The organism is Paenibacillus tyrphae (assembly GCF_000722545.1).
GTDB lineage: Bacteria > Bacillota > Bacilli > Paenibacillales > NBRC-103111 > Paenibacillus_G > Paenibacillus_G tyrfis.
Genome location: NZ_JNVM01000023.1, coordinates 1 through 56,677, shown reverse-complemented (window position 1 = coordinate 56,677; position 56,677 = coordinate 1). Strand labels below are relative to the sequence as shown.

The 56,677-nt window shown below is 55.5% G+C and carries 58 protein-coding genes (1 of these 58 cut by a window edge); 13 read left to right on the top strand and 45 right to left on the bottom strand.

Annotation, left to right across the window (positions count from 1 at the left end; translation table 11 throughout):
* The 4 genes from recG to ET33_RS25750 form a co-directional block, all read right to left on the bottom strand.
* On the bottom strand, positions 1–1,961 hold the 5' portion of the coding sequence (gene recG, locus ET33_RS25765) for an ATP-dependent DNA helicase RecG (protein ID WP_036688909.1). It extends 94 nt beyond the left edge of the window; the window shows 1,961 of its 2,055 coding nt (coding positions 1–1,961); the start codon lies at positions 1,959–1,961; its stop codon lies off the left edge, out of view.
* Between the two features lies 1 nt (position 1,962).
* The gene (locus tag ET33_RS25760; protein WP_036688906.1) at positions 1,963–2,814 is read right to left on the bottom strand and encodes a DegV family protein; all 852 of its coding nucleotides are present in this window, start codon (positions 2,812–2,814) and stop codon (positions 1,963–1,965) included.
* A gap of 63 nt (positions 2,815–2,877) precedes the next feature.
* Entirely contained in the window at positions 2,878–4,671 is a 1,794-nt protein-coding gene (locus ET33_RS25755; RefSeq protein WP_407668116.1) for a DAK2 domain-containing protein, read from the bottom strand.
* A gap of 99 nt (positions 4,672–4,770) precedes the next feature.
* On the bottom strand, positions 4,771–5,133 hold the full coding sequence (locus ET33_RS25750; RefSeq protein ID WP_036688900.1) for an Asp23/Gls24 family envelope stress response protein: 363 nt from the start codon (positions 5,131–5,133) through the stop codon (positions 4,771–4,773).
* A 192-nt stretch (positions 5,134–5,325) separates the two neighbouring features.
* Between ET33_RS25750 and rpmB the strand changes: the two genes are divergently transcribed.
* Positions 5,326–5,514 carry a 50S ribosomal protein L28 gene (gene rpmB / locus ET33_RS25745; RefSeq protein ID WP_010498258.1) on the top strand — a complete coding sequence of 63 codons (189 nt, stop codon included), beginning with the start codon at positions 5,326–5,328 and terminating at the stop codon, positions 5,512–5,514.
* Positions 5,515–5,695: 181 nt separating this feature from the next.
* On the opposite strand, the gene spoVM is transcribed toward rpmB, so the two are convergent.
* From spoVM to ET33_RS25650, 19 genes are all read right to left on the bottom strand, one after another.
* Positions 5,696–5,776, bottom strand: a complete 81-nt coding sequence (gene spoVM, locus ET33_RS25740) for a stage V sporulation protein SpoVM (protein WP_014652194.1) — start codon at positions 5,774–5,776, stop codon at positions 5,696–5,698.
* 252 nt (positions 5,777–6,028) lie between these two features.
* Positions 6,029–6,277: a hypothetical protein gene (locus ET33_RS25735; RefSeq protein WP_036688897.1), complete on the bottom strand. Its 249-nt coding sequence runs from the start codon at positions 6,275–6,277 to the stop codon at positions 6,029–6,031.
* On the bottom strand, positions 6,278–6,946 hold the full coding sequence (rpe, locus tag ET33_RS25730; protein ID WP_036688895.1) for a ribulose-phosphate 3-epimerase: 669 nt from the start codon (positions 6,944–6,946) through the stop codon (positions 6,278–6,280). It abuts the gene before it with no gap.
* A gap of 1 nt (position 6,947) precedes the next feature.
* Positions 6,948–7,859 carry a ribosome small subunit-dependent GTPase A gene (gene rsgA, locus ET33_RS25725; RefSeq protein ID WP_036688892.1) on the bottom strand — a complete coding sequence of 304 codons (912 nt, stop codon included), beginning with the start codon at positions 7,857–7,859 and terminating at the stop codon, positions 6,948–6,950.
* Complete coding sequence (gene pknB, locus ET33_RS25720; protein WP_081890498.1) at positions 7,859–10,057, bottom strand: Stk1 family PASTA domain-containing Ser/Thr kinase; 2,199 nt, start codon at positions 10,055–10,057, stop codon at positions 7,859–7,861. The genes rsgA and pknB overlap by 1 nt, the downstream gene beginning before the upstream one ends.
* Positions 10,058–10,064: 7 nt before the next feature.
* Complete coding sequence (locus ET33_RS25715) at positions 10,065–10,835, bottom strand: Stp1/IreP family PP2C-type Ser/Thr phosphatase (RefSeq protein WP_036689101.1); 771 nt, start codon at positions 10,833–10,835, stop codon at positions 10,065–10,067.
* A gap of 8 nt (positions 10,836–10,843) precedes the next feature.
* Entirely contained in the window at positions 10,844–11,929 is a 1,086-nt protein-coding gene (gene rlmN / locus ET33_RS25710; RefSeq protein ID WP_152570702.1) for a 23S rRNA (adenine(2503)-C(2))-methyltransferase RlmN, read from the bottom strand.
* 92 nt (positions 11,930–12,021) lie between these two features.
* Positions 12,022–13,503, bottom strand: coding sequence for a 16S rRNA (cytosine(967)-C(5))-methyltransferase RsmB (gene rsmB, locus ET33_RS25705; RefSeq protein WP_036688888.1), 1,482 nt, complete (start codon positions 13,501–13,503; stop codon positions 12,022–12,024).
* A gap of 32 nt (positions 13,504–13,535) precedes the next feature.
* Positions 13,536–14,492, bottom strand: a complete 957-nt coding sequence (gene fmt, locus ET33_RS25700; protein ID WP_036688885.1) for a methionyl-tRNA formyltransferase — start codon at positions 14,490–14,492, stop codon at positions 13,536–13,538.
* Positions 14,489–14,971: a peptide deformylase gene (def, locus tag ET33_RS25695; RefSeq protein ID WP_036688883.1), complete on the bottom strand. Its 483-nt coding sequence runs from the start codon at positions 14,969–14,971 to the stop codon at positions 14,489–14,491. Before def ends, fmt begins: the two co-directional genes overlap by 4 nt.
* 103 nt (positions 14,972–15,074) lie before the next feature.
* Positions 15,075–17,579 carry a primosomal protein N' gene (gene priA, locus ET33_RS25690; RefSeq protein WP_036688879.1) on the bottom strand — a complete coding sequence of 835 codons (2,505 nt, stop codon included), beginning with the start codon at positions 17,577–17,579 and terminating at the stop codon, positions 15,075–15,077.
* 7 nt (positions 17,580–17,586) lie between these two features.
* Positions 17,587–18,792, bottom strand: coding sequence for a bifunctional phosphopantothenoylcysteine decarboxylase/phosphopantothenate--cysteine ligase CoaBC (coaBC, locus tag ET33_RS25685; RefSeq protein ID WP_036688876.1), 1,206 nt, complete (start codon positions 18,790–18,792; stop codon positions 17,587–17,589).
* A 75-nt stretch (positions 18,793–18,867) separates the two neighbouring features.
* Positions 18,868–19,083, bottom strand: a complete 216-nt coding sequence (rpoZ, locus tag ET33_RS25680) for a DNA-directed RNA polymerase subunit omega (RefSeq protein ID WP_036688874.1) — start codon at positions 19,081–19,083, stop codon at positions 18,868–18,870.
* Between the two features lies 1 nt (position 19,084).
* Positions 19,085–19,726, bottom strand: coding sequence for a guanylate kinase (gene gmk, locus ET33_RS25675; protein ID WP_036688870.1), 642 nt, complete (start codon positions 19,724–19,726; stop codon positions 19,085–19,087).
* Positions 19,716–19,976, bottom strand: coding sequence for an extracellular matrix/biofilm regulator RemA (remA, locus tag ET33_RS25670; RefSeq protein ID WP_009672664.1), 261 nt, complete (start codon positions 19,974–19,976; stop codon positions 19,716–19,718). Before remA ends, gmk begins: the two co-directional genes overlap by 11 nt.
* A gap of 278 nt (positions 19,977–20,254) precedes the next feature.
* A complete protein-coding gene (locus ET33_RS25665) occupies positions 20,255–21,136 on the bottom strand; it encodes a YicC/YloC family endoribonuclease (RefSeq protein ID WP_036688866.1) in 882 nt (293 codons plus the stop codon).
* Positions 21,137–21,165: 29 nt separating this feature from the next.
* The gene (locus ET33_RS25660; RefSeq protein ID WP_036689093.1) at positions 21,166–23,061 is read right to left on the bottom strand and encodes a bifunctional homocysteine S-methyltransferase/methylenetetrahydrofolate reductase; all 1,896 of its coding nucleotides are present in this window, start codon (positions 23,059–23,061) and stop codon (positions 21,166–21,168) included.
* Positions 23,062–23,093: 32 nt separating this feature from the next.
* Positions 23,094–23,930, bottom strand: a complete 837-nt coding sequence (gene dapF / locus ET33_RS25655) for a diaminopimelate epimerase (RefSeq protein WP_036689090.1) — start codon at positions 23,928–23,930, stop codon at positions 23,094–23,096.
* 148 nt (positions 23,931–24,078) lie between these two features.
* Positions 24,079–26,871: a calcium-translocating P-type ATPase, SERCA-type gene (locus tag ET33_RS25650; protein ID WP_036688863.1), complete on the bottom strand. Its 2,793-nt coding sequence runs from the start codon at positions 26,869–26,871 to the stop codon at positions 24,079–24,081.
* Between the two features lie 196 nt (positions 26,872–27,067).
* Between ET33_RS25650 and ET33_RS25645 the strand changes: the two genes are divergently transcribed.
* Positions 27,068–28,840: an Rqc2 family fibronectin-binding protein gene (locus ET33_RS25645; protein WP_036688861.1), complete on the top strand. Its 1,773-nt coding sequence runs from the start codon at positions 27,068–27,070 to the stop codon at positions 28,838–28,840.
* A gap of 59 nt (positions 28,841–28,899) precedes the next feature.
* On the opposite strand, the gene ET33_RS25640 is transcribed toward ET33_RS25645, so the two are convergent.
* The 6 genes from ET33_RS25640 to ET33_RS25615 all read right to left on the bottom strand — a co-directional run bounded on the left by ET33_RS25640 (position 28,900) and on the right by ET33_RS25615 (position 36,068).
* Entirely contained in the window at positions 28,900–31,977 is a 3,078-nt protein-coding gene (locus ET33_RS25640; RefSeq protein ID WP_036688858.1) for a CheR family methyltransferase, read from the bottom strand.
* Positions 31,978–32,194: 217 nt separating this feature from the next.
* Positions 32,195–33,061 carry a UTP--glucose-1-phosphate uridylyltransferase GalU gene (gene galU / locus ET33_RS25635; protein ID WP_036688855.1) on the bottom strand — a complete coding sequence of 289 codons (867 nt, stop codon included), beginning with the start codon at positions 33,059–33,061 and terminating at the stop codon, positions 32,195–32,197.
* A complete protein-coding gene (locus ET33_RS25630) occupies positions 33,058–33,906 on the bottom strand; it encodes a PHP domain-containing protein (protein WP_036688852.1) in 849 nt (282 codons plus the stop codon). The genes galU and ET33_RS25630 overlap by 4 nt, the downstream gene beginning before the upstream one ends.
* Positions 33,907–33,947: 41 nt before the next feature.
* Positions 33,948–34,859: a selenium metabolism-associated LysR family transcriptional regulator gene (locus ET33_RS25625; RefSeq protein WP_036688849.1), complete on the bottom strand. Its 912-nt coding sequence runs from the start codon at positions 34,857–34,859 to the stop codon at positions 33,948–33,950.
* A 273-nt stretch (positions 34,860–35,132) separates the two neighbouring features.
* Positions 35,133–35,573: a hypothetical protein gene (locus ET33_RS25620; protein ID WP_036688846.1), complete on the bottom strand. Its 441-nt coding sequence runs from the start codon at positions 35,571–35,573 to the stop codon at positions 35,133–35,135.
* A gap of 228 nt (positions 35,574–35,801) precedes the next feature.
* Entirely contained in the window at positions 35,802–36,068 is a 267-nt protein-coding gene (locus ET33_RS25615) for a YlbG family protein (protein WP_036688843.1), read from the bottom strand.
* Between the two features lie 53 nt (positions 36,069–36,121).
* On the opposite strand from ET33_RS25615, the gene ET33_RS25610 reads away from it, so the two are divergent.
* Positions 36,122–37,141: an asparaginase gene (locus ET33_RS25610; protein WP_036688840.1), complete on the top strand. Its 1,020-nt coding sequence runs from the start codon at positions 36,122–36,124 to the stop codon at positions 37,139–37,141.
* 41 nt (positions 37,142–37,182) lie between these two features.
* On the opposite strand, the gene ET33_RS25605 is transcribed toward ET33_RS25610, so the two are convergent.
* The 3 genes from ET33_RS25605 to ET33_RS25595 form a co-directional block, all read right to left on the bottom strand.
* Positions 37,183–37,629, bottom strand: a complete 447-nt coding sequence (locus tag ET33_RS25605; protein ID WP_036688838.1) for a YlbF family regulator — start codon at positions 37,627–37,629, stop codon at positions 37,183–37,185.
* Between the two features lie 89 nt (positions 37,630–37,718).
* Positions 37,719–39,770: a helicase-associated domain-containing protein gene (locus tag ET33_RS25600; RefSeq protein WP_036688835.1), complete on the bottom strand. Its 2,052-nt coding sequence runs from the start codon at positions 39,768–39,770 to the stop codon at positions 37,719–37,721.
* Positions 39,767–41,461 (bottom strand): DNA repair helicase XPB, encoded by a 1,695-nt coding sequence (locus ET33_RS25595; RefSeq protein WP_036688831.1) that lies wholly within the window; start codon positions 41,459–41,461, stop codon positions 39,767–39,769. The genes ET33_RS25600 and ET33_RS25595 overlap by 4 nt, the downstream gene beginning before the upstream one ends.
* Before the next feature lie 171 nt (positions 41,462–41,632).
* Between ET33_RS25595 and ET33_RS25590 the strand changes: the two genes are divergently transcribed.
* Together ET33_RS25590 and ET33_RS39920 are read left to right on the top strand one after the other, a co-directional pair.
* A complete protein-coding gene (locus ET33_RS25590) occupies positions 41,633–42,070 on the top strand; it encodes a thermonuclease family protein (protein WP_235206816.1) in 438 nt (145 codons plus the stop codon).
* A 9-nt stretch (positions 42,071–42,079) separates the two neighbouring features.
* A complete protein-coding gene (locus ET33_RS39920; protein ID WP_235206815.1) occupies positions 42,080–42,178 on the top strand; it encodes a thermonuclease family protein in 99 nt (32 codons plus the stop codon).
* A gap of 87 nt (positions 42,179–42,265) precedes the next feature.
* On the opposite strand, the gene ET33_RS25585 is transcribed toward ET33_RS39920, so the two are convergent.
* The 3 genes from ET33_RS25585 to ET33_RS25575 form a co-directional block, all read right to left on the bottom strand.
* Entirely contained in the window at positions 42,266–43,432 is a 1,167-nt protein-coding gene (locus ET33_RS25585; protein ID WP_036689087.1) for a Gfo/Idh/MocA family protein, read from the bottom strand.
* Positions 43,433–43,569: 137 nt separating this feature from the next.
* Positions 43,570–44,007, bottom strand: a complete 438-nt coding sequence (locus ET33_RS25580; RefSeq protein WP_036688829.1) for a CBS domain-containing protein — start codon at positions 44,005–44,007, stop codon at positions 43,570–43,572.
* A gap of 163 nt (positions 44,008–44,170) precedes the next feature.
* A complete protein-coding gene (locus ET33_RS25575) occupies positions 44,171–45,358 on the bottom strand; it encodes a M20 metallopeptidase family protein (protein ID WP_036688826.1) in 1,188 nt (395 codons plus the stop codon).
* A 244-nt stretch (positions 45,359–45,602) separates the two neighbouring features.
* Between ET33_RS25575 and ET33_RS25570 the strand changes: the two genes are divergently transcribed.
* Complete coding sequence (locus ET33_RS25570) at positions 45,603–45,950, top strand: YugN family protein (protein WP_036688821.1); 348 nt, start codon at positions 45,603–45,605, stop codon at positions 45,948–45,950.
* An 11-nt stretch (positions 45,951–45,961) separates the two neighbouring features.
* Positions 45,962–47,104 (top strand): putative lipid II flippase FtsW, encoded by a 1,143-nt coding sequence (gene ftsW / locus ET33_RS25565; protein WP_036688818.1) that lies wholly within the window; start codon positions 45,962–45,964, stop codon positions 47,102–47,104.
* Between the two features lie 22 nt (positions 47,105–47,126).
* Here the strand turns inward: ftsW and ET33_RS25560 are convergent, their stop codons facing one another.
* Positions 47,127–47,513 (bottom strand): Asp23/Gls24 family envelope stress response protein, encoded by a 387-nt coding sequence (locus ET33_RS25560; RefSeq protein WP_036688813.1) that lies wholly within the window; start codon positions 47,511–47,513, stop codon positions 47,127–47,129.
* Positions 47,514–47,668: 155 nt separating this feature from the next.
* Entirely contained in the window at positions 47,669–48,454 is a 786-nt protein-coding gene (locus ET33_RS25555) for an SDR family oxidoreductase (protein ID WP_036688809.1), read from the bottom strand.
* A gap of 101 nt (positions 48,455–48,555) precedes the next feature.
* Between ET33_RS25555 and cax the strand changes: the two genes are divergently transcribed.
* Positions 48,556–49,608, top strand: coding sequence for a calcium/proton exchanger (gene cax, locus ET33_RS25550; protein WP_036688807.1), 1,053 nt, complete (start codon positions 48,556–48,558; stop codon positions 49,606–49,608).
* A 50-nt stretch (positions 49,609–49,658) separates the two neighbouring features.
* On the opposite strand, the gene ET33_RS25545 is transcribed toward cax, so the two are convergent.
* The 4 genes from ET33_RS25545 to ET33_RS25530 form a co-directional block, all read right to left on the bottom strand.
* On the bottom strand, positions 49,659–49,946 hold the full coding sequence (locus tag ET33_RS25545) for a YlaN family protein (RefSeq protein ID WP_036688803.1): 288 nt from the start codon (positions 49,944–49,946) through the stop codon (positions 49,659–49,661).
* A 241-nt stretch (positions 49,947–50,187) separates the two neighbouring features.
* Positions 50,188–50,436, bottom strand: coding sequence for an HPr family phosphocarrier protein (locus tag ET33_RS25540; RefSeq protein ID WP_010498192.1), 249 nt, complete (start codon positions 50,434–50,436; stop codon positions 50,188–50,190).
* Positions 50,437–50,536: 100 nt separating this feature from the next.
* A complete protein-coding gene (locus tag ET33_RS25535) occupies positions 50,537–51,655 on the bottom strand; it encodes an aminopeptidase (protein WP_036688801.1) in 1,119 nt (372 codons plus the stop codon).
* Positions 51,656–51,685: 30 nt separating this feature from the next.
* A complete protein-coding gene (locus ET33_RS25530; RefSeq protein ID WP_036688798.1) occupies positions 51,686–52,273 on the bottom strand; it encodes a TVP38/TMEM64 family protein in 588 nt (195 codons plus the stop codon).
* 336 nt (positions 52,274–52,609) lie between these two features.
* Here ET33_RS25530 and rpsD point away from each other — a divergent pair, with 336 nt between their 5' ends.
* Together rpsD and ET33_RS37750 are read left to right on the top strand one after the other, a co-directional pair.
* Complete coding sequence (gene rpsD, locus ET33_RS25525) at positions 52,610–53,209, top strand: 30S ribosomal protein S4 (RefSeq protein WP_036688796.1); 600 nt, start codon at positions 52,610–52,612, stop codon at positions 53,207–53,209.
* Between the two features lie 569 nt (positions 53,210–53,778).
* Positions 53,779–53,865: a putative holin-like toxin gene (locus ET33_RS37750; RefSeq protein ID WP_200879238.1), complete on the top strand. Its 87-nt coding sequence runs from the start codon at positions 53,779–53,781 to the stop codon at positions 53,863–53,865.
* 220 nt (positions 53,866–54,085) lie between these two features.
* Here the strand turns inward: ET33_RS37750 and ET33_RS25520 are convergent, their stop codons facing one another.
* The 4 genes from ET33_RS25520 to ET33_RS25505 all read right to left on the bottom strand — a co-directional run bounded on the left by ET33_RS25520 (position 54,086) and on the right by ET33_RS25505 (position 55,061).
* Complete coding sequence (locus tag ET33_RS25520) at positions 54,086–54,340, bottom strand: LexA family transcriptional regulator (RefSeq protein WP_036688793.1); 255 nt, start codon at positions 54,338–54,340, stop codon at positions 54,086–54,088.
* Complete coding sequence (locus ET33_RS25515; RefSeq protein ID WP_081890490.1) at positions 54,330–54,536, bottom strand: hypothetical protein; 207 nt, start codon at positions 54,534–54,536, stop codon at positions 54,330–54,332. The genes ET33_RS25520 and ET33_RS25515 overlap by 11 nt, the downstream gene beginning before the upstream one ends.
* Before the next feature lie 89 nt (positions 54,537–54,625).
* Positions 54,626–54,847: a hypothetical protein gene (locus ET33_RS25510; protein WP_036688790.1), complete on the bottom strand. Its 222-nt coding sequence runs from the start codon at positions 54,845–54,847 to the stop codon at positions 54,626–54,628.
* A gap of 4 nt (positions 54,848–54,851) precedes the next feature.
* The gene (locus ET33_RS25505; protein WP_036688788.1) at positions 54,852–55,061 is read right to left on the bottom strand and encodes a hypothetical protein; all 210 of its coding nucleotides are present in this window, start codon (positions 55,059–55,061) and stop codon (positions 54,852–54,854) included.
* A gap of 122 nt (positions 55,062–55,183) precedes the next feature.
* Between ET33_RS25505 and ET33_RS40310 the strand changes: the two genes are divergently transcribed.
* The 3 genes from ET33_RS40310 (at position 55,184) to ET33_RS39355 (ending at position 55,986) form a co-directional block, all read left to right on the top strand.
* Positions 55,184–55,309: a hypothetical protein gene (locus ET33_RS40310; RefSeq protein ID WP_268808334.1), complete on the top strand. Its 126-nt coding sequence runs from the start codon at positions 55,184–55,186 to the stop codon at positions 55,307–55,309.
* A 203-nt stretch (positions 55,310–55,512) separates the two neighbouring features.
* On the top strand, positions 55,513–55,812 hold the full coding sequence (locus tag ET33_RS25500; RefSeq protein ID WP_036688785.1) for a hypothetical protein: 300 nt from the start codon (positions 55,513–55,515) through the stop codon (positions 55,810–55,812).
* A complete protein-coding gene (locus ET33_RS39355; protein ID WP_163768012.1) occupies positions 55,813–55,986 on the top strand; it encodes a hypothetical protein in 174 nt (57 codons plus the stop codon). It abuts the gene before it with no gap.
* The last annotated feature ends 691 nt before the right edge of the window (positions 55,987–56,677 follow it).

Sequence of the window (56,677 nt, the reverse complement as noted above, 5' to 3'; positions counted from 1 at the left end):
ACAAGCTCGGCCGCATCGTCTCTTGCCTGTTCCATCACTTCGAAGTCGGTCACCATGTCGGCGAGACGGAAGTCCGGCACCCCGCTCTGCTTCGTACCGAAAAAATCTCCCGGCCCCCGCAATTCGAGGTCACGGCGCGCAATCTCGAAGCCGTCGTTCGTATCCGTCATCGCCTTCAGCCGTTCCTTGCCGACTTCGTTCTTCGGATCGGCAATCAGCACGCAGTACGATTGATGTTCGCCCCGTCCGACCCGGCCCCGCAGCTGGTGAAGCTGCGATAATCCGAACCGGTCGGCGTCATAGACGACCATCAGCGTTGCGTTAGGCACATCCACGCCGACCTCAATAACCGTCGTCGAGACCAGTACGTGAAGCCGGCCTTGGCTGAACTCGCGCATCACATCGTCCTTCTCCGCCGGGGCCATCCGTCCGTGCAGCAGCCCGACTTTGTACTCCGGAAAAGCAAATTGAAGCTGCGCGTGCACGTCAATCGCGTTCTGCACGTCGAGCTTCTCGGATTCTTCGATCAGCGGGCAGATGACATACGCCTGCCGCCCTTCCGCCACCTCGCGGCGAATAAAGCCAAGGACGCGCTCCAGCATATTGTGCGTGACCGCGTAGGTCTGAATCGGCTTGCGTCCTTTAGGCAGCTCCCGCAGCGTCGAGACGTCCATATCGCCAAAAGCGGTAATCGCGAGCGTCCGCGGAATCGGCGTCGCCGTCATCGTGAGCACGTCCGGATTCATCCCTTTACGGCGCAAAATGCTGCGCTGCTGTACGCCGAAGCGATGCTGCTCGTCCGTAACGACGAGTCCGAGCCGGCGGAAAAACACATCCTCTTGAATGAGCGCATGCGTGCCGATAACGATGTCGATCATCCCCATCTGCAGCGAGCCGAGCACGTCCCGGCGCTGCCGCTCCGTCAAGCTGCCCGTCAGCAGCGCCGTCTGAATGCCGTACGGCTCGAATAAGCGGTCGAGCGAGCGCTTGTGCTGCTCCGCAAGAATTTCCGTCGGCACCATCAGCGCGCCTTGATAACCGGCCTTGACGACGGCAAAAAGCGCCACCGCCGCGACGACGGTTTTTCCCGCGCCCACATCGCCCTGCAGAAGGCGGTTCATGCAGAAAGGCTCCTGTAGATCATGAAGAATTTCAGCCAGCACGTTTTTCTGGGAAGCCGTCAGCGTGAACGGCAGCGCGCGTACAAACGCGCGGACAGCCGGCAAATCTACAGGGTGCGCGACCCCGTCCGCCCGCTCGTGATTCAGCGTGCGGTACGCCTGCATCTTGAGCTGGAACAAAAACAGCTCCTCATACACCATCCGGCGTCTCGCCCGTTGTCCCTGCTCCATACTGCCCGGCAGATGCAGCAGAGCGACCGCCTGCTTGCGAGGCAGCAGATTGTACTTGCGCAGCAGCTTGCCCGGAAGCACCTCGGGAATGAGGTCGCCGAATTGCAGCAGCGCTTGCTTCGTCGTTTGCCGGAACCATTTTTGTGTGATCGATCCCGTCACTGAATAAACCGGCTGCAGCGTGCCGGTCTGCGACGTGCCGCGGCCCGGGAACTCTACCTCCGTCACGGTCAAGTGCAGCCGCTTCTGGTCCCATTTTCCGGTCAAGACGATATCCGTACCGGCTGTCAGCTTATCCTTCAAAAAATGCCGATTGAACCAGACGGCCGTAATGAAGAGCGGGTCGACTACGATTTTGCAGGTCATGCGCGATTTGGTACGCCCGTACATTTGCACCTGGGGAACCCCTGCGACCGTGCCCTGCACCGTAATCCGGTCTCCGTCCTTCACCTGCGTCAAATCGCGAAGCGTGTAATCCTCGTAGCGGAAAGGATAATAATCGAGGAGCTCTCCAACGCTCGAGATGCCGAGCGCAAGCAGCTCCTCGGGCTTCTTGCCTTTGACGCCGGACACCTTCGTGACCGGAAGCGAATAAAGATCCAAGGTCATATCAGACCGGTATGCCAAAAGCCGCTACGGTTCCGGGTCCGACATGCGCTCCGATGACGGGCCCGATATGCGTGTATTGCACGCTTTTTACATCAAAATGCTGCTTCAGCAGCGAGAAAAATTCCTCCGCCGTCTCGCGGCCGGTCGTATAACCCATGATCAATTCGATCGGCTTGCCGGCAAAATCCTTCTGCAGCAGCTCGACGATCCGGTTCATCGCTTTCTTCTGTCCGCGAACCTTATCGACGGAGTACACGACTCCGTCATCGTTGACCGACAGGATCGGCTTAATATTAAGCAAGGAGCCGAAGAGCGCCGCAGCCTTGCCAATCCGTCCGCCCTTATGCAAATACTCGAGCGTATCCACCAAAAAATAGAGCCCGATGTTTTGGCGCAACGACGCAATCCGTTCCAAAATTTCCGACTTGCTCTTCCCCTGCTTTGCCGCCTCCGCGGCAGCTACGACGAGGATGCCGATGCCACAGGAAGCCGTACGGCTGTCCACCACCTCGATATCCGCCTTCTCGTCGATCATTGATTTCGCCACGAGGGCGGACTGGTAAGTGCCGCTCATCTGCGATGACAAATGAATCGAGATGATCGAGTCGGCGCCTTCGTCCGCCAGCCTCTCGTATACTTGGATGAAATCAGCCGGCGACGGCTGGGATGTGGTCGGAAACATACCGGACGAGGCCAGCTTGTCATAAAATTGCTCCGGACCCATATCAACCCCGTCGCGAAATGCCTCCGAGCCGAACAATACTTTAAGCGGCACCATCTCAATGCCGAGCCGCTCCCGCAGGTCGGCCGGAATATCCGCCGTGCTGTCCGTTACAATACGAACCTGGCTCAATAGCCTCCCTCAATTCTTTGCAAAATTTTTGATCTATAAGACATAGCGTCGAAATCGAATCGTTTACTCCGCAGAAATAATGTAGTAATAGAGCGGCTGTCCGCCGTCCTGCACTTCCACTTCCACCTCTTGATACGATTGTTCGACATACCCGACAAGCTCCTCGGTCTGCTCCTGCACCGCATCCGCTCCGGTATACAGGGTCACGATCTCCGCACCCGTATCCAGCATGGAGTCAATCAGCTTTTTGCAGGAATCGACGAGGTCCGGAGCCGAGGAAACGATGCGGCCGTTGTGAATGCCGATATAGTCGCCCTCTTTAATATCGATCCCGTCCATTTGCGTGTCGCGTACGGCATGGGTGATTTGACCGGCCTGTACCTGCTGCAGCGCCTGCTGCATTTCGTCGATGTTTTCTTCGGGAGCCGCCTCCTCCTGGAAGGCAATTACAGCGGCAATGCCTTGCGGAATCGACTTGCTGGGAATAACGACAACCTGCTTATCCTCCACAAGCTCCACGGCCTGCTGAGCAGCCAGGATGATGTTCGAATTGTTCGGAAGCACGAACACGGTTCTCGCTTCGACCTCGTTGACGGCGCGCACGATATCTTCGGTACTCGGATTCATGGTTTGCCCGCCGTGCAGAATCCGGTCGACGCCCAAGCTGCCGAAAATACCGGAGATACCTTCCCCCGTGGATACGGCGACAAAGCCATACGGCTTGAGCTCGCGAGACGGATCGTTCTCTGCCGGGACGGACGGTTGGCCCATTTCGAGCTCCTTCGCCGCGTCCAGCAAATGCGTCGCCTTGGCCAATGCCGCGACCGCGCCGGACGGTCCGGCCTCCTCCATTAGAAGATGCGTATGCTGGTCGCGCATATTTTCGATCTTGATCCGGCTGAGATCTCCGTAGTTCTGGGCCAGATTCATAACGCTGCCCGGGAATTCAGCATGGATATGCACTTTGACCAGATCGTCGTCGGCCACGACAAGCAGGGAATCGCCGAAGGCGGACAGCTCCTCGCGGAACAGAGCATCGTCAAACTTGCGGTCGTTCAGCTTGCCCGGGTTCAGCGTCACCATAAACTCTGTGCAGTACCCGAACTCGATATCCTCCGTCGCCAGCTTCGCCTGAACGCGTTCATGGCCGGTAAAATCAAGCGGCGGCGCCGCGGGTTCAAGCGTCTCCTCCAGCGGCTGCACCGCGCCAAAAGCGACGTACGGCATATCGGCCGGCTCCTCCAGCGGCGCTTCCTCCATGTCTAAAACGGACACAAAGCCCTCGTAGATATACACGAGCCCCTGCCCGCCGGAATCGACGACGCCCACCTGCTTCAGTACGGGAAGCATGTCCGGCGTTTTAGCCAATGCCTCTTTCGCTTTATCCAGCAGTTCCGCGATCACGACAGCGACATCCGGCTGCCGCTTGGCGGTCTGTACGCCCTGCCGAGCCGCTTCCTTGGCTACGGTCAGAATCGTACCTTCCACGGGCTTGACGACAGCTTTGTAGGCCATATCCACGCCGTTCTGAAACGCCGCGGCCACCTGCTGGGCGTTGGCCGAAGGCAGGTCGGATACGGCTTTGGCGAAACCACGGAACAACTGTGACAGAATCACGCCCGAGTTGCCGCGGGCGCCCATCAGCAAGCCTTTAGCAAGCGCTTCCGCTGCTTTACCCAAGTGGTCCGACGAACGGCGGCGAAGCTCTTCCACCCCAGAAGTCAAGGTTAAATTCATATTGGTGCCCGTATCGCCGTCCGGTACCGGAAAGACGTTAAGCGCATTGACCCGTTCCGCGTTCGTCGTCAGCCTATGCGCTCCCGCTTCTACCATTCGGATGAAATCTTGTCCATTCATTTCTTTCAAGCGCTTACTCAAAAAGACCGTTCCCCTTTCGCTATAACCCTGTCGGCGATCCATAACATGTTTCGGCCACAACCGCTGTCATCACAGGTCTCATTCCGCAATCCTCACGCCTTGAACAAAAATGTTCACGGTCGCCACTTGCAGGCCCGCCACTTCCCCGAGCATGTATTTGACTTTGCTCTGCACGTTATGCGCAACGACCGAAATTTTCGTGCCATAGCTGACGACGATATATAAATCAATGGTCAGGACATCCTGCTCGTCACGGTGAACCTCGACTCCCCGGCGCAAATTGTCCCGGCGCAGCAGTTCGGCAATACCGTCCTTGAATTGATTGCGCGAAGCCATCCCGACAAGTCCGTAGCAGTCGAGCGCCGCCGAACCCGCAAGTACGGCGATTACTTCGTCCGTAACGTAGATTTTTCCATATTCTGAAGCCAGTTCGATTGTCATCTCCATACAGCTCCTTCGATTCCATAATTAGCATGGACTACGAATCATTGTACTATATTCGCCGCAAGAAATAAATAAAACTCGGGCTGCAGGGGAAGAAAACGAAGAAGCTGCGTTGACGGCGTTTAGGCCGCTGTGATATGATGTTTAAGTGTGTTTTTGAAGCGTGTATGCTTTAAGGAGGTGTAATCAATGTCCCGCAAATGTTTTATCACAGGTAAAGGCCCGGGTACCGGCAACCATGTATCCCATGCGAACAACAAAGCGAAACGCACTTGGGGTGTCAACGTTCAAAAGGTTCGCATTCTGGTCGACGGCAAACCGAAACGCGTTTGGGTGAGCACGAAAGCTCTGAAATCCGGAAAAGTAACTCGCGTGTAATCTGCGTCCGCAGACAAAAAGCACCTGGCTCAGGTGCTTTTTTTAGTTGATAAGCATGACTTCGCATCAACCTTGATAAACGCGCTTGTCTTGCAAAGACAAGGACGGCTGAGCCGTTGATTTCGGGTGTAGCGCCTGCCCTAGCCTGGCAGCCGGCGCCTAAGCATGGACGAGCGTATCTTCAGTTTTTGCTAAATGTGTTAAGTACGGCTTTCACAAACCCACCCAAAAACTTCGGAAGCTTGATAGTGTAAAATTTCATTTTGCACCCTCCCTCCAGACTTTGCGCAGCAAAGTCAGCATCGCTTGGCTTTGCGACGCAAAGCCGACCTCGAGCCATGCGCGCAGTAAACCACCTCGTTAAAAGTATATTCCGCTAATCCCCAAAACGTGCCATGCAAATTCCGGGCACCGAAAAAACAAAAAAGGCTACAAAAGCCGGAAGCCGTACTTTTGTAACCATATGTATGCGAACCCCGGGCCGGTTATGCACGTCCAGGTTCTGTCTTTTTTCTCAAACCGCAGCCTGCTGCTGCATTGCCAAATACAACGCGTAGAACACCGTATAAATAAAGTAGAATAAGATCGTGGTCAAGACGAAGGCAATGCGCAGGCCGCGCGTCTCGTATCGCTTAAAAAACTGGATACCGACGTATAAAGCCCCCAGCGAAAAGGCAAACTTCACCACGCCGTCGATAATGGAAAACACAAACAGCAGGGCGGCGCATAGTAAACAGAAGAAAAAAATTTGAAGCGCCCGCATTTACCGGCCGCTCCCGGCTTCCCGGATCGCGCGGATCGCCTCGGCGCGGTCCGGCCGGTTGAACACCGCGTTACCGGCAACGAGCACATTGGCGCCCGCTTCGGCAACGAGCTTGGCCGTCTCGGTATTGACTCCGCCGTCGACCTCGATGTCCACGTGCTGAAGCCCGTGCTCGTCCAGCATACGGCGCAGTCCGGCGATTTTGGGCAGCACCGCGGAGATAAACTTTTGCCCGCCGAAGCCGGGGTTAACCGTCATCAGCAGCACGTAGTCGAGCAGTCCTTCCTCAAGCACATACTCCAGAGCATGGAGCGAAGTGGCCGGATTCAGCACGACACCCGCTTTGACGCCCTGCTCCTTAATATAATGAAGTGTCCGGTGCAGATGGACGCATGCCTCGGCGTGAACCGAAATGAGGTCTGCGCCTGCCTGAACGAACGAGGCAATGTAGCGATCCGGCTGCTCGATCATCAGATGCACGTCGAGCGGTAATTTCGTTATCGGACGGATCGCCTCCACGACTAGCGGTCCAATTGTAATATTCGGCACGAAATGTCCATCCATCACGTCGACGTGAATCCAATCGGCCCCGCCGCGCTCAACGTCGGCAATTTCTTCGCCCAGCTTGGCAAAGTTCGCGGATAAGATCGAAGGAGCGATACGCAGCATCTCAGTACCTCCTTTTTTTGTCTTTGATCTCGTTCAAAAATTGAATGTAATGGTCGTACCGCGATGCGGCGATATGGCCCGCTTCTTTGGCCTCCTGAACCTTGCAGCCCGGTTCGTGCAGATGTAAGCAGCCGCGGAAGCGGCACGCTGCGGCATAAGGGGCGAATTCCCGAAAAGCCCCGCTAAGCCCCTCCGCATCCACCTGCAAAAAATCGAGCTGGCTAAAGCCCGGCGTATCGGCGATAAGTCCGCCGTTCTGCAGCCGGATCAGCTCGACGTGGCGCGTCGTATGTTTCCCCCGGCCAAGCTTCATGCTGATTTCGTTCGTTTCGAGCGACAGCCCCGGCACCATGGCGTTAAGCAGCGAGGACTTCCCGACGCCGGACTGCCCCGCAACTACCCCGATGCGGCCCGCAAGCCGGTCGTTAACCTCGCTCACGCCTATGCCTTCCTTGGCGCTTGTCACAAGCATCGGGTAGCCGATCGACTCGTAGAGCCGGATCACCAGCGCCAATTCCCCGGAAACGGCGTCAGGCGAGCTTCCTTCGGACAAGAGATCATGCTTGGTCAAGCAGATCAGCGTATCGAGCCCGGCGCTTTCCGTATGTACGAGAAACTTGTCCAGCAGCGGCAAATTAAGTGCTGGCTCGGTCACCGAGAACACCAGTACAGCCAAATCGATATTCGCCACCGGCGGCCGGATCAGCTCGGAGGAGCGGGGAAGAATTTCGTCCACCGTTCCTTCCCCGTTCTCCGTCAGCCCGTAGACCACACGGTCGCCGACGAGCGGCGAAATGCCGCGCTTTTTGAAAATGCCCCGCGCCCGGCATTGCACCGCTTCGGTCGTCTGCTCGTCGTCGGCAAGCACGTAATAATATCCGCTTAGCGCCTTCACGATTAACCCGGTTGGCATTATGGATTCGTGCCTCCTGTACCTGTCGTAGTTCCGGCCGGAGCCGTTGCTGCGCCTCCGTTCTGTCCGGTCGGCGGCGGCGTCGTTCCGCCGCTTCCCTGCTGCGCCGGCTTGCCACTCGCGCCGCCCGTGCCGGAAGCCGGAGTCGCCGGCGGCTCGGTCTTCCCGCCGCCATTCGTCCCAGTGCCTGCATTCGACGACGTACCGGTACCGTTCGACTGAGTCTTGCCACCTTTTTGATCTTGATAATCCTTATAGGTGATCGTTATCGAATCGTTCTGAATGTTATCCCCGCGAATCTGGATGGTCGCATCTTTATCCGGCGAGACGACCAGCTTCACCTCAAGTGTTTCCGTTTTGGTCACGTTCGTAAGCTTCTGGTATTCCGAATTTTCGACCGCCGCATCGCTCAGAATGACTTTAGCCGTACCCGCCTGCCCTTCCTTGGTCGGCTTAATTTGCACCGGTACGGTCATCTGTCCCGCTTCTGGAGGAAGGCCCGAGCTGACGGTCAGCGTAATTTCCGTACCCGGCGTTACGTCGTCGTCCGGCTCGAACGGAAATTGCTTCGTCACACGACCCTTGCTCTGCTTGTAGCTCGGCTGGCGGACAATCCCGTCCTTGGAAAGCTTCAGATTTTTTTCGCTAAGGATCGTTTTGGCTTCGTTTTCCGTTTTGCCGATCAAGTTCGGCATTTTGAACGTTTCCCGACCTTTGCTAACGGTCAGCTCGACCTTAACATCGTCCGGCGACGTGTACTCCTCATTCACCGCAGGCTTTTGAGACGTCACCGTTTCCGGCTCGGCCTCCAGAAACTGTTGAACAATCTTGATGTTTTCCAGCTTAAAACCAAGGGAGGTCAGCTTCGTTTTGGCATCTGCCAGCTTCAGCTTGGTAACGTCGGGCATTTTTTTACTTTCGGGCCCTTCGCTGACAGTCAGCTTGATCGTCGTGCCCGCATTAACCTGCATATTCGACTGGCTCTGCCGGATGACGATATCTTTCGGTTTGACCTCATCCTTCTGGCTCTCCACTTCCACTCGGAGCTTGTTGTCCTCTAATATTTTCTTGGCTTCGGCCAGCGGCTTATCCACCACATTCGGAATATCAACCCGCTGCACCGCCAATTTCTGCTGCACGTACTGCACCGCGTACCACATGCCGCCAACAAGCGCCATGAGCACCACAAACCAGACCAACGGCTTGACCCAGCCCTTTTGCTTCTTCTCGGGCGGTGCCGTTTCCTTCACGCGTGGCTGCGGATCGTCCTCATCCTCCACAACGGCGTATTGTCCCGGCCGCAGCGCAGGCATAACCCGCGTCTTTTCCTCATCCAGCTCATCGTCGTCCAAAAAGTTGACTTTCGGCTCGTTGCGGCGGTGCGGCAGCAGGCACGACTCAAGATCGCTCAGCATGTCTTTGGCCGAACGGTACCGCTCGGACGTGCTTTTGCGCATCGCGCGCAGAATGATGTTTTCCACGCTTTGCGGGATGAGCGGATTCACCTTGCGGGGCTCTTCGACATCCTCCTGCAAATGCTTCAAGGCTACGCTGATCGGACTTTCGCCGAGAAACGGTAGCCGGCCCGTCAGCATCTGGTACATAACAATCCCGAGAGAGTACAAGTCCGATTGCTCGCCGGTCGGCGTCCCTTTAGCATGCTCGGGCGAAAAATAATGAACCGAGCCGACGACGGAGCCAGTCTGCGTAATCGTGGAAGAAGTGACGGCGCGAGCGATCCCGAAGTCGGTCACTTTGACGCGGCCGTTTTTGCCGATCAATATGTTGTGCGGCTTAATATCGCGATGGATGATTTGATTATGATGCGCGTGATCGAGGGCGTCGCAAATCTGGCTCGCAATATGAACGGCTTCCTCCACCTGCAGCGGAGCCTTTTCCTTAATCTGCTCGTTCAAGGTCGTTCCCTCGACGTACTCCATTACGATGTAATGGATGTCTTCCTCTTGGCCGACGTCGTATATGCTGACCACGTTCGGATGCGACAAGGAGGCTGCGGCTTGCGCTTCGCGGCGAAAACGCTGAATGAATTCTTCGTCGTGTACGTACTGCTGGCGCAGCACCTTCACGGCGACATGCCGATGCAATAAAATATCGAGTCCTTTGTATACGATGGCCATTCCGCCGCCGCCGACGCGTCCCAAAATCTCGTAGCGTCCTCCAAGCTGCTTACCGATCATTCCTTCCTCACCCCGCTTCTCCGTCGTCATGTACCGCCGAATCCGGCCCGTTCTCGATCAGCAACACCGTTACGTTGTCGTCGCCCCCGGCATCCAGCGCAGCCTGGACCAACCGATCCACCTTACGCTCCAAACCGTCCGTTTCCGTCACGGCTTGGAGCATTTGGCCAGGTTCAACCAAGCTGCTTAGTCCGTCGCTGCACAGCAGCAGCAAGTCTCCGGGGCCCCAGCCGATTTCCTGCACATCCACCTCGATCGTCGGCTCGGTCCCGAGCGCCCGCGTCAGAACGTTGCGCCGCGGATGGTGGCTCGCTTCCTCGCGGGTGATCTGGCCGCTTTTGACCAGCTCGTTCACGAGCGAATGATCTTCCGTTAACTGCTCGATCTGCCCGTCGCGAATCAGGTAGACGCGGCTGTCGCCGATATGCGCAACGACAGCCCGCTCGTCGTTCGCTAGCACAGCAACGACGGTCGTCCCCATCCCGTGGTAATTTTCGCGTCCGGACGCAAATTCGAAAATGTTATCGTTGGCGGCTTCGATCGCTTCTTTCAATTTAAGCTGCCGCTCCTCGGACGACCGGTTCGGATCCAAGGACTTCACCTGCAGCGGGATAAGCTCCACCGCCATTTGACTTGCGATATCTCCGGCCTGGTGGCCTCCCATGCCGTCTGCGACAATGGCGAGGGTCCAGCCGTTCAAGCCCTCTTGAACGGCTGCGCGGTCCTCATTGACTGCCCGCACCCGGCCGATATCGGATTGATAAGCCAATCTCAGCATCGCTTGCTTCACCTCGCACCCGACTCCATATGCTTCGCCCGCAGCTGCCCGCAGGCGGCCGCGATATCGCTGCCCTGCTCCCGGCGTATGGTGGCGTTGATTTTGTTACGTTCCAGAATGCGTTGGAACGTGAAGATATCATTCCGGGGCGTACGCACAAAGTCGCGCTCGGAAACGAAATTGACCGGAATCAAGTTCACGTGCGCCATCGGAAATGCTTTTAATACTTTTGCCAGCTCCTCCGCGTGCTCAGCCTGATCGTTCACGCCACCCATCAATGCGTATTCGAACGTAATACGCCGTCCGGTTTTTGCGACGTAATATTGACAGGCTTCGATCAGCTCGGCAAACGGATACCGGCGGTTGACCGGCATCAGCTTGGAACGCAGCGTATCGTTCGGCGCATGAATCGAAATCGCTAGATTGATCTGCGTATCCTCGTCGGCAAACCGGTAAATGTTCGGAACGATGCCGCTGGTCGACACCGTAATGTGCCGCTGGCCGATATTCAGCCCCTTCGGATGGATCATTACCTTGAGAAACTTCATCACCGCGTCATAATTCTCGAACGGCTCGCCGATTCCCATGATGACGATGCTGCTGACCCGCTCCTGTGTTTCGTCCAAAAGCTGCTGCGCCTTGACCACCTGGGCGATGATCTCGCCGGAAGTCAAATTCCGCTTCAAGCCGCCGAGCGTCGAGGCGCAGAACGTACAGCCGACCCGGCAGCCGACCTGCGTCGTTACGCAGATGCTGTTCCCGTAGCTGTGCTTCATGATGACCGTTTCGATGGCATTCTCGTCGCTAAGCTCGAACAAAAACTTGACGGTCCCGTCCTTCGAACGGTAATGCGTCACTTCCGTAAGCGTGACGAAATCGAACTGCTCCTTAAGCCGGTCCCGGAGCGGTTTCGGAAGATTCGTCATCTCGTCGAAGCTTGAAACTCTTTTCACATACAGCCAATCGAAAATTTGGCCGGCGCGAAAGCCCGCCTCTCCGTTGTCCTTGACCCACTGCTGCCAATCCTCCAGGGTAAAGTCGTAGACGTACGGCTTTTCGTTTTTCGGCTGCCATCTGCTTTCTATTTCGTTCATTGTATGCATCACAACCTGTTTAGTCTATAGTGAGGCCCTTTCGGGGACATCCGCCGAAAAGGCCACGTTTTATTTTACCACATTTTGCGGTTCTATGCTCGCTTGCGCAGCCGGGCGATAAAAAAGCCGTCCGAGCCGTAATCGTACGGCATGATCCGCACCGCAGCGAGCTCCTCGTCCAACCGGTCCTTGAGCGTCTCCGGCACTTCAGGCAGATCCGCTTCAAACGAAGGATGGCGCTCCATAAAGGCGCGGATCATGTCTTCGTTCTCGGCCTTCTCCACCGTGCACGTGCTGTACACTAGCACGCCGCCCGGCTTCAGCAGCGGATGCACCGCCTCCAGCAGCTCCCGCTGGATATCGCAGATCTCCGTCAGCTCCGCTTCGTTTTTGCTCCATTTCATGTCCGGCTTCCGGCGGATGACGCCAAGCCCCGAGCAGGGGGCGTCGAGCAGAATGCGGTCGAAGCTTTCCGGGGCAAAATGCTCCGCCAGCCGGCGCGCATCCGCCGTCAGCGTCCGAATCGATCGCAGCGCGAGGCGCTCCGCCTGCTCCTCGATGAGCTTCCGCTTATGCTCGTGCACGTCGCAAGCGACGATTTCGCCGCGGTCGCCCATCTTCTCCGCAAGGTGCGCCGTCTTGCCGCCGGGCGCGGCGCAGCAGTCCAGCACCCGCTCGCCCGGCTGCGGGTCCACCCATTCCGCGACGAGCATGGAGCTCTCGTCCTGGACCGAAAACAGGCCCGCCGCATAGTCCGGCGACAGGGCCATGTTGCCGCCGCCGCGCACGATCACGCCGGTGGGCGCAACCGCGGAGAGCTCCGCTTCGAGCCCTCCTTGCCGCAGCCGCTCGACCAGCTCGCCCGGGCCGAGCTTCAGGCCGTTTGCGCGCAGACTCACGCGCGGCGGCGTGTTGTTGGCCTCGCAGAGCCGCTCGGCCGTCCGCTCGCCGAACTCGCGGACCCAGTACCGCACCAGCCACTCCGGGTGCGACTGCGCAAGCGCGATGCGCCGCTCGGCCGGCAGCCCGGCGGGCAGAACGAGCTCGCTTTTGCTGCGGAGCACGCTGCGCAGCACGCCGTTGACCATGCCGGAGATGCCTTGATGGCCCCGCCGCTTCGCGATATTGACCGCTTCGTTGACGATCGCATGGTCCGGAATCCGATCCAAATAGTGCAGTTGGTAAAAGCTCAGCCGCAGCAGGTTACGAACCCACGCCTGCAGCTTCGCCAGCCCTTTGCTGACGAACCGCTCCAGGAAAAAGTCGATCGTGCCGAGCCGCTGCACCGTTCCGTATACGATTTCGGTCGCGAGCCCCGCGTCCGGCTTGTCCAGCTTGTACTTTTGCAGCGTCTGATTAAGCAGCAAATTGCTGTACGAACGGTCTTGCTCGATCCGCACCAGCACGTCAAGGGCCGCTTCCCTGGCTGAGCCTTGAGCCGGGCCTTTGCTTGCCCGGGAAGCATTCCCCTGACGGCTCCCCCGGGCTCCGCCCGAAGCCGCACCACTGGTCGGTTTGCCTCCTGCTCCCGCCCGCTTGGTCCGTCCGGAGGACGGTTGATTCGTTTCGCTCATAATTCCTCCGCTTTTCTTCTATCGCTCACAGCTCAATCGCCCGATGTCCCAAGCACGGTGCCCGGCGCCAACTGTCCGCTTCGCGCGAACGCGGCGGCGTCCATGGCCTTCTTGCCTGCCGGCTGCAGCTCCGTGATCCGCAGCACGCCTTGTCCGGCAGCCACGGCGATTCCCCGTTCTCCCGCTTCCAGCACGGTGCCCGGCTGTACGCCGTCAGGCACCTGCTCCGACTCGGCAGGCTTGGCGCACGTCCATATTTTCAATACTTCGCCGTTCCACAGCGTGTAAGCTCCCGGCCGGGGATGAAGCGCTCGCACCAAATTCCACAGCTGCTCCGCCGGCTTCGACCAATCGATCCGCTCCTGCTCGCGGCTGATGTTCGGCGAGTATACTGCCTCCGCATCGTTCTGCGGCACCGGCTGCACGCGTCCCGCCAGCAAATCCGGCAGCGTCTCCTCCAGCAGCTTCGCTCCGGCCAAGCTCAGCTTGTCGAACATCGTGCCGGTCGTATCGCTGTCCTCGATCGGCACCTCAATCTTGCTGATCATGTCGCCGGTATCCAGACCTTCCGCCATGTACATGATCGTGACGCCGGTAACGTCGTCGCCGTTCATCACGGCGTAGTGAATCGGCGCCCCGCCGCGGTATTTGGGGAGCAGCGACGCGTGAATATTAATACAGCCCAGCCTCGGCAGGTCCAACACCGACTTCGGCAAAATTTGCCCATAAGCCGCCGTCACGATCAGATCCGGCTGCAGAGCGCGGATCGCCTCGACGGACTCCGGGCGGCGCAGCCGTTCCGGCTGAAGCACGGGCAGGCTGTGCTTCTCCGCCCCGACTTTGACGGGGGTCGGCGTCAGTACGCGCTTGCGCCCGACCGGACGGTCCGGCTGCGTGACGACCGCGACGACCTCCAGATTTTTAGCGTTCAGCAGCGTCTGCAGAGACGGCACGGCGAAATCCGGCGTGCCCATAAAAATCACTCTCATGCGTCATCACGATCCTCTTGCTCGCTGCGATACATTTTTTCCGCCAAGTCCGTATACAGCACCCCGTTTAAATGATCCACCTCATGCTGGATGCAGCGGGCCAGCAGCTCGGTCCCTTCGATGACGATCTCCTCGCCGTCGCGGTTGAGGCCCTTGACCTTCACTCGGGCAGCGCGCTTCACATCGCCCGTAAATCCGGGAATACTCAGGCAGCCTTCCGGTCCGAACTGTTCCCCTTCCCGCTCGATGATCTCCGGATTGATCAGCTCGATCAAGCCGTGCTCGTCGCCGACGTCCATGACGATGACCCGCTTGAGAATGCCGATCTGCGGTGCGGCCAGTCCTACGCCCTCCGCATCGTACATCGTATCCGCCATGTCGTTCAGCAGCTTATGGATGTTCGGCGTAATTTTAGGAACGGGCTTGCATTTTTCACGCAGCACCGGGTCCGGGTCCTTCACGATGATTTTGATTGCCATGTATAAGCACCTTCCTTTTCATTTCAAGAGAATGAACCGGCCTTTTTCACAGCCGGCTGATATGTTATGTATATTCCGGCCGCATGGGCCGGTTGACAGTCCGTTACATTAACACCTGGGGATCGACATCGATCGCCACTGTCAGCTTGTGCTGCTTCACGGTATCGTCAAGCACGGCGGCCGCTTTCTGGACCAAGGCGGAAATGTCCGTCTCTCCCCGATATTTTATCATGCATTGAAACCGATATCTATCTTTGATCCTAGAAATCGGCGAAGCGACGGGCCCCAGCACCTCCAGCTCGGTTCCGTCCGCTTGCATCGTCTGCGCCAGCTCTTTCAGACGGGAAGCGAGCATTTCACCCGCACGAAGCAGCAGCTGCACCTGCTCATGCGATAGCGTAATCAAGACGAGCCGGTGAAACGGCGGATAATTGTGCAGCTTACGCATCAGCATCTCCTTGCGCATAAAACCCATATAATCATGCTTGCTCGCGCTCATAATGCTGTAATGCTCCGGCGTGTACGTTTGCACGAACACCTCGCCGGGCAGCTCGTGCCGTCCGGCACGTCCCGCCACCTGCGTCAGCAGCTGGAACGACCGTTCGGCCGCGCGGAAATCGGGCAGGTTCAGTACGGAATCGGCAGCGAGCGCGCCGACGAGTGTCACGTATGGAAAATCAAGCCCCTTGGCGACCATTTGCGTGCCGAGCAGCACGTCGGCCTGGCGATTCCGGAACATCCCGAGCCATTTTTCATGCGAGCCCTTTTCCGTCGTCGTGTCGACGTCCATGCGAATAACGCGAATGCCGGGGAACAGCTTGCCGAGCTCCTCCTCGACCCGTTGCGTTCCCGTGCCGAAATGGCGGATATGCTCGCTGCCGCAGTCCGGGCAAACGGCCAGTTCGCGCTCCGCGTAGCCGCAGTAATGACAGCGGATCGCCTTGGAGCTTTGATGGTACGTCAGCGAAATATCGCAGTGCGGACAATCCGCGACATAGCCGCAGGTGCGGCACATGACGAACGTGGCGTACCCGCGCCGGTTCAGAAGCAGGACGACCTGTTCCTTCTTGTGTAACCGATCTTCGATCGCTTTATACAAGGCGCGGCTGAACATCGAGCGGTTGCCGTTTTTCAGTTCCTCGCGCATATCGATGATATTCACCCGCGGCAGCGGCCTTCCCTCGACACGCGAAGGCATGGAGAGCAATTCGAATGCCGGCCGATCGGGGGTTGCCAAAGCCGCAGCCTCGGCGGAAGTCCGGTACATGCTTTCCAGCGATGGCGTCGCGGAGCCCAGCACGACCGAGGCTCCGTGTTCGCCCGCCCGGGCGATCGCCACGTCGCGGGCATGATACTTCGGGCTTTCTTCCTGTTTATAGGTCGACTCGTGTTCTTCATCGATAATAATGAGTCCGATATTCGTAAATGGCGCGAAAATCGCCGAGCGTGCGCCGATCACGACGCTAACTTCCCGGCGCACGATTTTGCGCCATTCGTCATAGCGTTCACCGTTGGATAAACGGCTGTGCAGCACGGCGACCCGGTTGCCGAACCTTCCCTTGAACCGCTCAACCATCTGAGGCGTTAGCGAAATTTCCGGGACGAGCACGATCGCTTCGCAGCCTTGATCCAAGCATGTTTGGATCGACTGGAGATAGACTTCCGTCTTCCCGCTGCCGGTTACCCCGTGCAGCAAAAAGACGCGCGGCGTCCGTCCTTGCACCGCCTCCCTGATCCGTTCGAAGACTGCTTGCTGTTCGGGCATCAGCGGGAGCGGCGAGGTCGGCTTGAAGGTACGCGACGCATAGGGATCGCGCTGCACTTCGGTTTCCTCCAGCAGAAGCCATCCTCGTTCGACTAGCCCTTTTACCGCTGCGGCGGTGATTTGCAGCTTCGTAAGCAATTCCGTCAGCTTGATCGGCTCGGGATGCTCCTGCAGAAAACCGAGCACCTGCTTTTGTTTGGCTGCACGGGCCGGCAGCTCGTCTTGCCACGCTTCCAACTGACCGGGATCGTTCGGCGGAAACACATAAAGCGCTTTTTTCGTAGACATCCGGTCTTTGACCATTTGAATTTCCGTGAGCCGTCCGTCTTCCAGCAGCTGTTTGATCAGTGCGCCTTTTTCCGAAAATGTTTGCAGCAGCGATTCCATCTCGACCGATTCGTGCCTGCGGACATAAGCGAGGATTTCTTCCTGCTCGGGGAGGAGCAGAGGCAGCAGCTCCGGCTGCTTTTCTTCGTTCTCCAGGTCGTCGGCCGCCTTAACATGCCGTTCGTATTTGGCCTTAAGCGCCCCGGGGATCATCGCTTGCAGCGCAATAATTTCGTGGCAAAGATACGTGCGGCTGATCCAGCGGCCCAGCTTTACCAGTTCGGGGGTTAGCGGAGGAGTGACGTCCATCGTCTGGCGGATCGGCTTCAGCTTCTCCGGGTCGAGGTCCGTTCCGTTGTGAATCTCTACGACAAACCCTTGCACGGTCCGCGGGCCGAAGGGAACGCCTACGCGGCTCCCCACGGCGATGTAATCCCGCATCGTTTCCGGTACTATATAGTCAAATGCCCGGTTCGTAGGCCGGGCCGGGACATCCACAATGACTTTGGCGTACATTCGTCGGTCATCTCCCCTTTCCGAGACGATCCGCAACTAGCGTGAGCAATCTGGCTGCGACTTGCCCTTTCGACATCAGGGGCAGCGCTTCAACCAGCCCCCCGGAATCATAAATCCGTACGACGTTCGTATCGGTCCCGAAGCCTGCGCCTTCCATCGTCACGTCGTTGGCTACCAACAGATCGCAGCGCTTCTTCTTCAGCTTTTCCTGCGCAAACGTCTCCAAATGCTGCGTTTCGGCTGCAAATCCGACGAGAAGCTGCGACGGCTTCTTCCGTTCGCCGACCGCTTGAGCGATATCCGGATTTTTCACCATCCGCATCGTCATTTCATCTTCGCTTTTCTTGATTTTATGCTCCGCCTGCTCCGCAGGCCGGTAATCGGCCACAGCCGCGGCCTTGATAATCACATCCTGCTCGGGCAGCCGGGAAAGGACCGCTTCCATCATCTCCAGTGCGGATTCGACTTTGACCACGGTCACGCCGGCGGGCGCAGCAATCGAAGCTTTGCCCATAACGAGCGTCACGTTCGCCCCCATCCGCTGCGCTTCCTCGGCGATCGCATACCCCATTTTGCCCGAGGAATCGTTGGTCAAGTACCGGACGGGGTCGATCCGTTCCACCGTCGCGCCGGCCGTAACCAGAACATGCTTGCCTTCAAGCAGTCGCTTCTCTTGGAAAAACCGTTCGACCGCAGCCACGATCTCTTCCGGCTCCGCCAAGCGCCCCTTGCCCACATAGCCGCAAGCCAGCTGACCCGTGCCGGGCTCGATGAACCGGACGCCGCGCTCCGCAAGCTTCTGCATGTTCGCCTGCACCGCGGGGTGCGTATACATATGCACGTTCATAGCGGGAGCTACGAGAATCGGCGCCGTGGTGGCCAATAGCGTCGTGCTGAGCATATCGTCGGCGAGGCCCAGCGCGATTTTGCCAATGACGTTGGCGGTGGCCGGGGCGATCACCACGACGTCCGCCCTGTCGGCCAGATCGATATGCGATACGACGGAAGCGTCCTTTTCGTCGAACGTATCGACGATGACGTCGTGTCTCGACAACGTTTGGAACGTTAGCGGCGCCACAAATTTGGTCGCCGATTCCGTCATAATCACCCGCACGTCGGCTCCCGCCTGCGCCAGCTTGCTGCATACCGCCGCCGCTTTGTAAGCGGCAATGCCGCCGCTGACCCCGAGCAAGACCGTTTTTCCGTTCAACATGGGGCTTCGCTCCTTTCCCTTACGAGCAATGAATCGTATCCTTGCGAAAAAAATAACAACCACGAGGGTTGTTGTTTACTTTAAGGACTCTTTGTTTTGCAATTTCTCGTAGGAAATATGGTCTTCGTAGATTTCTTCCAGAGCCAGACCTACATATTTATGCGACTTCTTTTGCTTTAATTCGGTTTTGGAACCGTCACGCAGCATGCGCGCCCGTTTGGAGGCCGCTACCACGAGCGAATACTTGCTGTCTACCTTGTCCAAAAGTTTGTCGATAGAAGGATATAACATGTTATTTTTTCACCTCAGCCATCCAATGTTGAATTTTGGAAACTATCCGGTCTTTGCGACAGTGCTCCGCCGTTAAGATGCTGCGGATGCGAGAACAAGCGAGGTCTACTTGATCGTTGACGATAGCATAATCGTAATGTTCCATCATCGCGATCTCATCGACCGCCACCGACATGCGGCTGCGAATCGTTTCCTCGGATTCCGTGCCGCGTCCGACGATGCGGCTTTCAAGCTCCGGCAGCGACGGAGGCAGCAGAAAAACGAAGACCCCTTCTGGGAACTTCTGCTTCACCTTCAGCGCGCCTTGCACTTCGATTTCCAAGATAATGTCCTTACCTGTGTTCAGCGTGTCTTCTACAAACTTGCGCGGCGTCCCGTAGTAATTGCCTACGTATTCCGCCCACTCCAGCATTTGATCCTGCGCGATCATTTGCTGGAATTGTTCTCTGGTCTTAAAAAAATAGTTGACCCCATCCACTTCGCCCTGCCGCGGAGCCCGCGTTGTTGCGGAAACCGAATATACGATATCCGGCGCACAGCTCCGCAGCGCTTTACAGACGGTACCCTTGCCGACGCCGGAAGGACCGGAAAGCACGATCAAAATTCCCTTATCCGCAGGGGTATATCCTACATTACTCGTCATGATCATCGTCCTTGTTGGAAAGTCGATGCGCCACCGTTTCCGGCTGTACCGCGGACAAAATGACATGATCGCTGTCCGTGATAATGACGGCGCGGGTGCGGCGACCGTAAGTCGCATCGATCAGCATATGGCGGTCGCGCGCTTCTTGAATGATCCGTTTGATCGGTGCCGATTCCGGGCTGACAATGGAAATGATTCGATTCGCAGATACGATATTCCCGAAACCGATATTGATTAGTTTGATCGCCATTGTTATAGGTTCCCCCTGAGCATTTTTTTGCAAGTTAGGGGTTGTCTTTCTTCACCGTCTACGGGTCAGAAGCATGTTTCTTCGGCTGCTCTTGATATCGGGTTCTCAATTAATGTTACCTTGCAGTAAGAACCCGATATCAAAGGCGGCACGTAAACTACAAGTTTTCCGCAAGGAAAACTGCATCGGAAGCCTATGCTCCGGAACATGCTCTGCCCTCCGCCTCCAGTCGAAAGACAAAACACTTGCAAAAAAAATTAGATATTACTTATAAGTAGTTACTCGATATTTTGAATCTGCTCCCGCATTTTTTCGAGCTCCGCTTTCATGTCGACCACCACGGCGGCCAGCTGGGCGTGATTCGCTTTAGAACCGATCGTATTCGCTTCCCGGTTCATCTCCTGAACGAGAAAATCGAGCTTGCGGCCCACCGGTTCGGAGGATTTCAGCAGCTCCCGGAACTGCTTGCAGTGGCTTTGCAGACGGGTCAGCTCTTCGGCGATGCTCGCACGGTCGGCAAAGACGGCGATTTCCATGGCAAGCCGCTGCTCGTCCGGAGGCGCTTGCTGCAAAAGCTCTTCGACCCGGGTGCGAAGCTTGCCGGCATAGTCTTGGACCACTTGAGGCGCGATCCCCGAGGCCGTGCTGCAATAATGCTCCATCGTCCCGATACGCTGCATCAAATCACTGTGAAGAAAAGCGCCTTCCTTCTCGCGCATGTCCGAAAGCTCCCTTGCCGCTTCCGATGCACAAGCAATGAGCTCCGCTTCCATCCGCTCCTCGGCCATCTCCTCATTCTGCCCGATCGCAACCAGGCCGGGAATGGAAAGCAAATCGCGCAGGCTCAGCTCGTCCTTGAGAGATAACCGCTCCCGCAGCTGTTCGGCCGCTTGAGCATAGCCCATGGCCAAGCTCCAATCGATCTCGACAGCTTGCGGTACGTCGCGGTCGCGTTCGACCGTAACGAACGCATCGACACGCCCGCGCCTTACATGCTGCTGAACGGCGGCTTTAACCGCGTTCTCGTAACGGGCAAATTCCCGGGGCATCCGTACCACGATCTCGCAGTAACGGTGATTGACCGATTTAAGGTCAATCTGGATCCGGAAGCCGTCTGTCGTACGTGCGGCTTGTCCGAAGCCGGTCATACTGATGACCATGGCCTTCACATCCATTATCCTATTCTAATTCATTTTGATAGTGGGTACAAGTGGGAATCAAGCCGCTGCGCTTTCTCCCAAACGTACTCCGTCAGCTGTACGGTCATCTCGTAAGCAAGGAACGGCGTCATCAGGTAAATTCCTTTAAAATAATGCATCGCCGCATCGAGTAGTTCCTTGGCGATTTGCACGCCCATGGCTCGTCCTTCTTCGCCCTTAAGCCCGTTCATCCGCTGCCGGACTTCATCCGATAGCTGAATGCCCGGAACCTCGTTATGCAGGTATTCGGCGTTGCCCCCGCTGGCGAGCGGCATAATGCCGATGAAGATCGGAACGTCCAGATGCTTTGTCGCCTCGTACACCTTCTCGATCAGCTCCGCATTATAGACCGGCTGGGTCATGATATAATCGGCGCCGGACTCGATTTTGCGCTCAAGCCGCTGCACCGCTTTATCCAAGTGCTTGACGTTCGGATTGAAGGCGGCGCCGATGACGAAATTCGCGTTCTTCTTAAGCGACTTGCCGGAAAAAGCGATTCCCTCGTTCAATTGCTTAATCATCCGGATGATCTCGAATGATGTCAGATCGTACACGGAGCTCGAACCCGGCAAATCGCCGAATTTGGCCGGATCGCCCGTCACGGCCAGCACATGGTCGATGCCGAGCGCATGAAGCCCCATCATATGCGATTGGGTACCGATCATGTTGCGATCCCGGCACGCGATGTGAATGAGCGGCTTCATGCCGATTCTCTCTTTTACCAAACTGCCGAGCGCCAAGTTGCTCATCCTTGTGACGGCGAGCGAATTGTCCGCCATCGTCAACGCGTCGACCCCGGCATTTTTGAGCGCCTGCGCCCCCTGCATGAACTTCTCGATGTCCAGATCGCGAGGCGGGTCAAGCTCCACGATGACGGTATAGCGCTCCTTCGCGAGATCGGCGAGATTCGGCTCCGGAGCGGAAGGCGACGATACGGGCTGCAGACGCGTCACAATGCGGCCGGTCTCGCTTCCCTCGCCAGCTTCCTGCAGCAAGCGCAACGCATCCGGATCGGGCGCATAGTTCTGAAGCGACTGCGTCATGGCGGCGATATGCTCAGGCGTCGTGCCGCAGCAGCCGCCGACGATGCGCGCTCCCAAGTCGACGAATTTCCGGGCGGTTTCCCCAAAATATTCCGGAGTCGCCGCATAGGTGTACCGTCCGTCCACATAGTCGGCGATCCCTGCGTTCGGGAACACCGAGAACGGCGGCGCGCCCTCCATGCCGGCGACCCGCTGGAGCGAACGCATCAGCCCGTTCGGACCGCTCCGGCAGTTGAAGCCGACTACGTCCGCCCCGGCCGCCGTCAGTTTCCGGAACGCTTCCGTCAGCAGGATGCCGTCATGCGTCGAGTCCGTGCCTTCGGTCGCAAACTGGCAAATGACCGGGAGCTCGCTGACCTTGCGGATCAGCCTCAGCGCGATCAGCATTTCCTCCAGATCGTAGAACGACTCGAGCAACAGCCCATCCACCGGCGTATCGACAAGCACCTCGATTTGGTCGCGAAAATCTTCCTTGACCTTGGCGGTGCGGACATTTTTGCGTTTGCCCGCCCGGATCGAGCCGATAGCGCCGACAACATAGGCGTCGTCTCCAACCGCTTTTCTGGCCAGCTCGACACCGGCGCGGTTGATCGCCTCCATCTCCTGCTCCAGCCCGTATTTGGACAGCTTTTCGCGGTTCGCCGAGAACGTATTGGTCTCGATTAAACGCGCTCCGGCTTCGTAATAGCGCCGATGCACGTCCATGATGACATCAGGCTCCAACAAATTTAATTCTTCATAAGAAATGCCGACAGGAAAACCCATCTGATACAGGTACGTACCCATGGCCCCGTCCCCTACCAGCACCTGACGTCTGAGAGCTTCTCGCAAATCCGGTTTCACCAACGGCATCTCCCTTCTCTCCATGATGGACCTTACAGCGTTCCTTTAAACACGATTTCCGCCGGACCTGTCATATAGACATGATTGTCCGACTCGTTCCATTCGATCCGAAGCTCGCCGCCCTTTAAGGAAATGACCGCTTCCCGGTCCATTTGTCCGGTAAGTACGCCGGCCACCAGCGTGGCGCAGGCGCCCGTTCCGCAGGCGAGCGTCGGGCCCGCGCCGCGTTCCCACACCCGCATATCGGCGTAATCGCGCCTTTGGACCGTCGCAAACTCTACATTAATTTTGCGGGGAAACAGCGCATGTGTTTCGAGCTTTGGGCCCCAAGCGTGCAGATCCGTTCCAATGGCATCCTCGACAAAAATGACGCAGTGAGGGTTGCCCATCGACACGGCGGTAAACCGGAATTCGCGTCCATCGACGGTGACCGGATGCTTGATGATCTGCGGCTCGTCGATCGTCGTAGGAACTTCGAGCCCGTTCAATACCGGCGCTCCCATATCGACGCGTACCGCAGTGACGCGCCCTTCCTTGACCGTCAGCTGAACCGCCTGCGCCCCGGCTCCGATCGTTTCGATCGTCAGTTCCGTCTTGTCCCGGGGAACAAGCTCGTGATCGTAAATATATTTGGCCGCACAGCGGATGGCGTTGCCGCATTGCTCCGCCTCCGAGCCGTCGGAATTGATGATCCGCATCATATAATCGGCTTTTGCCGATGGAAGCAGGTAGACAAGACCGTCCGCGCCGATGCCGAAATGGCGGTCGCACAACCGGATCGCTTGCCCGGATGCGTCCGTAGGCAGCTCCTTGTGGCCGTGCAAGACGATAAAATCGTTGCCTAACCCTTGCATTTTCGTGAAATTCATCGTTTTGGCTCCCATTTCAGCGTTTTACACCCTACTATATCGCAAATTCGCAGCTATGCATAGCGGTTCCGCAAAATTTTATCCGAATTCGGGCGAAAATGCAAATAGCCGAACCCTCTGCTTTTGCAGGGGTCCGGCTCCTATCCTCTTACCGTACGACCGGCTTCATCGCCTTCGACCCGCCGCCTCCGTAGGACGCAGGCTTGCGTTTCCGCGGCTTGCTCATCAGGCTTCCGATACCCATCAGAAATGTCGGGATACCCGCAAATACGAGCACAAGCACCCAATCCATAACACCGAGCGGCACCGTCTTGAAAATCGGCTGGAGCCGCTCGACATAGAGCACCGGCAGCATCAGCAGCAGCGAAGAGACGACCGCCATCACAAGCCACTTGTTCTGCAGCGGGTTCCGGTGGAAAATCGAGCGCGAGCTGCGGCAGTCGAACACATGGATGAGCTGCGCCATAACCAGCGTGGCGAAAGCGACCGACTGCGCCTTGATAAGCGCGCCCGGGCCGTCCCCGCCCTGCTTGAGCGTAATGTAGAACGCCGCCAGGGTACACAGTCCGATTAGAATGCCGCGGCTTATAATTTTCCACCCGAGGCGGCGAGCAAAAATATTTTCTTTGGCCAGACGGGGCTTCTGCTGCATCAGATCCTTCTCCGCCTGATCCACGCCGAGCGCCATGGCCGGCAGTCCGTCCGTCACGAGATTGACCCATAAAATCTGAATTGGCACGAGCGGCAGCGGCAATCCGGCCAGCATGGCGAGGAACATCGTCAAAATTTCGCCGACATTCGAAGCAAGCAAGTAGCGAATAAATTTGCGGATATTTTCGTAAATCCCGCGTCCTTCCTCGATGGCCGAGACGATCGTGGCAAAATTATCGTCGCTGAGCACGAGCGCGGACGCTTCCTTCGATACGTCCGTCCCGCTGATCCCCATGGCGATGCCGATATCCGCCGCCTTGATCGCCGGCGCGTCGTTCACGCCGTCGCCGGTCATCGCCACGACGTGGCCTTGGCGCTGCAGCGATTTGACGATGCGCAGCTTATGCTCCGGCGACACGCGCGCATAGACGTACACCTCGCCGATGCGCTTATCCAGGTCGTCGTCGCTCATCGCGCTAAGCTGCTGGCCGTTCAGAGCGAGGCCGTCCTGCGGCAGAATGCCGATCTGCCTGGCAATGGCCTCCGCCGTCGTCTGGTGATCGCCGGTGATCATGACCGTTCTGATTCCGGCCTTGCGGCATTTGAGAATCGCTTCCCGCGCTTCTTTGCGCGGCGGGTCGATCATCCCGGTCAGACCGACGAACACAAGCTGGCTTTCCACCGTCGTCTCTTCCTCGCTTCGTTCCGTCAGTTTCAAATCGCGGTAAGCCAGGCCGAGCACGCGGAGCGCGTTTTTGGCCATCCCTTCGTTCGCGGCCATCACCTTCTGCTTGAGCGTCGGAGTGAACGGGATGATTTTGTCGTCCCACAGCACGTAGGTGCACTGCTGCACCAAGACGTCGGGCGCTCCCTTTGTGCAGACCATCCGCCCGCCCTGATGCTCGACGATGACCGACATCCGCTTGCGCTCCGAATCGAACGGGAACTCCACGACGCGCCGGTACAAGCCTCCGAGCGATTGCTGCGTGACGCCGGCTTTAGCCCCGAGCACGACAAGCGCTCCCTCCGTCGGATCGCCCTTGATGCTCCACACGGCCTCCGTCTCGTCCTCCGGCTGATTTTTCTTGGACTCCGTCCGCTCCTCCCGCAGCTCCGCGTTGTTGCAGAGCACGGAAACCTGTAGCAGCCGGCGCAGCATCTGGTTTTTCCGCACATCGACGTGCTGCCCCTGCTTCAAAATTTCGCCGCGCGGGTCGTAGCCGTTCCCCGTCACCTCAAGCAGTTCGCCGCCTGCCCATAAATGGGTCACAGCCATTTTATTTTGCGTCAGCGTGCCGGTTTTGTCCGAGCAGATGACCGAAGCGCAGCCGAGCGTCTCGACGGAAGGCAGCTTGCGGACGATCGCCTTGCGCTGAATCATCCGCTGTACCCCGAGCGCCAGAGCGATGGTCACGATCGCCGGCAGCCCCTCCGGAATCGCGGCGACCGCAAGGCTCACTCCGGCTAGGAACATGCCGTACGGCTCCTGTCCGTGCAGGATTCCCGCAACCACGACCATCACCGTCAGCGCCAGCGCAACGACGATCAATATTTTGCCGAGCTGCTCAAGCCGGTGCTGCAAAGGCGTCTCGGTGGCATCAGTATTTTGGATGAGGTCAGCGATCTTGCCCATCTCGGTCGCCATGCCAGTACGGACCACGACTCCTTTGGCCGTTCCTCTCGTCAGCATCGTCCCCATAAAGCCTACATTGCGCTGATCCCCCAGAGGGATATCTTCTCCCTCCAGCGGCTCCGTATGTTTGGCGACCGGCACGGATTCCCCCGTCAGCGCGGATTCTTCCGCATAAAGACCGTTCGTCTCAATGAACCGGACGTCCGCCGGCATCCGGTCGCCGCTTTCCAGCACGACGATATCCCCTGGAACCAGCCATCGTGCCGGTATGAGCTCCACTCGGCCCTCCCGCAGCACGTTGGCGTTCGGCGCCGACAGCTCCTTCAGCGCCCGCAGCGATCGTTCCGCCCGGAATTCCTGCACGAAACCGAGAATGCCGTTCATGATAATAATCGCAATGATCGCGACCGCGTCCAAATATTCGCCCAACAGACCCGAGACGAGCGTCGCTCCGGCGAGCACGAGCACCATGAAGTCTTTGAATTGGTTCAAAAACAGCGTCACGGGAGACACGCCTTGTCCTTCCGCCAGCTCGTTTTTGCCGTATGCGGCCAGACGCTTTTCCGATTCCTCCATAGTCAGCCCTTTTGAAGGCTCTGTCCCGGACGACTGCAGGGTTTCTTCCGTCGACATTTGATACCACTTCTTCTGACTCATCTGCTTTTTCCCTCCCAAAAGGTTGTCTACGTTAAATGTATTCAGACAAGCTGGAAATTAGCACCTGGGAAAGGAACGCCGAGGCTGCCTCAGACATATTCGGGCCCGGCGACTTAAAATTTGCTTGAAAATATGGCATGATAGAGGGTAGCACTCAAAAATCGCTTTTTGCGCATGAAGAATGGAGTTGTCCCGCATGTCTTTCGACGGTCTCGTCGTTCACAGTCTGGCCCGCGAGCTGCAATGCTGCGTCGGGGCCCGAATCAATAAAGTGCAGATGCCATCGGAAAACGATATCGTCCTGCAAATCCGCGCGGTCGGCCGGAACCTGAAACTGCTGCTGTCCGCCAACCCCACCTACCCCCGGGTGCACCTCACCGAGCAGAGCTTCCTGAATCCGCTGGAAGCGCCGATGTTCTGCATGCTGCTGCGCAAGCACTGCGAAGGGGGCATCATCGAAGCGATCGAGCAGCCCGGTCTCGAGCGGATATTGCATCTGAACATCCGGCAGCGCGACGAACTCGGGGACCTCAGTCTCAAAACCATCGTCGTGGAGATTATGGGCCGCCACAGCAATATTATTTTGAAGGACCCGGCGACCGGGATCATTACCGACGGCATCCATCACGTCACGCCGGCGATCAGCAGCTACCGCATCGTCATGCCGGGCAGCGTCTATACGCCACCGCCGGAGCAGTACAAGCTGCTTCCGTTCGGAATGAGTGAGGAGAGGTTCACCGCTCTCCTTACCGAAGCGGCCGAGGCGGCCGATGAGCAGCCCGCTTCCCCGCGCTTCTGGGAGCAGGCTCTCGTCGGGCATTTTAGCGGGTTCAGCCCGCTCGTCGCCCGCGAGCTTGTGCATCGCGCCGCCAACGGGGGCCTGCCTCTGCCGTCCGAAATGCCTGCGAAGCTTTGGGCTCCGTTCCGGGAGCTCACCGAAAAGCTGGAAGCCGGAGCGACGGAAGCGGTTATTGTCGAAGAAGCGTCGACGGGCAAAACGTTCTTCTCCATTACGGAGCTGAGCCACGTGCAGGGCGAGACGCAGCGTTTCGCCTCGATCAGTGCCTGCCTCGAAGCCTATTACGGAGACAAGGCCGAACGGGATACCGTGAAGCAGCGCGTAGCCGATCTGTTCCGGCTGCTCAGCAACGAACGCAGCAAAAACATCAAAAAGCTGGAAAAGCTGGAAGAGACGATGGAGGACGCCCGCGGAGCGGACCGTTTCCGCATCCTTGGCGAGCTGCTGACCGCTTCGCTGCACCAAATCCGCAAAGGCGACAAGCAAATCGAAGTCGTGAACTATTACGATGAAGAGCAGCGTCCCGTCACGATCGAGCTTGATCCGCTGCTGACGCCGTCCGAGAACGCCCAGCGGTATTTCAAGAAATATTCCAAAAGCAAAAACAGCTTGATCGCCGTTCAGCAGCAGATAGCCGAGGCTCACGAGGAAATCCGTTACTTGGACAATTTGCTGCAGCAGCTTGCCAGCGCGGGACTGGCCGATATCGAGGAAATCCGCGAGGAGCTAACGGAGCAAGGCTACGTTCGGGACCGCGGCAAAAAAGGACGCAAAAAAAAGCCGAACCAAAAGCCGGCTTTGGCCTGCTACACTTCAAGCGAAGGCATCCCGATCTATGTCGGCAAAAACAACACGCAGAACGAATACTTAACGAACCGGCTCGCCCACCCCGGCGATATGTGGCTGCATACGAAAGATATTCCGGGCTCTCATGTCGTCATTCGCAGCGCCGAGTACGGCGATGCTACCTTGCACGAAGCGGCCCAGCTTGCCGCCTGGTTCAGCCAAGCCAAGGAATCGAGCCAGGTGCCGGTCGATTATACGCTCATCCGTCACGTGCGCAAGCCTAGCGGCGCCAAGCCGGGATTCGTGATCTACGACCATCAAAAAACGCTGTTCGTCACGCCCGACCCGGGGAGCATCAAGCAGCTGCCGGTAGCCATAAAATAAACCCGAACAGCGAGCAAAAGCACCTGAATCCGCAGTATGCGAATCAGGTGCTTTTTCATTTACGGCACCGCCGGAAGTTCAATAACGACCGTCGTTCCGAACCCTTCCTTACTCGTTATGGTCATGGACCCGCGATGATTTTCAATAATTTTGTAGCTGACCATGAGCCCGAGACCCGTTCCTTTGTTTTTCGTCGTATAAAACGGTTGACCCAGCTTCGCCAGCTTGGTCTCCGGAATGCCGCAGCCTTGGTCGATAAAGCTGATGCGTATGCTGCCCCGCTCCGACTTTTCCGCCTTGACGAGGAACGTGCCGCCTCCCGGCATCGCTTCCACTCCGTTCTTCAGCACATTGATGAATACCTGCTTCAACTGGTTTTCTACGCAGCTTGCCAGCGGAAGTTCATCCTCGATGTCCGTTTCAATGGTCACCTTGCTGATGATGGCTTGCGTTTCGAGCAGCATAATGACGTCATGCAGGATCGAAGGCACGGATTTCGGCAAAAAGTCGACCGCCTGCGGCTTCGCCAGCACGAGCAGCTCGCCGACGATCTCTTCGATCCGCTCCAGCTCGTCCGCCATGATGGACAAATAGTTTCCGTGCTGCCCTCCCGAGCCCATCAGCTTGGTAAAGCCTTTGAGCGCGGTCAGCGGATTGCGAATTTCATGCGCGATGCCGGCGGCAAGCTGGCCGACGGCCGACAGCATCTCCGACTTCCGCAGCAACTCCTCCGTTTGCTTCCGCTCCGTAATGTCCTCGGCGATTTTAAGATAATGGATAATCCGGCCATCCTGATCTTTAATCGGCAAAATCTTGACGGATTCCGAATAATTCGGCCCGTTTTTGCGCCGGCATTCCAACTCGCCTTTCCACTTGTGTCCCGACGAGAGCATGCTCCAGATTTCCTCGAACGTGGTCGCGGAGGCGTCCCAATGATTCAGCTCGCGAAGGGAAGTGCCCGCCATCTCGGCCATTTGGAACTCGGTCATTTCCGTAAATTTGGGGTTCGCGTATTGGATCTTCCCCTCCGCATCAGCAATGACGATGACGCAAGGGCTTTGCTCTATGGCATAAGAAAGCTTAAGCAGCTGCTCGTTGGCCGACTTTAGCTCCGTGATATCCACGAATGTCAGGACGATGCCTTTGATCACATGATCGTTCGTACGGTAAGGCAGAACGCGCATGCTGTACCACAGCCCGCTGCGGCTCCGAATCTCCCGCTCGACGGGAATCAGCGTCTTCAGCACGTTTTGAACATCGCTTAAGATGCCATCGTCATCAAAGTTATGCGAAATGTGTCCGAAGGGACGCCCGCAATCGACCTCAAGTAAGTTGATTTCCTTCGTGATGGCAGGCGCAAACCGGCGAATGCACAGGTTGGTGTCCAAGAAGACCGTTCCGATGTGGGTGCTGGACAAAAAATTGTCCATATCGTCGTTCACTTCGGTCAGTTCCTGAAGCTTGAACTGATATTCCGAGTTCACCACAGCCAGCTCTTCGTTCACCGATTGAAGCTCTTCATTCGTGCTCATGAGCTCTTCATTCGCCGCCGCCAGCTCTTCGTTGGTCGCTTGAAGCTCCTCGTTGGATGTTTCCAGTTCTTCGATCGTCGCTTGAAGCGACTCCTCAGCTTGCCGCAGCTCTTGCTCCAGCTCGATCATCCGATGGTTGACGTTCGGTTCGATTTCGAATTCGTCGGCGGCCCGGACCGGATTGCCAAGATGCTCCGGCTTCTCGAACAAAACGAGTACCAGCTTGTCGAATTTTTTATTTTTCAATGAAAACGGCTTCACGATCAGATTAACGGATGACGATAGCTCCGAGCCGATTACCTTCATGTTTTTATAATAAAGGGCACGCTTTTCTTTGCGGACTTTTTGCATGGCTGTTACAATCGCCACTGCCAAGTGAGCCTCGACGATTTTGTAGATGTTCCAGCTCGGCCTTCCCTTCGCCAGCGTTACATAAGGATTCACGTTGCCGCTGAGATGAATCACTTCGTTGTTTTCGTCGATCACCATACAGGGCGGCATGTGCTCGTCCACGAAAGCCGTATACAACTCGTCCGTTTTCATGAAGCTTTGCGCATCCTTCAACGGCCGACGATCCCGCCTTGCCGCTGCTGTCGGACGTGTCCGGGGAGCGCTGGGGTCGCCCCTGTCGATCTCGCTTGCGAACACCGGCCCCGGTCCCGGCGGCTGCTTCTGCCTGAAAATATTCCACTTGCGGTCATAGGGGACAAATAAATGCGTGAGCCGGCCGATCGTTTCGCTCGGTCCCAAAAACATAAACCCATCCGGATTAAGCGCAAAATGAAACGTCGACAGCACCTTCTGCTGCGTTTCGGATTGCAAATAGATCAACAGATTGCGGCAGGCGATCAGATCCAAGCGGCTGAACGGCGGGTCCTCAACCATGTTATGATGCGCAAACACGACCATCTTGCGAATGTCTTTATTGATGTGATACAGGTCTCCGTATCGGGTAAAATACCGCCTAAGCCATGGTTTTGGCAGACTGTTCACCGCCGCTTCGGGATAGATGCCTTGACTGGCTGCAGCGACCGCGTCCTTGTCCAGATCGGTGGAGAAAATTTTGACCGAGTAAGGCTCCGTCGAGCGCTCGTTGAATTGATGAAACAGCATAGCGAGGGAGTAGGCTTCTTCGCCGGTTGAGCATCCCGCAACCCAGACGCGGATATGCCGTTCGTGCCGCCTGTTTTCCGCGATGGCGGGAATAACTTTTTTCTGAATGGTCTCGAATGCCTGCGGGTCGCGAAAAAAATGCGTCACCCCGATAAGCAAATCTTTGCCCAGCGCGAGCAGCTCGTCCGGCTCGTCTGTCAACAGTCGCGCATATTCCTCCACCCCTGTCAGGTTCAGCCTGCCCATACGGCGTTCAATGCACCGGATGAGGCAGCTTCGTTTGTAGTTCTGGAAGCCGATTCCGCATGCTTTGTTCAGCAGCCCGAGAATCCGCTGCAGCGCCTGTTCGTCAATCGCGGGCTCCAGTTCGCCGCCTTCCGGCCTAAATTGCGGCAGCGCTTCAAGCTCTCCGGCCGGCGCTCCTCTTCCGACGATCTTCCCCCCGGATTCGTACGGACACAGCCTGTACTGCAATGCTTGATTACCGTTCATTCATTTCAACCTCTTTCCCAGCCGGTACATGAATCCCGGTTCCCTTCCATGTTTTACCCGTTACGTCCACAGGATTCCGTATCAAAAATAAAGCTACAGCTCAAGTATACCCGTTTTCTTCCAATTTCGCTCACTTTTTTTGACAGCACGGTGCACCGGTATGCTTAAATAAAAACCGCCCTTCGGCGGATACGTTTCCGCTAGAAGGACGGTCTTCCTACAAGCCTAACCGCTTGCGCAAATAACTTTCGAACGGTCCGCGCAGCTCCTCCCGCTCCAGTGCCATCTCGATTGTCGCTTCGAGGTAACCCAGCTTGTCGCCTACATCAAAGCGCCGGCCCGGTACGGGAAACATCACCATTTGCCGCAGCCGGTTCAGCTCCTGCAGGGCGTCGGTCAATTGAATCTCGCCGCCGCGGCCAGGCTCGCTATGCTCAAGTATATCGAAAATATCCGGAGTGAGGATATACCGCCCAATAATCGCCCAGTTGGACGGGGCTTTTCCGCGTTCCGGCTTCTCGATCAAGCCGTCGATATAACGATGCGAATGCTGCCCTGCCAAGGGTGAGATGATACCGTATTTGTCCACGTCGTCCCAGGGCACTTCCTGGCAAGCGATCACCGACGTGTTCGTCGCCTCGTGCAGGTCGATCATTTGCTTCAGGCAAGGCGGCTCCGATTGAATGATATCGTCTCCAAGCAGCACGGCGAACGGCTCATTGCCGATGAATTTACGAGCGCAGAGCACGGCGTGACCGAGCCCAAGCGGCTGCTTTTGACGTATGTAATGAACGTCAGCCAGGTTCGATACGGACTGGACGATGCCGAGTAACTCCCGATTTCCTTTTTCTTCGAGAATGGTCTCAAGCTCCACCGATTTGTCGAAATGGTCTTCGATGGCCCGCTTGTTGCGCCCGGTGATGATCATAATATCTTCGATACCGGATGAAATGGCTTCCTCTACGATATATTGAATCGCCGGCTTGTCGACGATCGGCAGCATTTCCTTCGGCTGCGCTTTGGTCGCCGGCAAAAATCGGGTACCGAGTCCCGCGGCCGGAATAATCGCTTTGCGTACGGTCATGACCGCATCCCCCTTCGTTCGAATAGCCGGTCTACGACGTCCGCAGCGACGCGGCGCGCCCCGATCGGCGCATGAAATACGACGCCGCCCCGTTCGCCATGGTAATCCGATCCTGCCGTTACCAACAAGCCGTGCGCGGTGGCCAACGCTTCATAGTGCGCTTCCTGCTCCGGGGTATGGTCGGAATGGAATGCTTCCACGCCGACGAGCCCGACTTCCGCAAGCAGCGGGATCAGCTCGTCCTGCCCGTACAGCCCCGGATGGGCCAGCACCGGAGCTCCGCCGGCCTCCAAAATCCACTCCACCGCCTGCTGCGGCGTGATGCGGGGCGGGTTCACGTAGGCTGCCGCCCCTTTGGCCAAATATCGGTCGAACGCTTCGGCCATCGAGCTTACATACCCTTTGCGCACCAAAGCATCGGCGATATGCGGACGGCCTACGGTGTCGCCCGCTTTTTTCGAGGTCCGCAGCGATTCGAGCACATCGTCCATCGTAACGGACAGTCCCAGCTCCTGAAGCTTGTTCACGATCATGTCGTTGCGCCGGTTGCGCACTTCTCTCAGCTCTGCAAGCCTCGATAGAAACCGAGGGTCCGTATCGTCGATCCAATAGCCGAGCACATGAATGTCCTGTCCGGCATGGACGGTGCTGATCTCCACGCCCGGTACGACAGCGATACCGTACTTCAAGCCCGCTTCCATCGCCTCCCAGAGTCCGCCCACCGTATCATGATCGGTTATCGCTACCGCTGCGAGTCCCGCTTCTGCAGCCAGCCGGACATTATCGGCAGGCGGCCTCGTACCGTCCGAGGCCAGCGTATGCGTATGCAAATCTGCAAATGCCATAGAACCTACAGACCTCCCTTTTTTCTCAACCAAGTCTGTTGTTATAGCCACTGGCTTAAATCGCGCTCCCGCAAAAAGGTCATGAAGGTCACGGCCGAGATGGGAAGCAGCGTAGAGTTTAAGTAGATGGCATGAAAGCTGCGGGCGAAGGAAACCCCTTCGACGTCCTTCACCTGCAAGACGCCGAGGGCAGCTTCATGCTTGACGGAGGATTGCGACACGATCGAGATGCCGAGTCCGGCCTCTACGGCTGATTTTATCGCCCCCGTGCTGCCAAGCTCCATCACGATTTTCAGTTCGGACACATCGCAGCCGGCCCGGGCCAGTTCCTCCTCCATCACCTTGCGCGTTCCCGAGCCCTGCTCCCGCAAAATAAACGGATATTTTGCAAGCTCCTCCAGACCGATCTGCTCACGTTCGGCAAGCGGATGACGCCTCGGCACGATCAGCTTCAATTCGTCATTCAACACGGCTTCCGTATGCACGTCCGGATGATGCACCTCGGCCTCCACCAAGCCGAAGGTCAGCTGATGACTCAGCACTTCCTCCAAGATTTGCTTCGTATTGATGACCTTCATGCTGACGGAGATGTTCGGATATTCTTGCCCGAACGGTCCTAACAGCCGGGGCAAAACATACTCCCCCGCCGTTAAGCTCGCACCCAGATGCAGCCGGCCTTCCAGCATATGCGTGAATTTGGACATGCGAATGTCCGTCTCCCTCATCAGCTCAATGCTGCGGAACGCAAACGGCAGCAGCTCCCGGCCGGCTTCGGTCAGCTCAACCCGCTTGGTCGACCGTACGAACAGCTTCGTCCCGAAATAGTCCTCAAGCGACTGCACCTGCATCGTCACCGCCGGTTGTGTCATATGCAGCGCCTGCGCGGCGTAGGAGAAGCTCCCCTTTTCCGCAACAGTATGAAAAATATGAAGCTGGTGAAAATTAAGCGCCATAACGACTCCTCCGCAAGCGTTGTAGCCTCATTATATAAGAAAACCTTCATCGAAGCTATTCGAGGATGCACGACCGCGGATCAGCGGTAGGTTTTCTTGTGGGCGGGAAAGCGTTCGGCTTCGCCGAAAACTGCTGCTTTCCCGACCGTTAAGAAAACCTTCATCGAAGCTATTCGAGGATGCGCGACCGCGGATCAGCGGAAGCTTTTCCTGCGGGTGGGAAAGCGCTAAAAAGCATGCCGATTCCCGGCATGCTTGAAATGTCCTCGCATCTTATCTTCGCTTACGGCTATTTTTGATCAGCGTCATGCGCCGCGAATGGCGAAGCCAGGAATAATAGGAGCGCAAATCCCGCAGCTCCATCGTCTCCGACATCCTCCCAAGGAACGTGACGACGATCATTTTGTACGCCTCCGGTTCCCTCGCCGATTCCGACACATCCATCTTGACAAATTCGGCGACCATGACCAGATCCTCGTCGATCAGGTAAACATCCTGCTCGTTTTTGTAGTAGGGTTGGATCGAGTCCGACTTCAGCTTGCTCCACAAAAAAGCCGTAATGTCGTGAAAGCCTGTCTTCTCCGTTTCCACTCGATCGACCCATCGGCTGCGAGCGTGATGGGTGACGACGATATCCGCAATCGGCTTACCTCTAAGCAGCCCGTCGCGCGATACGTTTTTTCGTTCCCGGCCGTCGACTTTCCCTCCGTTCAACTTCCCAACCCCTTTCCTACAAAAATAGTTCCGTTACCCTATGTACACATAATGTTACCTATTATTTTGCCTTATTCCAACTCGAGAATCAAATTAAAAAAACTTTAGAAACCGGAGCCAGAACTTGCTGCTTGCCTAAGGTGCGCATGCCCCAAAATAAAGAAAGAAGCTTCTGCGCACAGAAGCTCCTTTTCTACCGTAAGCTATGATCGTATATTCGTTCCGATATTACAGAGAATAGAATCTTGTCTTATCCGGAACGTTACTGGTATACTCGGTTTTGATCTCGTTTCGATACGAGCGTTCCACTTTTTTTACAAACGGCAGCTTTTGAAGCTGCTTCACCGTTTCGTCCAGACGGCTGGAATAAACGTACATCGCAGCATAGTGCAGTCTTTTGGAAATAAAATGGACATTCCCATATTTCTCCAAATGTTTGCCGGCCGCTTTCAAATCGCTTACCCAGACAATAATGCCGCTTCGCTCGGTAAACATGGACAATGACCTTCTTTCTGTTTGCTATAGGATCAGGAAAGGACCGATGAACGATGGATGCACCGGAAAACGAATTGTTAGTCGAAATCTCCCGCGGATCGATGACCGAAAGCGTACACCGTGGCCATATCGCCGTTGTGGATAACGAGCGGAAGCTGCTGGCGTATGCCGGGAATCCGGAATTTTACACGTTTACCCGCTCGACAGCCAAACTGCTGCAAGCCATCCCGCTGCTGGAAGCCGGCGGAAGCGAGCGGTTCGGGTTGACGCCATCGGAGACTGCGCTGCTTTGCGCCTCGCACGGAGGGGAACCGGAGCATGCGGCAACCGCTCTGGAGATTTTACGAAAGCTGGGAGTGGATGAAAGCGCTCTAGGCTGCGGCCCGCAGGAGCCAATGTATAAGCCCGCGGCCGATGCGATAAAGCGGGAGCGTCGCGAACCCGGACAGCTTCATAACAACTGCTCCGGCAAACATGCCGGCATGCTGGCCCTTGCCAAGCTCATGAATGTTCCTATACAACAGTATATCGCACCCGAGCATCCTGTCCAGCAAAAAATGCTCCGGACGGTCGCCGATATGTGCGGGGTCCCGCCGGAAAGCATCACGCTTGGAACCGACGGCTGCGGAGTCCCCGTATTCGCCGTCCCGCTGGCCTCGCTCGCATTCGCTTACGCGCGGCTCGGGCGGCCGGACGGCCTGTCTCCGGAGCGGGCGGAGGCTTGCCGGACGATCATCGGAGCGATTCGGAAAGCGCCGTTCTATGTAGCCGGCAGCAACAGATTCGATACCCGCCTCGCCGAGCTGACGCAAGGCCGCATCATCGGCAAAATGGGGGCCGAGGGCTTATATGCGGCCACCGTGCCGGAGCAAGGCATCGGCATTGCCCTCAAAATTGAAGACGGCGCCGAACGCGCCATCTATCCCGCCGCTACCGAAACGCTGCTCCAGCTCGGTTTGCTTAACGTCGAAGAGGCATTGCAGCTTGCCAGCTTCCACCAGCCGGCGGTGAACAATCGCCGCGGCGATCAGGTCGGCAGCGTTCGGCCGGTCTTCCGTCTTCATCGCGTCTAAAGCACGGGCCCGGGATATCCCCGGGCCCGTTTTATCGCTTATTAACCGCACTTGCCGCTGCAGCTTCCTCCGGAGGAGCAGCCTCCCCCGGCTGCAAGCGGATCGTTCGAAGGCACCTTGATCGTATCCGATACGGACCGCGCGATGATCTCCGACACGTCGTGCAGCAAGTCGTCCAGCCGTTTCTCCGCTTCCTTGAAGCGCCGGACGGACTCTACAGCATCAAGCCGATCTTGAACCGCCTTGACCCGGTCAAGCGCCTCATGGTAATTCGGGTGAAAATGCCCGAAGCGTTCGCACTCCTCGAACAATTCTTTGGCTTTAAGAAACTCCTTCACCAACTGTCGGACTTCCTGGTCGGCCTCCTTGCGTTGTTTCCAATATAAATAATCCGCCGTTTCCGCGGAGAACTTGATGCGGTCAGCCAGCTCATATGACCCAAGCAGTATGGCAGACATGTCGAGCGTGTGCGTCTCCGTTACCGCCATGCAGCAGCACCGTCCTTTCATTTGGGTATGGTTCGTCAGACCATGTCAGACATGTTTATCATACCATACTTGAGGACGGTCGTGCTGAATTAATATTTATCGTTTATCCCGGGAAGAATCAGCCGCATTTCCTGCCATTCCTCCGCCAGCCATCGTACCTCCGACGTTTCGTCCTGCGTGCCGCCGAACAGACCGAGTCCGGTCATGCACCAGGTTCCCCGCGTTTCCTGCACTTTACGGGGAACGATGCGAAAATCGGTGCCATTTTTGCGGATCTGCAGCACCGAACGCATCTCGATCGCCTTTTCGACGATTTCTTTGCGCGTCGATAAATGATAGTTCCGATAATCCCGGAGCCACGTCGAAGGAATATCCTGCAAGGAAGGATAAACGTCGGAGGCTTCCGGCAGCCGTGCCTGCAGTCTGAGGAAACCGACGGAATTTCTCGAGTAAATCAGCCCTTTGTCCATCGGCTCGACGGAAAGCAGCTTCTTCGCGGATGCGGTCCGGTCGGCAGACAGCTTCGGGAAGCGGCTTGAGCTCGTTTCCCCATCCATTCCCGCTTGCGCCGCCGGGATAACGGGCAGCCCGGGCATAAAGCCCGCTTTTTCCAAAACAGCCGCAAGCGGCTTCGCGTCTGCGGCCGCAATAAGAAAATCCCGCCCATTCAGCATTTCCTTCACGTACGGGGAAGTGGAAGGCAGCTTAGCTACCGTTCGGGCGGTTTCATCATCGGCGCAGCGAAGCAGCAGCGCTTGGGTAAAGACGGTTTTGCCGTACGGCTTCGCCCACTGCCCGATGCTTAACCGGACATGGTCCGGCACGCCGTAGAGCGCGTGGCGCTCCAGAAAATCGCATATTTCCGCAGCCGTACGGCCATTTTCCAGAGCCCGCTTGACGCTTTCCTTCGACAATTTATAGACACTGACCTGATCCCGCGCCATCAGATCGGCCAGGCAGCAAAGCTCCCAACGCACTTTGCCCGCGACATCCGGAGGCACCAGGAGTTCAAAATCGGGCTGAACCATAAAGCCGCCGTCTTCCGCTTCGTCCTCCCCGCCCGGCTCGCCTCGCAAACCGAGCGGAAACGTCCATCGGTAGGCGCCTGGCCCGCAGATCGGATCGAAGCTCCGTTCCAGAAATCCCAACGCAGCGAGCGGCTCCAGCCACAGCCTGAGCAAATACCGGTGTCGCTCGGCTCTTTCCTCGCTCTCTATCGCGCCCGGTAGTAGCCCGAACGCCTCCAACCGCTCCAGCAACTGCTCCGCCGTTATCCATGTCCCGCCGTCTACGCGCTCCAAAAGGAACACGGCGTGCTGCAGCCATGCAGCGGCAGGAAGCGCCAGCGTTTTCCAAAGCCCGTACAAACGGCGCATCTGCCCAGCCAGCGGTTGGTCCAGAAAAATGTCTACCGTTTCGACGCTTAGCTTCAGCTCTTCGTCTTCCGAAACGATAAGCTGCAGCCGCAAAAGCATATCCAGCACCAACGCAATCTTCGGGGAATACGTATCGGCATACGCATATTTCAGCGAAAGCGGCTCAAGCGCCTCTTCCTGGAGCCGCACCCGCTCGGACAATTTCTGAAGCTGCTTCTTGTGCAAAGTTCCGTTTTTGGTCAGCTTAAGCCCCTGTTCCGCAGCAAACGCCAAGGAATGAAACAGATCGCGCGCCAAATTCGGCTCGCCGGGCACAACCGTCGTCGGGCTTAATCCTGTGCTTCCCGGCGCTTCACCGAGTCCGGAGGGCAGTTCGGGAATTAGAACGGTTTGCCAGCAGGCAAATCCGTCCTCCGGCATTAAATACAGATGCTCCCCCCATGTTTTGAGAAACGAAAATACGATGCCTTTGCGAAGCAATCCGGCGAGGCCCATTTTCACCTCGGCCCCGGACAAGGGACCGGCTGCCGCCCGCTCCAATTCCGTATCGTCAAACGGCTCACAGCCGATCCGCCGCACAATCGCCTCAAGCACCGTACGCTCGGAACGACTCAGCCGGTTGCAGACGGTCTCCATCACGACGGGGTCAGTCCATAGTTGACCAAGCGATACGCCTTGGCCCAGCCATGGCGCGAAGATTGTTTCGGCTTCCAGCCGGCTCTTCAGCTCGCGGGGCATCCGCGTCAGCAATTGCGCATAATTCATATCGAGACCGCCTCCTTCGATCCGTCCGCCCATTCGATCCGGTAGCGATAGCCCTGCTCGATCAAGAATAGCTGCCGGTTCAGCGCGAACTCCTGCTCTTTCGTATCCTCGCTGACGAGCGTGTAGAAGACCGCCTGGTTCGTGCCCGCCTTGGGCCGCAAAATCCGTCCGAGCCGCTGCGCCTCCTCCTGCCTCGAACCGAAGCTGCCCGATATTTGGATCGCCACCGTCGCATCGGGCAGATCAACCGCGAAGTTGGCTACTTTGGATACGATCAGCACCGGAACCGTCCCGCCGCGAAAGCCGGAATACAACGCTTCCCGCTCCTCATAAGGCATTTCGCCGCTTATCATAGGAAGCTTCGTAGCTTCCGCAACTTGGCGAAGCTGCTCCAAATATTGGCCGATAATTAAAATTTGCTCGCCGTCATGCTTGCTCAGCAGCTCGCTAACGACCTTCAGTTTGCCCGGGTTGATACTGGCTTCCCGCATTTTAAGTCTTGGCGCCGCGGCGAGGTAAGCTTCCTTCTCTTTGTCCGCCATCGGAATCCGGATCTCGACGCACTCGACCGAGGCAATCCAGCCCTGCGTCTCCAGCTCCTTCCACGGCATCTCATAGCGCTTGGGCCCGACCAGCGAGAAGACATCCTCCTCCCGGCCGTCCTCCCGGATTAGCGTCGCCGTCAAGCCAAGCCGGCGCGTCGCCTGAATGTCGGCCGTAACCCGGAACACCGGAGCCGGAAGCAAATGCACCTCATCGTAGACGATCAGGCCCCAGTCGCGTTTATTAAACAGGTCCATATGGACGAACGGATCATCCTTCGATTTGCGGTACGTCAGGATTTGATACGTGGCCACCGTAATCGGGCGCACTTCTTTCTGCATTCCCGTGTATTCGCCGACCAAATCTTCCGTAATGTCCGTTTTATCCAAAATTTCCCTTTTCCACTGCCGAACCGAAGTGCTGTTGGAGGTTAAAATAAGCGTCGCGCAGTTTAGCTTTCCCATCGCAGCGATACCGATCACCGTTTTCCCGGCGCCGCAGGGCAGGACCAGCACGCCGCTGCCTCCATGCAGGCTCCCTTCCCGATAAAAGGAATCGACCGCCGACCGCTGATATTCCCGCAGCTCGAACGCCTGCCCTCCGGTCTCTTCCATCCGAAGCCGGATAGGAAGCGATTCGCCCCGGCTGTAGCCTGCCAGATCTTCAACCGGAAAGCCGAGCTTAACGAGCTCCTGCTTGAGAAGCCCCCGATACCGGGCGGAAAAACGAAGCGTTTGCGAATCGACCTGACATAGCCCGTACGACCGCAAGGAACGAAAAGAGACCATCTCCTTGATCGCTTCCACGTCTTCGGAGATCAAAAGCAAATCGTCGCCCAGCCTTTCCATCCGAACAAGCCCGTACCGCTCGACGAAGCGCCGGATATCTTGCTTTACCGCCATCGGAACGCCGAATTTCGTATGACGGTCCAAGAAGCCGATAATCTCTTCGGACGTCAGTCCGGCAGCCGCGGCATTCCAGAGAGAAAGCGACGACATGCGGTACGTATGGATGTTTTCCGGGGATTTGACGAGATCCGCAAACTTGACGAGTCCGGCCCGCGCTTCTTCGAAAGCCGGATGCCGCACTTCGAGCAGCACGGAAAAGTCGGTTTGCACGATCAATGGGCGGTCTTTATGAAATGTCATATACCGATCCCTCCACTGTAGCTGTTAGTTTTAGTATGAGGGTTGCAAGGGGGATTTAAACATTCGCCGGACAATCCCGGCCGCTGTCCCATTTACAACAAGGAACGGGAAGCTCTACAATAGACGACGTGCCTTTTTGTTACTGGAAAAATGAGAGAGGAGTATGGAGTCATGGGAAGCCTGGGGAGAAAACCGATAGCAATGCTGTTTATTTTGGCGATCGTGCTGCTGCTTGCGGCGTGCTCGAAATCGGGGGCGGACGGCGACGCGTTCGCCAAGGAAATCTTGAAGCAATACCCGGCATTGAAGGACCATAAAATGACGGTAATCGAGGTCAAGCGTGTCGTCGATGGAGATACGTTCGAGACGAAGTCGGGGGAAAAGGTGCGCTTAATCGGCGTCAATACGCCCGAAACGGTGAAGCCGAATAGTCCTGTCGAATATTACGGAAAGGAAGCCAGTCAATTCACGAAATCGAAGCTGACCGGCAAAACGGTATACCTCTTTGCTGACGCAGGGGATAAAGACAAGTACGGGCGGCTGCTCCGGTATGTCTTTATTCAAGGCGAGCCCGCGATGTTCAATGAAACGCTGATCCGCGAAGGCTAGGCCAATACGATGACCGTACCGCCTAACGTGATGTTCCAGGACAGCTTCGTCAAGCTGGAGCGGGAGGCGCACAGCAAGAAAAAAGGGCTGTGGGCCGACTATAAATAAAAAACGTCTATAATTTATACTGAAAAAAACGGTCCAGGCGCATTCGCCCGGACCGTTTCGTTTTTGGTCGATACCTACTTTATTAGATTAATGAGTTCCGCTGACATCCATATGGTCCAGCTTGCGGGTCTCTTTTTTATACGTGGAGCTTTGAATCCGTTCCTGCAGCTTTTCGTAATACAGGTCTTCGTTGATCGGAAGATCGACCCAATTGTCGGTCCAGGAGGACAAATACATCGCGTTCGAAAGGGTCAGTCCTTTGATCCCTTCTTCTCCCGGCGCCAACAGCGGCGTACCATGTAAAATGTGATCGACGAAATTTTGCGTAATCCCTTTGTGCTGCGATCCTTCCGAGGAGCCTACCGGAATCTCGCATTTCCAGCATTCCGGCGCGCCGAAGCCTCCTTTGAAATCGCGGTTGAACTCCGGCTCCGGCACCCGCAGCCGCCAGAACGTCAGCTTGCCGTCTTCGATGACGATTTTGCCGCGGTCGCCGCTCACTTCGAACCGGTTCGTACCCGGGGCTTCCCCGGTCGTGGTCACGAACAGACCGGTCGCTCCATTCTCGTATTCTACGTAAGCGGTCACGTCGTCCTCCACTTCGATATTCCGGTATTTGCCGAAATGGCAAAACGCGCGCACCCGTTTAGGCATCATATCGATCGTCCACTGCCACAAATCGAGCTGATGCGGGTCTTGGTTAAGCAGAACGCCTCCGCCTTCCCCCGCCCAGGTCGCCCGCCAGCCGCCGGAATCGTAGTAGCTCTGGGAGCGGTACCAGTTCGTAATGATCCAATTGGTGCGGCGGATTTCGCCAAGCTCTCCGGAGGAGACGAGATCGCGCAGCTTTTGGTACAACGGGTTCGTGCGCTGATTGTACATGATGCCGAATGCTTTTCCGGAGCGGGCGGCAGCTTCGTTCATCTCGCGAACTTGTTTCGTGTAGACGCCTGCCGGCTTCTCGACCAGCACATGATAGCCGTGCCCGAATGCCGCAATCGCCAAGCCGGGGTGATCATAGTGCGGCGTGCAAATGAGAACGGCATCGAAGGCTTGCGAGGCGAAAAACGAATCCAGATTGTCAAACAGCTGGAACCGGTCTCCGTACTGCTGGCGAACCCATTCGAGACGCTCCGGGTTCGTGTCCACAATGGCAGTCAGCTCGCCTCCGGCCACTTCATTTTTGGCAAAATAATTCGTATGGCCCTTCCCCATATTGCCGATTCCGATAAGTCCGAATCGTACCTTGCTCATCGTTTCCCCGCCTCTCATGACATATCATTGCCTAAATTAACCTTCTTTCGACTCCTTTATTATACAGTGCACACGTGAACAAAACAATATAAAAAAATCGTTCCTTCGGCCTTACCGGACGAAAGAACGATAGTTGATTAATGCACCGCTAGCTTATCCTGTTCGGAAATTTGGCTGAGCGCTTCGCCCGCTTCATCCTCGAACTTGTCGCGGACGGCCAGGTCTCCGATAGATACGATCCCGACCAGATCGCCGTTCTCCACTACCGGCAGCCGGCGAATTTGCTCTTTAGCCATAATTTTGGCCGCTTCGTCTACCGTCGTTTGGGGCGGTACGGATACGACCCTGTCGCTCATGACTTCTTTGATCGCCGTAGATCCTTCCCGCTTTTCGGCGAAGCCGCGGATGACCAGGTCCCGGTCCGTCAGTACCCCGATCAGCTTCCTTCCTTCGACAACGGGAATAAAGCCGGTGTCCTCCTGCTTCATCTTCACGGCCGCCTCATATACGTTATCCTTCAACGTGACCGTCGAACAATCGGTCGTCATAATTTCCCGAAGCGTTCTGGTACTCATGGCAAACACCCTCCTGAGAAAAGGAATTGGCAGCCTGTTACCGAAACTTTCCGCCAAATTCTCCATCAAAGACAAGAAAGTTCCCAGGCCGCTGCACGCTTAGAATCCCCTTTCCCCCGGTTTCCCATTCGTTCCGTCCATTGTTACTTCCAGGGAGACGCAGTCAACCTCTGGCCTCATATTCCTTCATATAATCTTGGATCATGGCGATAAATAACCGGGCCGCGTGCTCCATCGACGTTTCGTCAATATCAAATCTCGGGTGGTGATGCGGATGCACGGCGCCTTTCGTTTTATTGCCCGCGCCCACGAACATAAAGCAGCCTGGAGTTTTTTCCAGATAATAGGCATAATCTTCACCGGCCATAATGAGCGGCGCCGTCCGTCCGCCTTCCGTGCCCATAGCCCATGCAGCCGCGCGGTAAAACCGTTCCGCTTCCTTCGCATCGTTGACGAGGGGAGGATAACCAAGCTTGTAATCGAGCGTGTAGGCTGCCCCGTTCATCAGACATGTCTGCTCTACGATCGTCTCAAGCCGCTCTTTCACCTGCATGCGCAGGGCGGAATCGTAAGTCCGGACCGTTCCTTTAAGCACGGCGGATTCGGCAATCACGTTGAAGCTCGTACCGCTGTGTATCGATCCCACGCTGACGACACAGGGCTGTGTAGGGTCAGTGCTGCGGCTCACAATCGACTGTAAATTGACAACCAGCTGCGAGGCGACATACACGCTGTCCACCGTCTCATGAGGCAGGCCGCCGTGGCCGCCCTTTCCTTTGATCTCGATCATAAATTCATCCGCCGCCGCCATCATCGGACCGGGCTTGCAATAAGCTGCGCCGACCTCAAACGGCGTCCACAAGTGAATGCCGTATATGACATCGACCCCGTCGAGCGCGCCTTCCTCGATCATTCCGACCGCCCCGCCAGGGGTCATCTCTTCGGCCGGCTGAAAAATAAATACGATGCTGCCGCTCAGCGCTTCCCGGTGACTGCTAAGGGTTTTGGCGACGCCAAGCAGAGCGGACGTATGGGCGTCATGGCCGCAGGCGTGCATCACTCCCGGCACCGTAGAGGCGTACTCGCAGCTTTTTTCATCCTGAATCGGCAGCGCATCCATATCGGCTCTCAGCGCCACTGTCGGCCCGTCCGATGCTCCGCGCAGCTTGGCCACGATCCCGTGCCCGCCTACACCCGTCCGAACTTCCAGCCCCCACTGCTTTAGCAAATCCGCGACAAAAGCCGCGGTCTTCGATTCTTCGAACGAAAGCTCGGGATGGCGGTGCAAATAGCGGCGCCAAGCGATCATATCGGGCACTGACGCTTGCAGCGTTTCTTCTATCGATTTCATAGGGTACCCCTCCGTCTCCTCTTGCCGCTGTCCGGCGCATTGAAATTTAGCGATCGCTGATTTGTAGTATCATTTTATCAAATCCTTTAAACGGTTTCATCTATGTGTCACAAGAATTTCACAACTTTATTTGGGCGAGCAATTTCCCTTCGTGCATTAGGCTTGCACAAGAAAGGGAAACATACTATCATGAATAAAGGGTTAACTGTAGAGTCGAGGTACATATTTCTAGGAGGGTTTTGTTGTGATTATTGAAAATAGCGGAATTAAAGGCATAAAAAGCGACCTTGCACATTTGGACGAAGTGATGGAGCAGCTCGGCTTCGTGCGTTGGCAATGGGAATATTACCGCGCTACATACGATCTGCAATTGCCGGATCGCGAATCGACGAACGATTATTTCCTGCGCATCAATACCCGCGTTGAATCCGGGAAGCTGGAATCGCCTTATGCCATTCTTTATGTCGAGGATGTTTACATCGGCCAAGCGTCCTTCCCGCACGGTGTCAACTATCAGGCTGCCATTCCCGACTACATTATGAAAACGGCTAGCGGCAAGCTCGCTGAACTCAAAGTCAAGCTGACTCAATAGACGGAGGCCCTATGAATGCCCCGCGACGAGGAACGCCTGATTTTTTGCTGCTCTTCTTGACGTTTTCGCTCGTGTGCTTCGGGTTGGCGTTTGTTTTTAGCGCGAGCATGGCGTATAGAGCTAGCGATCCCTGGTACTTGGCGGTGAAGCAGGCGATATTTGCCGGTCTCGGTACGGTCGTTATGTTTTTTTGCATGAATGTAGATTTCCGGAAATTTCAGAAGTGGGTCGTACCGGCTCTTTTCGTTGTTTCGATGCTTCTTCTGCTCGTTCCGATTGTCGGTAAAGTAATGAACGGCGCTACGAGCTGGCTTCGCATCGGCGGCATTTCCCTACAGCCGACTGAATTCGCCAAGCTTGTGATTATCATTTATTTGGCTTCGATTATCAGCAAAAAAGGCGATCGGTTCCAAGACTTCAAACGGGGACTTATGCCGCCGCTCGTCGTTATCGGTTTCATCTCCGCGCTGATTATGATGCAGCCCGATCTCGGTTCCACGATGGTGCTGGTGCTTTGCGCCATGCTGATTATCATTGTCGGTGGGGCACAGCTCAAGCATGTATTTTATTTGGGCGCCGGCGGAGTCGTGTTCTTGACCATAGTGGGCATGATTTATTACATCATCACGAACGGGACCAGTCATCACTTCGCGCGGTTTACCGCTTTCTGGGACCCTACCAAAGATCCACAGGGAAGCGGCTTTCAACTTATGCAATCGCTGTATGCGTTCGGACACGGCGGTCTGACGGGCGCCGGCTTCGGACAAAGCGTGCAGAAGCTGCACTATTTGCCGGAGGCGCACAACGATTTTATTTTTGCAATTATCGGAGAAGAGCTCGGCTTCATTGGCACCTTCCTCTTTTTGCTGGCGTATCTTGCTTTTCTATGGCGCGGGCTGATCGTAGCGCTCCGCTGCCAGGACACCTTCGGCATGCTGCTTGGCGTGGGAATTGTCGGAATGATCGGCATTCAGGCGTTCATCAACATGGGAGGAGTCACCAATACGATTCCGATGACCGGCGTCACACTGCCGCTGATCAGCTATGGTGGCACCTCGATGCTGACAACGCTGGCCGGCCTCGGTATTCTGCTCAGCATATCCAGAGAGTACAATAAGCCGGAAAAAGAACGGGAAACGAAAAAGAGAGCCTGAAATCAGGCTCTCTTTCTTGCTCTTACTTGACCCGGTTCGGGTCCTCCACGATGGCTTGCTCTTCCTCGCGAAATGCGACGCCCTCAACCTTAATATTGACTTCAACGACCGTCAGACCGGTCATGTTCTCCACCGCATCGCGCACATTTTCTTGAAGATCGCGACAAACCTCATGGATTTTACTTCCGAAATTAACAATCACTCGAAGATCGATAGCCGCTTCCACTTGGCCCACTTCCACCGAAACGCCCTTCTGCACGTTTTTGCCGCTCAGACGCTTCGCCAATCCTTCGGAAATGCCTCCCGACATACCGGCAATCCCTGGAGTCTCCAGCGCAGCCAATCCTGCAATAGTCGCTACGACGTCATCTGAAATGCGGATAAGACCTGTTTGAATTTCTTCGCTCATGAGGATCACTCCTTCAAGGATTATAGCTCTATTGTAATAACTTCCAAGCGGGAAAGCAAATGTACCGCGCAGCCATTTGACAGTTTTCGACATGACCCGAATCTGCAAGAGCCGCCTGCCGGGACAAGCCGATAACACCCCGCCTGAAAAACCCTCTAAATGGCCTTAACCGACCCGCCGTCAACATAAAAGACCGAACCGGTCATGTAGCTGTTGCGCGGCGAAAGCAGGAATGCGGCCGTTGCAGCCAGCTCCTCCGGCTCGCCGTAACGGCCGAGCGGAATGTCCTTGACCATGCTCTCCCGTATGTCTTCTACCGTCACCTGATCACGGGCCGCTCTGGCCAAATCCAGCTCAACCAGACGATCCGTACTGATTCGGCCGGGACATACGGTGTTCAGCAAAATCCCGTCCGGGCCCCACTCGACCGATAGCGTCTTCATTAAACCGACAATGCCCGTTCGCAGCGTATTGGACAGCACCAAACCGGGAATCGGCACTTTCACCGAAGACGAAGCGATCGTGACGATCCGCCCGCCCTGCTCCTTCATCAGCGGATGGAAGCCTTTGACAAGCCTGACAACGCTCATGAGATTCAATTGGATGGCATGGAGCCACGCTTCCTCGTCCAGCGACAGGAAGCTGCCGCTCGGCGGCCCTCCCGCATTGCACACGAGAGCGTCAACCCGGCCGAAGCGGTCGGCTGCCTGCTGGACGAGCCAGCCGATTTGCTCCGGGCTGCTTAGATCGACAGCCATGCCAGTGGCTGATACGCCGTATTTTTGCCCCAGTTGGGCCGCTACGTCGCATACGGCTTGCTCATCCCGGCTGCAGAGCAATAAATCGGCTCCTTCCGCCGCGAGCTGCTCGGCGATTGCCCGACCCAATCCTTTGCTGGATGCGGTGACGACTGCCTTTTTCCCTTTTAAATATAGATCCATCAGAAACTCCTCCCTAAAGCATTTTACTTTGTCCGAAAATTGATTATATTAGAATAGGTTTTATTTGATTTAGGTATACTTTACCACATGAGGTGATCCTTTTGAAACGCCACGCTTTTACGCTCGGTCTGCTCGCGAGCTTCCTCCTAAGCGCAGTCGCTCATTATGTCAGAGCTCCCACGTTCAGCCCTACGGTGCAATTTTTCATCTCGGCGGTGGCTATCATCTTTGTCGCCGGATTCCTGGGAAAAGCTACGGAAAGCGTAGCGCATTATGCCGGGGAAAGACTGGGCGGTTTTTTGAATGCGACGTTCGGCAATGCCGCCGAGCTCATCATCGCCATCTTTCTGGTGAAAGACGGGATGTTCGAGATCGTCAAAGCCAGCATCACCGGCTCCATCATCGGAAACATGCTGCTGGTGCTCGGACTTAGCGTGCTGCTCGGAGGATTGAAATACAAGGAACAGACGTTCAACGTGAAACTGGCCGGACATAACGGGTCGCTCATGCTGCTGGCCGTTATCGCGCTGTTCATTCCCGCCGCTTTCGCCCGGAGCTTCACCACTCAGGAAACGTCCAATCTGAGCATCATCGTATCCGTGATCCTGATCATCGCTTACCTGCTCTGGCTCGTCTTCTCGATGATTACGCACAAGAACGAGCTCTCGGACGAGGTCGTCGAGCACGGGGAAGCCGCGTGGTCCAAGGGCTTGTCGATCGTATTCCTGATTATCGCCACCGCCATGGTCGCCTTTCAGAGCGAGTGGCTCGTACATACGCTGGAGCCGTTCAGCCATCAATACGGGCTGTCCGAGCTATTCGTAGGCGCCTTCTTGATTGCCATCGTCGGCAATGCCGCGGAACACAGCGCCGCCGTTATGATGGCCCGGAAAAACAAAATGGGCGCCGCCGTCGAGATCGCGGTCGGCAGCAGCCTGCAGATTGCGCTGTTCGTCGCGCCTGTGTTGGTGCTCCTCTCGCTCCTTTTCGGTAAAACGATGGATCTCGTCTTTACGACCTACGAGATCATAGCCATCGGCGTAGCTGCGTTTATCGCCAAATCGATCTCCAAGGACGGAGCCACAACGTGGTTCGAGGGCGTGCTGCTGCTGGTTGTCTATGTCATCCTGGGCATTGCGTTCTTCTTAGTGTAGAAGCAACGCGACCATAAGAAAAAAACAAAGAGTAACCTTCCCAGTGAAGGTTACTCTTTGTTTTGACTCATAGCCTCATAGAGCTGGGCTACATTCCGTTCCAGCTTCATCAAGATTTGTCTGCCCGCCGTCTCGGTAATCAGCTCCGCCCGGATCGCAAAGTCAATCTCCCGCGACAACCCGTAAATTTGCGTATCTAACACCTCTTCATACAGAGGACATTTGCGAGTGGTTAAATTTTCCATCTGCACTTCAATCAGCTTCTCGATCTTGTCCGCATCTTCTTGCAGCAGATGCAGGGCCTTCTGCGACAAGCTGAGCAGCACATCCGACGACATGGTGCTCCCCCCCTGTAATCCAACCATTTGCGTTCACCGGCGATCAACCGGACGAACATGCGGCCCCGGTTCTTATCCGAAGCAGGCGCTTAAACGCCGATAGTTTTATATTAGTCGAAAACGGCGCAATACACAAGTCGATAGACCAAGATAGACGCCTTACCTTGAGAATTATTCTCAAAAAAATGAATAAAAGCATCTTCGCCTGCGCGAAAATGCCTTTACCTGGAAATCGTATGGATTAGTCTTGAATGCTGTTGATCTTCAGACCGTGCTTCTCGAACACTTCAGCCATTGCTTTCTTCGCTTCGTCGGCATCCGGTCCGTGAACATGAAGATCATAGTTGCTGGATGTGAGCAGCGTCGTAAACAAGCCAAGAATGCTCTTCACATCGATATACTTGTTATCATACTGAAGAACAATGGAAGATCTGAATTTATTGGCGGTTTGAGAAATTTCCACGATTGCGGCGTTATTGGCGTTTGGCATACAAAATCCCTCCATGCGTCTAGTGACGGACAAGATAAATCGCTTTCTTCAAATATGATACCGTGGAAGGGAATAACATGCAATACTATTTTCGTTTCGATTACTTTAAATTTTCCGGGTTAAGCCCTTCCAACTCCGGAATGACAAAACGTCCGTCCTTGCGAATCAGCCGGTCGTCAAAATAAACCTCGCCCCCGCCAAACTCCGGCCGTTGAATAAGAACCAGGTCCCAATGAACAGCGGATCGGTTGCCGTTGTCCGCCTGCTCGTACGCTTGGCCGGGCGTGAAGTGAAGACTGCCGTCGATTTTCTCGTCAAACAGCGTATCCTTCATCGGGTATAAGATATGCGGGTTGAACCCGAGGCTGAATTCCCCGATATAGCGGGCGCCTTCGTCCGTGTCGAGAATTTTGTTCAGCCGGGCGGTATCGTTCGCGGTAGCCTCGACGATTTTGCCGTTCTCGAACCGGAAGGTGATGTTCTCGAACGTAACTCCGGAATTTTCGGAAGGCGTATTATAGGCGATGACCCCGTTCACGGAATCGCGTACCGGCGCGGTATACAGCTCGCCGTCCGGGATGTTGCGGCGGCCGCAGCATTTGACGGAACCGATGCCTTTGATCGAGAAGGAAATGTCCGTTTTCCCCGGTCCCACGATACGCACGCGGTCGGTCCGGTTCATCAGCTCCTGAAGCGGCGTCATCGCATCGGACATTTTAGCGTAATCCAGGTTGCAGACGTCGAAGTAGAAATCTTCGAATTTTTCCGTGCTCATGCTGGCGAGCTGCGCCATCGACGCGTTCGGATAACGCAGCACGACCCAACGCGTATGCTTGATCCGCTGCTCCATGTGCACCTTTTGGCTGTAAATTTTTTTGTAAAGCTTCATCTTATCCTCAGGCACGTCAGACAGCTCGCTTACGTTTTCGCCGGCGCGAACCGCAAGGTAACAGTCCATATCCTTCATGCGCCGCAAGTGCATATCGGCCCAATGCTCCAGAAACTCGGGCGTCGCAGAACGCAGCACTGCCGCCGTAACGGCATAATCCGTCAGCTCCACGTAAGGATGGCCGCCGCGGGCGTGCACCTCCTGTACGAGACATTTGACGATTTCCCGCTCGGAGCCGATCATCTCGATCAGCACCCTTTCGCCGGGCTGTACATTCAAAGAATACCCTACAAGATTACGAGCCAGTTGCTCTAAACGGGGATCACGCATCGAATCTTCTCCTTTTTTCCATTAACAATGTTAAGATTTACTGCCGCTTTTGGTCCATTTGTTTTTGTAATAATTCCCGATGATCAGCAGGACGAAAAACAAGGCTAATGCGGCAAAAAGTCTTCCTTTATACCGGCCGAGATGGAGCAGATCGTGCCCGATTACTGATTCAAGGAAGATCATCGGCGCTTTGCCGATCAAGGTTCCGATCACAAAATCCCTTGGTTTGACCTTCATGACCGCAGCGCCCAAGTTGATGCCGAAGGAAGGTATCACCGGAATAATCCGGCTGGCTGCGATATACCAAAGTCCGTGCCGCTCCAGTCTCCCACTCCATTGCTCGATGAAATCGTACTTCGCGAGCTTGCCCTGCACCCATGCCCTTCCGTAATTCCTCGCCATATAATACGCAATAAACGCTCCAAGGCAAGCAAACACATAGTTGACCAGAAACCCTCGCCACAACCCGAAAATCAAGACGTTAGCCCCGGCTACCAAGACAAAAGGCACAACGGGGAAAAGCGTCTGCAGCACAACGAGCAGCGCCCCCGCGACATGACCTATCCATCCAAGAGAACGGAGCGCTTCCGACAACTGGTGGACATTCCAATTGGCCAATGGTCAAGCCTCCCTTCGCATATCATATTGTACCAGAAATTGCTTCCGATCACGAACCTATTAGAGCGATAGCTTGCCGCATTCCTATACTTGACACAACCATATCCATCTTATAAAATAAGAAGTCGAGAATAAGTATCGGAATTGCTGCTCCGGCAGCCCGTGCTTATGGTGGAAGCTTGCGTCACCCTCTGTAAGATTTTGCTGCCGACAGGACCGCGGCTGGTTCTTCTTGTCGGGTGCGGATCGTTAAGAAACGCTTTAGGCAAAATCGGGCACACGCTTCACCCGTTTATTAACTTAACCAAATTATTGATAAAAGGAGCTTCCCAACTTATGTCACGCTACACTGGTCCTAAATTTAAATTAAGCCGCCGTCTCGGCATTTCCTTGAGCGGTACTGGCAAAGAATTGAAACGTCCTTTCCCTCCGGGGCAGCATGGTCCGGGACAACGCAAGAAGATGTCCGGCTACGGCGTTCAATTGCAAGAGAAACAAAAGCTTCGCCACATGTACGGCTTGAACGAGAAGCAATTCCGCAACCTGTTCAACAAAGCTACCAAGCTGCAAGGGATCGCGGGCGAAAACTTCATGTTCCTGCTTGAAAGCCGTTTGGACAACCTCGTATACCGTCTGGGCTTCGCCAACTCCCGCGCCGGCGCGCGGCAATTGGTTTCCCACGGTCACGTAACGGTTAACGGCAAAAAAGTCGACATCGCTTCCTACACGGTAAGCACTGGCGACGTTATCGGCCTTCGCGAGAAAAGCCGCAACCAGTCTTCCGTTAAAGAAGCTGTGGCAAACCGCAACTACCTGCCGGCTTACCTCGAATTCAACGAAGGCGCATTGGAAGGCAAGTACGTTCGTTGGCCTGAGCGTTCCGAGCTCGCTCAAGAAATCGACGAAAAACAAATCGTCGAGTTCTACAGCCGCTAATAGAATTAACGCGCAAACTACTACGACAAAAAGCCCAAAAACCCTTGTTTATCAAGGGTTCCGGGCTTTTTTTTTCATTCAATCAATATTGCAAGTTAATGCACTATAATGCACCCATTTGGGGCTAAATGGGGCTTGGTTTGGGGCTAAAAATAATGTGGGTAGACGCTCTTATATTCAAGTGCCAGATAAAAAAAAAGAACCCAGAGAATAGAGCTGGGTTCTTTGGTTTGTTCAATTATTCCTTGACCTGTACTTTGACGTTCTATCTTTTCCTCAATTGCTTCTTGGATAAAAGCATTCAAACTCATACCCGCTAGGTCTGCTGCAGCTTTATACTCAGCCTTTTTTCCTTTCTTTACATTAAGCGGTATCCGTTCGTAATCCGAGTGAATTTATCCGCCCCCAAATCAACTTTGGGGCCTTTGATTCCTAGCTTTCGAAACTCGTAATTCTCTGTGCGATATAGAAAATATAGTAGATTAATGGGAACAAAGTGATGTATAATATTTCCTGTGCATAGCTTGCTGGGCGGTCGGCTAGCCTCTCGGAAGGGAGGTGACAGCTCCATGAAAGTATATCAAGCACTGCAATTAATGTTCCTATTTGGAATGTTTATTTTAGCTTTGCTTACTTATCTTAGCAAAGTAAAATAGACCGCCCTTTTGGAAGAGTCAGCGGCCTATTTTACAGCAACACATTTGCAGCCTACCGCCCTTAAAGCGGCTATTGTCACTAGGAGAGTCGTGCTGACACACGGCTCTTTTTACATTGTACTCTAATTCACTGAATAAAGTACTTTACTTTATTTTACCAATTCACATATGTTTTATCAACCGAATTTCTATTGAAATGTAAATATATTTATTTACGGATTCACCTTGAACCGTACATCTGCCACCAGTTTTCCCTGTCCTCGCGTTCCCACGCCTGAAGCAACGTGATCCGTTCAGGATCGGCCGGAGTCCAAGAAATATAACCTTCCTTCGCCAGCTCCGACAAAGTCTCTAGTAGCTTTTTTTGACTCTTTCCTGTCTTTCTCCCCAACTCGATTAAAGAAGGCATCCTTTTACGACCAGCCGAATAATTCGCAACGATCCGCAGCACTTTCCGTTCAGCATCAGCCAGCATGACGCACCACCTGTTGTACGGCGAGGATATTCTCCAGCTTGAACAGTCTCGGTGCTTGCCGCTGGAAACAAAACGCTTTAACGCTGCCTCGTTCGACCGACCGAACTGCAATCCTTCGCTGTGTCATACTGCCGTCATTCTCAAGGTAGATGATTTCGACCTGTTGGCCAACATATCGAAGCATTTGCTTTTCCAATGTGTCCGCCTCCTGATAGGAACATTCGTTTGCATTTATTATATGCGAACAAAATGCGAACACGCAACAGAAAAAGAGCAGACCGGCCGCTATGCCTCCTGCTCATCATCCCGTAGTTTATGCGTAATACCAGGTATAAACCGCCTAACTTTTCCGTAGTACTTTGACCCGTCCGCGTACATAAGCTCTATCGTCCCATCCCCGTTTAAGTCCGGATCGTCGTCGATATCCTTTACGACGCAGAACTTCCCGAATAAATCTGGATCATCCTCTTCTATGCATTCCCATACGCTTCCGATTTTGATTCTCAAGCTGTCAGCCTCCCTCCCGCTCTTTTTTGTCACGCTCAACTTTCTCGTCTAACGCTTTGATGATGTAATCGTTCAAACTGACTCCCGCCTTTGTTGCCGCTTCTTCGTACACCGCCTTCCGGCCTTTTGGTACATACGGGTACAACCTGTCGTAATTCGCCGCATTGTACTTATTCTTGGCTCTCGTAGCTGCACTACCCTTTTTCTCGTCCAATTAGATCAACCTCCCTTGGATTAAGAATACACTTAAAAATATACTAGCGCAAGTATATTTCTTGTTGACATTATACTCACGTGAGTATATAATAGAGATAGAAAGGAGGTGAACAAGACAATATGAAGGATTGGGTACTTCTTCTTACGGCGATAATTCAACTGGTAACAGCAATAATCGCTTTAAATAATGGCCGTAAGAAAAACAAAAAAGGAACCAAACGCAGCCATCGGGGCAAACGTAAATAGGTTCCCTTGAGAGGGTCGGAAGCGACCCGGCCCTCTCTTCCCAATCTTAACATAAAGCAAGATTAAAATAAATGGAGGGATAAGCCATGGATAAACTCTTTTGGATCGTTTGGGTTCCGGTTTTAGTCCTCTCGGTGATCGGTCTCATTAATGTGTTGCGGAAGTAATGGCCGGCGGGCCATAAGCGCGGGGAGGTATGCGGGATGACGCGGAAAGAAGCACTGGAAACGATCAAGGAAATTCATAAGGCAGCGAAACAATGCCGGGAATGGATTGCAGAAGCCGTCGAAGTAATCAAGGGGGACAAGATGGAAGCTCGTTGCATCCGCTCGGGCGGTAAATTAAATAGCATCTACGACTTTACTTTTCTTGGCACGTTCTCCGCTTTCCCTACGAAAATAAACCGCATGAGCAAAGAGCAAATCGCGGAAGTAATCGCGAAGGGTGAATCGGTTTTACAAGAACTAAACCAGATCCATAACCGCGAATTAGGGGTGATTTAATTGATAACCGTTCGCGTCGAAGAGCTGAGGACGCTCAAAAATGACTTTCTGGCGCTTCAAAAGTTCTGGGGTGCCGAAGCATTGGAACGGACCGACGAAGCCGGGCAGGAATTTGCAAAGGGCGTAAGCTACGGATTCGAGCTTGCGGCGGCGATCCTGGAGGCGCGGAAATAATTCGGGGGGCTTCGGCCCCTCCCAAACTTAAACGCGGGGGTAACGATGAAAAACGAATTAACGCTTGCTGATTGTCCTCAAGTCTTGCAAGATCGGGTTAAGAAGTCGCAACAATCAATTGAAGGCACTATATTCTCCATACAAAAGTGGGACTCCACACCCTACAAAGATAATTCGGGTGGCTGGCGTCGGTACCGGGGAGCGGGGGTAAGCTGCGCCCGGTTGGCGTGATTGAACTCGGGGTGAAGCCGCAGCAACGGGCCGCCTTTCATAGCGTCAAGGACCGTTTGAAAACTCACGAAGACCGCGACTTCATATACCTGGAGCCTCGGCTAAAAGCAAGGGTGAAAATCCGGAATTGGACGAAAGCGGGGCTGCTTCGCGCACCGGCATTCGTGGAGTTTGTGCTATGACTGAGCAAAAAAAGGAGCCCTGACCGCTGGCCGGGACTCTTATTTTTTTATTAGCCGCCCCATCCATTATGATCGAGCAGCTTTATCGAAGGCTCTTGCGGTTGCTGCGGTACGATGATTCCACTTAAGAAGATCAACCCCATCACTATAGATAATAACGCTTTCTTCATAAATCAAACACTCCTTCTACAATATTTTTGTACCCCAGTTTCTGCTGTTCTGTCGCGTATTCGCTATGCTTTCTAAATAACGAAATGCATTTTTCGAAGCCTGTATAA

Excerpts from the sequence above, each read along its gene's own strand:
- ET33_RS25755 (WP_407668116.1), bottom strand. The coding sequence starts at position 4,671 with ATGAATGGACAAGATTTCATCCGAATGGTAGAAGCGGGAGCGCATAGG.
- ET33_RS25750 (WP_036688900.1), bottom strand. The coding sequence starts at position 5,133 with ATGACAATCGAACTGGCTTCAGAATATGGAAAAATCTACGTTACGGAC.
- rpmB (WP_010498258.1), top strand. The coding sequence starts at position 5,326 with ATGTCCCGCAAATGTTTTATCACAGGTAAAGGCCCGGGTACCGGCAAC.
- spoVM (WP_014652194.1), bottom strand. The coding sequence starts at position 5,776 with ATGAAATTTTACACTATCAAGCTTCCGAAGTTTTTGGGTGGGTTTGTG.
- ET33_RS25735 (WP_036688897.1), bottom strand. The coding sequence starts at position 6,277 with ATGCGGGCGCTTCAAATTTTTTTCTTCTGTTTACTATGCGCCGCCCTG.
- rpe (WP_036688895.1), bottom strand. The coding sequence starts at position 6,946 with ATGCTGCGTATCGCTCCTTCGATCTTATCCGCGAACTTTGCCAAGCTG.
- rsgA (WP_036688892.1), bottom strand. The coding sequence starts at position 7,859 with ATGCCAACCGGGTTAATCGTGAAGGCGCTAAGCGGATATTATTACGTG.
- pknB (WP_081890498.1), bottom strand. The coding sequence starts at position 10,057 with ATGATCGGTAAGCAGCTTGGAGGACGCTACGAGATTTTGGGACGCGTC.
- ET33_RS25715 (WP_036689101.1), bottom strand. The coding sequence starts at position 10,835 with ATGCTGAGATTGGCTTATCAATCCGATATCGGCCGGGTGCGGGCAGTC.
- rlmN (WP_152570702.1), bottom strand. The coding sequence starts at position 11,929 with ATGAACGAAATAGAAAGCAGATGGCAGCCGAAAAACGAAAAGCCGTAC.
- rsmB (WP_036688888.1), bottom strand. The coding sequence starts at position 13,503 with ATGAGCGAAACGAATCAACCGTCCTCCGGACGGACCAAGCGGGCGGGA.
- fmt (WP_036688885.1), bottom strand. The coding sequence starts at position 14,492 with ATGAGAGTGATTTTTATGGGCACGCCGGATTTCGCCGTGCCGTCTCTG.
- def (WP_036688883.1), bottom strand. The coding sequence starts at position 14,971 with ATGGCAATCAAAATCATCGTGAAGGACCCGGACCCGGTGCTGCGTGAA.
- priA (WP_036688879.1), bottom strand. The coding sequence starts at position 17,579 with ATGTACGCCAAAGTCATTGTGGATGTCCCGGCCCGGCCTACGAACCGG.
- coaBC (WP_036688876.1), bottom strand. The coding sequence starts at position 18,792 with ATGTTGAACGGAAAAACGGTCTTGCTCGGGGTCAGCGGCGGCATTGCC.
- rpoZ (WP_036688874.1), bottom strand. The coding sequence starts at position 19,083 with ATGTTATATCCTTCTATCGACAAACTTTTGGACAAGGTAGACAGCAAG.
- gmk (WP_036688870.1), bottom strand. The coding sequence starts at position 19,726 with ATGACGAGTAATGTAGGATATACCCCTGCGGATAAGGGAATTTTGATC.
- remA (WP_009672664.1), bottom strand. The coding sequence starts at position 19,976 with ATGGCGATCAAACTAATCAATATCGGTTTCGGGAATATCGTATCTGCG.
- ET33_RS25665 (WP_036688866.1), bottom strand. The coding sequence starts at position 21,136 with ATGGTCATCAGTATGACCGGCTTCGGACAAGCCGCACGTACGACAGAC.
- dapF (WP_036689090.1), bottom strand. The coding sequence starts at position 23,930 with ATGAATTTCACGAAAATGCAAGGGTTAGGCAACGATTTTATCGTCTTG.
- ET33_RS25650 (WP_036688863.1), bottom strand. The coding sequence starts at position 26,871 with ATGAGTCAGAAGAAGTGGTATCAAATGTCGACGGAAGAAACCCTGCAG.
- ET33_RS25645 (WP_036688861.1), top strand. The coding sequence starts at position 27,068 with ATGTCTTTCGACGGTCTCGTCGTTCACAGTCTGGCCCGCGAGCTGCAA.
- ET33_RS25640 (WP_036688858.1), bottom strand. The coding sequence starts at position 31,977 with ATGAACGGTAATCAAGCATTGCAGTACAGGCTGTGTCCGTACGAATCC.
- galU (WP_036688855.1), bottom strand. The coding sequence starts at position 33,061 with ATGACCGTACGCAAAGCGATTATTCCGGCCGCGGGACTCGGTACCCGA.
- ET33_RS25630 (WP_036688852.1), bottom strand. The coding sequence starts at position 33,906 with ATGGCATTTGCAGATTTGCATACGCATACGCTGGCCTCGGACGGTACG.
- ET33_RS25625 (WP_036688849.1), bottom strand. The coding sequence starts at position 34,859 with ATGGCGCTTAATTTTCACCAGCTTCATATTTTTCATACTGTTGCGGAA.
- ET33_RS25615 (WP_036688843.1), bottom strand. The coding sequence starts at position 36,068 with ATGTTTACCGAGCGAAGCGGCATTATTGTCTGGGTAAGCGATTTGAAA.
- ET33_RS25610 (WP_036688840.1), top strand. The coding sequence starts at position 36,122 with ATGGATGCACCGGAAAACGAATTGTTAGTCGAAATCTCCCGCGGATCG.
- ET33_RS25605 (WP_036688838.1), bottom strand. The coding sequence starts at position 37,629 with ATGGCGGTAACGGAGACGCACACGCTCGACATGTCTGCCATACTGCTT.
- ET33_RS25600 (WP_036688835.1), bottom strand. The coding sequence starts at position 39,770 with ATGAATTATGCGCAATTGCTGACGCGGATGCCCCGCGAGCTGAAGAGC.
- ET33_RS25595 (WP_036688831.1), bottom strand. The coding sequence starts at position 41,461 with ATGACATTTCATAAAGACCGCCCATTGATCGTGCAAACCGACTTTTCC.
- ET33_RS25590 (WP_235206816.1), top strand. The coding sequence starts at position 41,633 with ATGGGAAGCCTGGGGAGAAAACCGATAGCAATGCTGTTTATTTTGGCG.
- ET33_RS39920 (WP_235206815.1), top strand. The coding sequence starts at position 42,080 with ATGACCGTACCGCCTAACGTGATGTTCCAGGACAGCTTCGTCAAGCTG.
- ET33_RS25585 (WP_036689087.1), bottom strand. The coding sequence starts at position 43,432 with ATGAGCAAGGTACGATTCGGACTTATCGGAATCGGCAATATGGGGAAG.
- ET33_RS25580 (WP_036688829.1), bottom strand. The coding sequence starts at position 44,007 with ATGAGTACCAGAACGCTTCGGGAAATTATGACGACCGATTGTTCGACG.
- ET33_RS25575 (WP_036688826.1), bottom strand. The coding sequence starts at position 45,358 with ATGAAATCGATAGAAGAAACGCTGCAAGCGTCAGTGCCCGATATGATC.
- ftsW (WP_036688818.1), top strand. The coding sequence starts at position 45,962 with ATGAATGCCCCGCGACGAGGAACGCCTGATTTTTTGCTGCTCTTCTTG.
- ET33_RS25560 (WP_036688813.1), bottom strand. The coding sequence starts at position 47,513 with ATGAGCGAAGAAATTCAAACAGGTCTTATCCGCATTTCAGATGACGTC.
- ET33_RS25555 (WP_036688809.1), bottom strand. The coding sequence starts at position 48,454 with ATGGATCTATATTTAAAAGGGAAAAAGGCAGTCGTCACCGCATCCAGC.
- ET33_RS25545 (WP_036688803.1), bottom strand. The coding sequence starts at position 49,946 with ATGTCGTCGGATGTGCTGCTCAGCTTGTCGCAGAAGGCCCTGCATCTG.
- ET33_RS25540 (WP_010498192.1), bottom strand. The coding sequence starts at position 50,436 with ATGCCAAACGCCAATAACGCCGCAATCGTGGAAATTTCTCAAACCGCC.
- ET33_RS25535 (WP_036688801.1), bottom strand. The coding sequence starts at position 51,655 with ATGCGTGATCCCCGTTTAGAGCAACTGGCTCGTAATCTTGTAGGGTAT.
- rpsD (WP_036688796.1), top strand. The coding sequence starts at position 52,610 with ATGTCACGCTACACTGGTCCTAAATTTAAATTAAGCCGCCGTCTCGGC.
- ET33_RS37750 (WP_200879238.1), top strand. The coding sequence starts at position 53,779 with ATGAAAGTATATCAAGCACTGCAATTAATGTTCCTATTTGGAATGTTT.
- ET33_RS25520 (WP_036688793.1), bottom strand. The coding sequence starts at position 54,340 with ATGCTGGCTGATGCTGAACGGAAAGTGCTGCGGATCGTTGCGAATTAT.
- ET33_RS40310 (WP_268808334.1), top strand. The coding sequence starts at position 55,184 with ATGAAGGATTGGGTACTTCTTCTTACGGCGATAATTCAACTGGTAACA.
- ET33_RS25500 (WP_036688785.1), top strand. The coding sequence starts at position 55,513 with ATGACGCGGAAAGAAGCACTGGAAACGATCAAGGAAATTCATAAGGCA.